Source organism: Stenotrophomonas sp. YJH_SMC_65, from assembly GCF_059369475.1.
Genome location: NZ_JCAFSR010000006.1, coordinates 1 through 57,117, shown reverse-complemented (window position 1 = coordinate 57,117; position 57,117 = coordinate 1). Strand labels below are relative to the sequence as shown.

At 66.5% G+C, this 57,117-nt stretch carries 46 protein-coding genes, 1 tRNA gene and 3 pseudogenes (1 of these 50 only partly in view); 29 read left to right on the top strand and 21 right to left on the bottom strand.

Going from position 1 to position 57,117, the window contains the following annotated elements; translation table 11 throughout:
• Window positions 1-621 carry the 5' portion of a DUF2268 domain-containing putative Zn-dependent protease gene (locus AC5P7A_RS12600; RefSeq protein WP_495220188.1) on the bottom strand. Its footprint begins 336 nt before the window's first position, so 621 of the gene's 957 nt are visible here — the first part of the coding sequence; it begins with the start codon at window positions 619-621; the stop codon falls past the left edge of the window.
• 177 nt (window positions 622-798) lie between these two features.
• Between AC5P7A_RS12600 and AC5P7A_RS12595 the strand changes: the two genes are divergently transcribed.
• The 3 genes from AC5P7A_RS12595 to AC5P7A_RS12585 all read left to right on the top strand — a co-directional run bounded on the left by AC5P7A_RS12595 (window position 799) and on the right by AC5P7A_RS12585 (window position 3,828).
• Window positions 799-874, top strand: a tRNA-Lys gene (locus tag AC5P7A_RS12595).
• Window positions 875-1,012: 138 nt separating this feature from the next.
• Window positions 1,013-2,554, top strand: coding sequence for a DGQHR domain-containing protein (locus AC5P7A_RS12590; protein WP_495220187.1), 1,542 nt, complete (start codon window positions 1,013-1,015; stop codon window positions 2,552-2,554).
• Between the two features lie 560 nt (window positions 2,555-3,114).
• Complete coding sequence (locus AC5P7A_RS12585; RefSeq protein WP_495220186.1) at window positions 3,115-3,828, top strand: hypothetical protein; 714 nt, start codon at window positions 3,115-3,117, stop codon at window positions 3,826-3,828.
• On the opposite strand, the gene AC5P7A_RS12580 is transcribed toward AC5P7A_RS12585, so the two are convergent.
• Together AC5P7A_RS12580 and AC5P7A_RS12575 are read right to left on the bottom strand one after the other, a co-directional pair.
• Window positions 3,811-4,659: a DNA adenine methylase gene (locus AC5P7A_RS12580; RefSeq protein WP_495220185.1), complete on the bottom strand. Its 849-nt coding sequence runs from the start codon at window positions 4,657-4,659 to the stop codon at window positions 3,811-3,813. The two genes, AC5P7A_RS12585 and AC5P7A_RS12580, sit on opposite strands and share 18 nt — an antisense overlap.
• A 56-nt stretch (window positions 4,660-4,715) precedes the next feature.
• Complete coding sequence (locus AC5P7A_RS12575; protein WP_495220184.1) at window positions 4,716-5,861, bottom strand: site-specific integrase; 1,146 nt, start codon at window positions 5,859-5,861, stop codon at window positions 4,716-4,718.
• A gap of 853 nt (window positions 5,862-6,714) precedes the next feature.
• On the opposite strand from AC5P7A_RS12575, the gene AC5P7A_RS12570 reads away from it, so the two are divergent.
• A complete protein-coding gene (locus tag AC5P7A_RS12570) occupies window positions 6,715-7,185 on the top strand; it encodes a hypothetical protein (protein ID WP_495220183.1) in 471 nt (156 codons plus the stop codon).
• Between the two features lie 173 nt (window positions 7,186-7,358).
• Here the strand turns inward: AC5P7A_RS12570 and AC5P7A_RS12565 are convergent, their stop codons facing one another.
• A complete protein-coding gene (locus AC5P7A_RS12565; RefSeq protein ID WP_495220182.1) occupies window positions 7,359-7,883 on the bottom strand; it encodes a hypothetical protein in 525 nt (174 codons plus the stop codon).
• Window positions 7,884-8,027: 144 nt separating this feature from the next.
• Here AC5P7A_RS12565 and AC5P7A_RS12560 point away from each other — a divergent pair, with 144 nt between their 5' ends.
• From AC5P7A_RS12560 to AC5P7A_RS12550, 3 genes are read left to right on the top strand one after another with little or no spacing between them, the layout of a single operon-like run.
• The gene (locus AC5P7A_RS12560; RefSeq protein ID WP_495220181.1) at window positions 8,028-8,219 is read left to right on the top strand and encodes a hypothetical protein; all 192 of its coding nucleotides are present in this window, start codon (window positions 8,028-8,030) and stop codon (window positions 8,217-8,219) included.
• A gap of 59 nt (window positions 8,220-8,278) precedes the next feature.
• Complete coding sequence (locus tag AC5P7A_RS12555; RefSeq protein ID WP_495220180.1) at window positions 8,279-9,322, top strand: ParA family protein; 1,044 nt, start codon at window positions 8,279-8,281, stop codon at window positions 9,320-9,322.
• An 11-nt stretch (window positions 9,323-9,333) separates the two neighbouring features.
• Entirely contained in the window at window positions 9,334-10,143 is an 810-nt protein-coding gene (locus AC5P7A_RS12550) for a HEPN domain-containing protein (RefSeq protein ID WP_495220179.1), read from the top strand.
• 574 nt (window positions 10,144-10,717) lie between these two features.
• Here AC5P7A_RS12550 and AC5P7A_RS12545 read toward each other — a convergent pair.
• Both AC5P7A_RS12545 and AC5P7A_RS12540 read right to left on the bottom strand, forming a co-directional pair.
• Window positions 10,718-10,951: a hypothetical protein gene (locus AC5P7A_RS12545; RefSeq protein ID WP_032958956.1), complete on the bottom strand. Its 234-nt coding sequence runs from the start codon at window positions 10,949-10,951 to the stop codon at window positions 10,718-10,720.
• A gap of 88 nt (window positions 10,952-11,039) precedes the next feature.
• On the bottom strand, window positions 11,040-11,546 hold the full coding sequence (locus AC5P7A_RS12540; RefSeq protein WP_041863715.1) for a hypothetical protein: 507 nt from the start codon (window positions 11,544-11,546) through the stop codon (window positions 11,040-11,042).
• 85 nt (window positions 11,547-11,631) lie between these two features.
• On the opposite strand from AC5P7A_RS12540, the gene AC5P7A_RS12535 reads away from it, so the two are divergent.
• The 7 genes from AC5P7A_RS12535 (at window position 11,632) to AC5P7A_RS12505 (ending at window position 15,570) form a co-directional block, all read left to right on the top strand.
• Entirely contained in the window at window positions 11,632-11,892 is a 261-nt protein-coding gene (locus AC5P7A_RS12535) for a helix-turn-helix domain-containing protein (protein WP_032958958.1), read from the top strand.
• Window positions 11,882-12,310, top strand: a complete 429-nt coding sequence (locus AC5P7A_RS12530; protein ID WP_014038211.1) for a hypothetical protein — start codon at window positions 11,882-11,884, stop codon at window positions 12,308-12,310. Before AC5P7A_RS12535 ends, AC5P7A_RS12530 begins: the two co-directional genes overlap by 11 nt.
• Before the next feature lie 125 nt (window positions 12,311-12,435).
• A complete protein-coding gene (locus AC5P7A_RS12525; protein WP_014038210.1) occupies window positions 12,436-12,633 on the top strand; it encodes a hypothetical protein in 198 nt (65 codons plus the stop codon).
• Complete coding sequence (locus AC5P7A_RS12520) at window positions 12,630-13,166, top strand: glycoside hydrolase family protein (protein WP_134809198.1); 537 nt, start codon at window positions 12,630-12,632, stop codon at window positions 13,164-13,166. Before AC5P7A_RS12525 ends, AC5P7A_RS12520 begins: the two co-directional genes overlap by 4 nt.
• A 3-nt stretch (window positions 13,167-13,169) precedes the next feature.
• On the top strand, window positions 13,170-13,634 hold the full coding sequence (locus AC5P7A_RS12515; protein ID WP_134809199.1) for a lysis system spanin subunit: 465 nt from the start codon (window positions 13,170-13,172) through the stop codon (window positions 13,632-13,634).
• A 49-nt stretch (window positions 13,635-13,683) separates the two neighbouring features.
• Entirely contained in the window at window positions 13,684-14,547 is an 864-nt protein-coding gene (locus tag AC5P7A_RS12510; protein WP_100450488.1) for an alpha/beta hydrolase, read from the top strand.
• Window positions 14,548-14,631: 84 nt separating this feature from the next.
• On the top strand, window positions 14,632-15,570 hold the full coding sequence (locus AC5P7A_RS12505; protein WP_046432083.1) for an alpha/beta hydrolase: 939 nt from the start codon (window positions 14,632-14,634) through the stop codon (window positions 15,568-15,570).
• Window positions 15,571-15,578: 8 nt separating this feature from the next.
• On the opposite strand, the gene AC5P7A_RS12500 is transcribed toward AC5P7A_RS12505, so the two are convergent.
• Window positions 15,579-16,001 (bottom strand): response regulator, encoded by a 423-nt coding sequence (locus tag AC5P7A_RS12500; RefSeq protein WP_014648113.1) that lies wholly within the window; start codon window positions 15,999-16,001, stop codon window positions 15,579-15,581.
• Between the two features lie 92 nt (window positions 16,002-16,093).
• Window positions 16,094-16,861, bottom strand: a complete 768-nt coding sequence (locus AC5P7A_RS12495) for a CPBP family glutamic-type intramembrane protease (protein ID WP_401729849.1) — start codon at window positions 16,859-16,861, stop codon at window positions 16,094-16,096.
• 149 nt (window positions 16,862-17,010) lie between these two features.
• Between AC5P7A_RS12495 and AC5P7A_RS12490 the strand changes: the two genes are divergently transcribed.
• The gene (locus AC5P7A_RS12490) at window positions 17,011-17,316 is read left to right on the top strand and encodes a TFIIB-type zinc ribbon-containing protein (protein ID WP_014648111.1); all 306 of its coding nucleotides are present in this window, start codon (window positions 17,011-17,013) and stop codon (window positions 17,314-17,316) included.
• A 78-nt stretch (window positions 17,317-17,394) separates the two neighbouring features.
• Here the strand turns inward: AC5P7A_RS12490 and AC5P7A_RS12485 are convergent, their stop codons facing one another.
• From AC5P7A_RS12485 to AC5P7A_RS12460, 6 genes are all read right to left on the bottom strand, one after another.
• Window positions 17,395-17,907 carry a GNAT family N-acetyltransferase gene (locus AC5P7A_RS12485; RefSeq protein WP_111206107.1) on the bottom strand — a complete coding sequence of 171 codons (513 nt, stop codon included), beginning with the start codon at window positions 17,905-17,907 and terminating at the stop codon, window positions 17,395-17,397.
• Window positions 17,908-17,988: 81 nt separating this feature from the next.
• Window positions 17,989-18,999: a copper resistance protein B gene (locus tag AC5P7A_RS12480; RefSeq protein ID WP_111206106.1), complete on the bottom strand. Its 1,011-nt coding sequence runs from the start codon at window positions 18,997-18,999 to the stop codon at window positions 17,989-17,991.
• Complete coding sequence (locus tag AC5P7A_RS12475) at window positions 18,996-20,807, bottom strand: copper resistance system multicopper oxidase (protein WP_262088066.1); 1,812 nt, start codon at window positions 20,805-20,807, stop codon at window positions 18,996-18,998. Before AC5P7A_RS12475 ends, AC5P7A_RS12480 begins: the two co-directional genes overlap by 4 nt.
• A gap of 75 nt (window positions 20,808-20,882) precedes the next feature.
• Window positions 20,883-21,263 (bottom strand): CopL family metal-binding regulatory protein, encoded by a 381-nt coding sequence (locus AC5P7A_RS12470; protein ID WP_014648107.1) that lies wholly within the window; start codon window positions 21,261-21,263, stop codon window positions 20,883-20,885.
• A gap of 204 nt (window positions 21,264-21,467) precedes the next feature.
• Window positions 21,468-23,273, bottom strand: coding sequence for a DNA helicase RecQ (gene recQ, locus AC5P7A_RS12465; protein ID WP_032958973.1), 1,806 nt, complete (start codon window positions 23,271-23,273; stop codon window positions 21,468-21,470).
• A 572-nt stretch (window positions 23,274-23,845) separates the two neighbouring features.
• A complete protein-coding gene (locus AC5P7A_RS12460) occupies window positions 23,846-24,394 on the bottom strand; it encodes a Dps family protein (protein ID WP_005410730.1) in 549 nt (182 codons plus the stop codon).
• A gap of 86 nt (window positions 24,395-24,480) precedes the next feature.
• On the opposite strand from AC5P7A_RS12460, the gene hrpA reads away from it, so the two are divergent.
• The gene (gene hrpA / locus AC5P7A_RS12455; protein WP_495220178.1) at window positions 24,481-28,563 is read left to right on the top strand and encodes an ATP-dependent RNA helicase HrpA; all 4,083 of its coding nucleotides are present in this window, start codon (window positions 24,481-24,483) and stop codon (window positions 28,561-28,563) included.
• A gap of 75 nt (window positions 28,564-28,638) precedes the next feature.
• Here hrpA and AC5P7A_RS12450 read toward each other — a convergent pair whose 3' ends face one another.
• A complete protein-coding gene (locus AC5P7A_RS12450) occupies window positions 28,639-29,163 on the bottom strand; it encodes a hypothetical protein (RefSeq protein ID WP_014648104.1) in 525 nt (174 codons plus the stop codon).
• 130 nt (window positions 29,164-29,293) lie between these two features.
• Here AC5P7A_RS12450 and AC5P7A_RS12445 point away from each other — a divergent pair, with 130 nt between their 5' ends.
• Window positions 29,294-31,450 carry a RelA/SpoT family protein gene (locus AC5P7A_RS12445; protein WP_032958977.1) on the top strand — a complete coding sequence of 719 codons (2,157 nt, stop codon included), beginning with the start codon at window positions 29,294-29,296 and terminating at the stop codon, window positions 31,448-31,450.
• 30 nt (window positions 31,451-31,480) lie between these two features.
• Window positions 31,481-33,046, top strand: a complete 1,566-nt coding sequence (locus AC5P7A_RS12440; RefSeq protein WP_046432065.1) for a hypothetical protein — start codon at window positions 31,481-31,483, stop codon at window positions 33,044-33,046.
• Here AC5P7A_RS12440 and AC5P7A_RS12435 read toward each other — a convergent pair.
• Window positions 33,043-35,142, bottom strand: coding sequence for a glycosyltransferase (locus tag AC5P7A_RS12435; protein ID WP_495220177.1), 2,100 nt, complete (start codon window positions 35,140-35,142; stop codon window positions 33,043-33,045). The genes AC5P7A_RS12440 and AC5P7A_RS12435 overlap by 4 nt on opposite strands.
• Window positions 35,143-35,238: 96 nt before the next feature.
• Here AC5P7A_RS12435 and mrcB point away from each other — a divergent pair, with 96 nt between their 5' ends.
• The 4 genes from mrcB (at window position 35,239) to tsaB (ending at window position 41,575) form a co-directional block, all read left to right on the top strand.
• A complete protein-coding gene (gene mrcB / locus AC5P7A_RS12430; protein WP_032958979.1) occupies window positions 35,239-37,677 on the top strand; it encodes a penicillin-binding protein 1B in 2,439 nt (812 codons plus the stop codon).
• The gene (locus AC5P7A_RS12425) at window positions 37,674-38,210 is read left to right on the top strand and encodes a hypothetical protein (protein WP_014648099.1); all 537 of its coding nucleotides are present in this window, start codon (window positions 37,674-37,676) and stop codon (window positions 38,208-38,210) included. Before mrcB ends, AC5P7A_RS12425 begins: the two co-directional genes overlap by 4 nt.
• A gap of 593 nt (window positions 38,211-38,803) precedes the next feature.
• Window positions 38,804-40,852: a DNA repair helicase YoaA gene (gene yoaA / locus AC5P7A_RS12420; RefSeq protein WP_111206956.1), complete on the top strand. Its 2,049-nt coding sequence runs from the start codon at window positions 38,804-38,806 to the stop codon at window positions 40,850-40,852.
• 9 nt (window positions 40,853-40,861) lie between these two features.
• Entirely contained in the window at window positions 40,862-41,575 is a 714-nt protein-coding gene (tsaB, locus tag AC5P7A_RS12415) for a tRNA (adenosine(37)-N6)-threonylcarbamoyltransferase complex dimerization subunit type 1 TsaB (RefSeq protein WP_495220176.1), read from the top strand.
• 653 nt (window positions 41,576-42,228) lie between these two features.
• Here tsaB and AC5P7A_RS12410 read toward each other — a convergent pair.
• The gene (locus AC5P7A_RS12410; RefSeq protein ID WP_014648095.1) at window positions 42,229-43,113 is read right to left on the bottom strand and encodes an energy transducer TonB family protein; all 885 of its coding nucleotides are present in this window, start codon (window positions 43,111-43,113) and stop codon (window positions 42,229-42,231) included.
• The gene (gene gshB, locus AC5P7A_RS12405; protein ID WP_014648094.1) at window positions 43,113-44,060 is read right to left on the bottom strand and encodes a glutathione synthase; all 948 of its coding nucleotides are present in this window, start codon (window positions 44,058-44,060) and stop codon (window positions 43,113-43,115) included. The genes AC5P7A_RS12410 and gshB overlap by 1 nt, the downstream gene beginning before the upstream one ends.
• Before the next feature lie 240 nt (window positions 44,061-44,300).
• Here gshB and pilG point away from each other — a divergent pair, with 240 nt between their 5' ends.
• The 7 genes from pilG (at window position 44,301) to AC5P7A_RS12370 (ending at window position 56,308) form a co-directional block, all read left to right on the top strand.
• The gene (pilG, locus tag AC5P7A_RS12400; RefSeq protein ID WP_005418455.1) at window positions 44,301-44,702 is read left to right on the top strand and encodes a twitching motility response regulator PilG; all 402 of its coding nucleotides are present in this window, start codon (window positions 44,301-44,303) and stop codon (window positions 44,700-44,702) included.
• An 18-nt stretch (window positions 44,703-44,720) separates the two neighbouring features.
• Window positions 44,721-45,083: a response regulator gene (locus AC5P7A_RS12395; protein ID WP_005410717.1), complete on the top strand. Its 363-nt coding sequence runs from the start codon at window positions 44,721-44,723 to the stop codon at window positions 45,081-45,083.
• Window positions 45,083-45,613: a chemotaxis protein CheW gene (locus tag AC5P7A_RS12390; protein WP_014648092.1), complete on the top strand. Its 531-nt coding sequence runs from the start codon at window positions 45,083-45,085 to the stop codon at window positions 45,611-45,613. The genes AC5P7A_RS12395 and AC5P7A_RS12390 overlap by 1 nt, the downstream gene beginning before the upstream one ends.
• Window positions 45,614-45,654: 41 nt before the next feature.
• Entirely contained in the window at window positions 45,655-47,691 is a 2,037-nt protein-coding gene (locus tag AC5P7A_RS12385; protein ID WP_014038185.1) for a methyl-accepting chemotaxis protein, read from the top strand.
• A gap of 100 nt (window positions 47,692-47,791) precedes the next feature.
• Entirely contained in the window at window positions 47,792-54,523 is a 6,732-nt protein-coding gene (locus tag AC5P7A_RS12380) for an Hpt domain-containing protein (protein ID WP_495220175.1), read from the top strand.
• Window positions 54,510-55,847 (top strand): chemotaxis protein CheB, encoded by a 1,338-nt coding sequence (locus tag AC5P7A_RS12375; protein ID WP_049441322.1) that lies wholly within the window; start codon window positions 54,510-54,512, stop codon window positions 55,845-55,847. The genes AC5P7A_RS12380 and AC5P7A_RS12375 overlap by 14 nt, the downstream gene beginning before the upstream one ends.
• Complete coding sequence (locus tag AC5P7A_RS12370) at window positions 55,844-56,308, top strand: chemotaxis protein CheW (RefSeq protein WP_049441320.1); 465 nt, start codon at window positions 55,844-55,846, stop codon at window positions 56,306-56,308. Before AC5P7A_RS12375 ends, AC5P7A_RS12370 begins: the two co-directional genes overlap by 4 nt.
• Before the next feature lie 99 nt (window positions 56,309-56,407).
• Here AC5P7A_RS12370 and AC5P7A_RS12365 read toward each other — a convergent pair.
• The 3 pseudogenes from AC5P7A_RS12365 to AC5P7A_RS12355 form a co-directional block, all read right to left on the bottom strand.
• A pseudogene (locus AC5P7A_RS12365) lies at window positions 56,408-56,521 on the bottom strand (16S rRNA (uracil(1498)-N(3))-methyltransferase); the annotation flags it as partial.
• A gap of 157 nt (window positions 56,522-56,678) precedes the next feature.
• Window positions 56,679-56,792, bottom strand: a pseudogene (locus AC5P7A_RS12360) (16S rRNA (uracil(1498)-N(3))-methyltransferase); the annotation flags it as partial.
• A gap of 157 nt (window positions 56,793-56,949) precedes the next feature.
• Window positions 56,950-57,063, bottom strand: a pseudogene (locus AC5P7A_RS12355) (16S rRNA (uracil(1498)-N(3))-methyltransferase); the annotation flags it as partial.
• Window positions 57,064-57,117: the final 54 nt, after the last annotated feature.

The window sequence follows — 57,117 nt, the reverse complement described above, 5'->3', positions numbered from 1 at the left end:
GCGTACTGCGTACTGGGCCAGGCTGCCGGTGGTCTCGCGCTGCTGGGTATGCACGTACTCGTGCAGGTTGTTCTGCGCGTTGTTCGTACCGGGGCGGCTGTCGTAGAAGATCCGCAGGCGGCCGCGCATCGGCGCGGGCAGCTCGCTTACGTCCACGCGCTCATCGCCCAGCGCCATCTCCGCCCCGATCAACACCTTGTCGCCCAACGTGGTGCCGCCGGTACGCAGCACGCCCATCGCGTAGGTGATGGTGGCCGGACGCAGTGCAGGGTAGAGCGCGCGGAACGCGTCCAGGTCCCGGTCCAGCGTGGCGCTGGCCTGCTGCGCGTTCGCAGTCAACGGCCGTACCGAAGTCCAGAAGCGTGGCCATGACTGCATGGCCTCGGCGTATTCGCGGGCCGTGTAGTTGCGGACCTGCATCAGTGCATGCAGTCCGGGGCTGCCGGGATCGATGTAGCGTTGCTGGACCAGCACCACGCGGCGTTCGGCATCAGGTTCGGCGCGCACCGCGTCATAGGTGGCCCAGAAGCGGGCGATGTCGTCAGTGACGACCTGGGACGTCGAGGCCACTGCTGTGCAGGGCAACAGCAGGATGGCGATCAGACAGCAGGTGAGGCGCATCCGTGGCTCCGGGTGGTGAACATGGATGGGATGCGTGGAAGGCCCGGAAGGTTTAAGCGGGCTGACCCGACCGGGTAGTGCCGGCCGCTGGCCGGGACACGCAACACCCCTGTACTTCGCGCGACCCGGCAAAGTAGGGTAGAATGCGGACCCCGCCGAAAGGCCGGGCGATGCATCGGGCCGTTAGCTCAGTCGGTAGAGCAGAAGACTTTTAATCTTTTGGTCGAAGGTTCGAATCCTTCACGGCCCACCATTGCAATCAAAGACTTAGGGCGCCTTCTGGGCGCCTTTTTCTTTGGCTCCGTAATTCACTCCGTAAAATTGCGCGGTCAAACGGGCGGGCTGCTAAACTCGGCCCACTTGGGGAAACGGATGGTCTCAGGGGGGCCGAATGAAAAAATCTATTCCGCTGATCAGGGTCAACCAGTGGCTCCGGACTTGGGACCTGGCTGAGTACAGCGAGAGAAATCTGCCAAAACCCGCAGATCACTTTTTTTTAGGGTCGGTGCCCATCTCGGAGTTGCGTCGGCTTTCCGGCGTAAGTCGCCGTCAGGTCGTGGAAGACCGAAAGCCTGGTGAGGGTGGGTATCAGCGCGTCCACGAGGTCGAGAGATCCAGCAAGATTGCTCGGTACATGCAGTGGGGTTTCCCTGTGTCGTCGGCGGCGGGTATCAAGCCGCAGGATCACCGTCATCTGGTTCATCCGGGTTGGTTGCCGACTGCGATTCTTGTGAACATTCTGGAGCCGGACGCGACGCGGCGACGTCATGGGCAAGAGTACCGGCTCGAGAAGGAGAACGCTCTCCACATTAATGAGAGGGACGGAGCCTACGAACTTGAGCTTCCTGTTGCCGATACAAGGCCGGAGAATGCTCTTGAGCCGTTGGAGATCATTGATGGGCAGCATCGTATCTTTGCGATGGATGCGCTTAATGGGATTGACGGTGAGTACGATGTGCCGGTCGTCTTCTTCTATGGACTCACCAATTCTTGGCAGGCGTATCTCTTCTGGGTGATTAACGTAGAGCCGAAGAAGATCAATCCTAGCTTAGCCTTCGATCTCTACCCAGAGTTGCGGAACCAGTCTTGGCTGGAGGAAGGTGAGAACCTCAAGGTCTACCGTGAGCACCGTGCCCAGGAGCTAACTGAAGCACTATGGCGCCACAAAGAAAGCGTCTGGCGGCAGCGCATTGAGTTGTTGGGTAGCAGAATCGAGGGCCACGTTTCGAACGCCGCCTTCATTCGGACCCTCATGGCCACGTTCATTCGCCGTTGGGGCGCGGACCATCGAATCGGTGGTTTGTTCGGCTCCATCAAGGGAGGGGGCGAAGATCGAGTGCTTCCCTGGACCCGCGCACAGCAAGCCGCGCTGCTACTAACCATCTGGAAGGCCGTTGCTGACGAGGCGCAGAACAGTCGCGCAGACTGGGCTGTGTCTTGTCGTGATTCATATAGAAGGATCGATCCCGACGCAAGGCGCAGATCGAATCCGCAAGACTTGGATGCTGCTTTTGCTGGGCCGCACACTCTGCTGGCAACAGATCAGGGTGTCCGCGCAATCTCCTTCGTTTTCAATGCAATGTGCCAAATCGCATACAGCGATATTGGGTTGGAAGAGTGGGAAGTCGACACTGTCGAAGAGACAATGTCTGACTCAGTTGTCACGGACGCTTTGCATTCGTTGACTGGGAATAGCAAGGCGATGCAGTTCTTGCGAGGCGTGGCGCGGGGGCTTGTATCCGGTGCTATGGATTGGCGCACATCGAAGGCGCCAGGCCTCAGTGAGGACGAGAAGCTGCGTCAGGGAAGCTATCGAGGGAGTAGCGGCTACACTTCGTTGCAGCAAGAATGCGTTCGCGCTCTTCGCTCCGCTAAGAACGCCGAAGTCTCTAGCGCTGCTGATCGCGTTGCGGATTTGGCGGGTTACCAATGAGCCCATCGAACAGAGGTAGACCGCCGAGAAGGCCGCCGCCTGTTCGAGCGGGTGGTACGAAGGTTGGTGCAGATGTCGTTTGCGGTAATGCCGCAAACGCTGCCGTTGTTGATGCCTTTGCAAGGCTCGGTCCGATTACGGGGCCTGGTCAGATTTTGGATGCTGCTGGCGACGATGCAGCTTGTCTGGCGGGTGATCAAGTCTCGCACCTTATGGAAGCGTGGCAGTATCTTGGGGCGGCTCTTCGATCAGTCCTGTGTAATGCGGGCGACAACGCAATCCATTTTGCCTACTACGCTCAGCTAAGAGCTGCGGTGTCCATCTTTGCAGGAAGTGGTGTGCGCCTTCGCATGGGGGATAACTACTACCTAGACCGAGCTGGTGCCCGCTTCAGTTTTCAGCTGTCCAGCGGAGATCGAACTCACGAAGCCACTTGGGCTGTCTGGAAGGAGTGGGTTCGTACGCCTTTTGCGCAACAACTGCTGAGCAGTAACGTTTCCATCATTTCCGGTGTAACTCTATCGGATCTAATGCTAGTCCCCACGAGTCCTGGAGCTCTGTTGACAGATTGGGGCTATGATTTGGCGCGCGGCCGTGACGATCATCATGCCCGTATCGAGGCTAGCTATCATGCGAAGGCTCGTCAGCCAAGTCCTGTCATGGATGAAGCATCTGTCGAGCTTGTCAGTGGGATATGGAGTCTGCTCATGGAAAGTGGCGGCGGTGTGGTATTCGACGCGACACTTGTTCGCTACTTCGTCGAGAAATATCTCACGCAGCAGGAAGAAGACGAGGTTGCCAGAGGCGGTGTCGCTCCGGACCGTGCTGCCACGCTTGCGCGAATCATTGCCATGACTAGCGGCCGGATTGGGGTTCCTACCTCGACGTTGGACAAGGCATTTGAGGCAGAAGTCGATTTGAGCTTGTTTGACATTGCGTCGTCACCGGACAAAGGTGCTGCCAATGTTGTTTGTCGCGCACTCTTTCTTGTAAGAGTGGCGACTCTGGCTCTGTCAGAGAATCTGAAAGCTAATGGCGATGAATGCAAAAAATGGCTGGTACAGTGGCTAGCTAGCGCGGGGTTGTATGACCAGGAGCTCCATGAGGAACCCAAAGACCTTGCTGTTGACTATGGAGAGGCGTTGGACGAGCTAAACGATATCGACATGTCTCACCTGCCTTTCGCCATCTGGAGGGGGCGCGCAGCGGAGGCTTCCGCGCTCCTGTCGCGGCCTGAGGGGTTTATAGGCTGGGCCTTACCGCTCTCTGCTTGAGTTGGTGATGATCAACTCTTCGTACTGGCCGCGATCGCTGCCAGTACCGGAGATCGCGCTGAAGCGACTGGTAGTGGTGCAAGTGAAGCCTAGATCGGCGTAAAGCTCACGCAGAGACTTGTGGTTGGCGTTCGTTGCCACAACCATTGCGCCGCGTTTTGACGCTGCTTGCAACGACATGGCTAATCGGATTTGGTCATCCCAAGAGAAGATTTTTTCGTTGTACTTGATGAATCCATTGTTGTTGTGCTGCACAGTGTAGGGTGGATCGGCAAATACGAGGTCATTTGCAGATGCGCGGTTAACTGCGAGAGAGAAGTCTCCGGAGATGAGCTCTGAATCGCGGAGGGCTCTAGCGACAGCCGAGAAGTTGTCGGTCGCTAACATCACTGCATCCTTCGAGCCCCGAGGAACATTGAACTCCCCCTTCTTGTTGACTCTGTAGATTCCGTTGAAGCATGTTCTATTCAGGTAGATCATCCGCGCAGCGACCTCAATAAGGCCAGTAGGTCGCTGGGCGCGCACGTCATAGTAGTACGCGTCCGAATGGTTCTCTGCATGTCGACGCAGTGCCGAATCGACCTGATTTGGCCTCCATTTGATTGCGCGGTAGGTCGAGATAAGCTCCTCGTTCGAGTCGCATAGGATTGACTGCCTAGGGCGCAGTGCAAAGAAGACCGACGCCGAGCCTGCAAACGCTTCAACGTAGGTGTTGAATGCCGTAGGCATCATCTGAATGTGTTTTAGAACGAACCAGCGCTTCCCGCCCGGCCACTTGAGGAACGGGGTCGCAGCTTCAGGGGTTTGGTAGGGGGCTATGGGCGCGGTCATGTATAGGTGCTCAGCGTGGGCACATTTTGCCCTACTAGGGGTCAGGCTTCCATTCGTTACGGTGCGGCCGGCTTCACCCTCGGAACGCTTTTGTCGTAGACCTTCATCATCGCATCGGTGACGCCCAGAGCGTCCTGACGCTCCGCCCGGCTACCGATGGTGTCTGTGCCTCCCTTGCGCTTCAGGTCGTGAAGGCTAAAGCGCTGATCTGCCAAGATGACGCCGGAGGCGATAGCCAACTGGATGAACCGCTGCCAGGTGCTGTCCAGGCTGGTCTTCCGAAGTAGTTCGCCGTGCTCTGCTAGAAAGAGGTGGCGCTGGTCGGCCCGCATCTGTAGGGGAAGTCGATGCCGCTCGATGATGGCCTCGCGGCGGGCGAGCGCGGCTTCCCAGGCGCAACGCAGCCTAGGTGACCATTCTACGAGACTGTCCCGGCTTCGCTTTCGTCGGTTCGTATGCAGACCTTCGGAGGTGCCCTGCGCCTCGGTGAATGTGAGCGTCTCGATACCGCGAAGCCTGCAGAGATAGCCTAGCTCCATGATCATCCAGAGATACGGCGGCACCGAGCCCTCAGTTCTTGCTGTACGCTGGGCGCGATCCCGCGCGAAGTTGAGTAACTTGATGTAGGCATCATCAGTGGGAAGGCGCTGCCGCTTGCGCTCCTTCGCCTGCTCCAAGCCCTGCGCGGGGTTGTGGTTCACGATGCCCCGATTCAATGCCCAGCGGAAAACGAGCCGTGAGTAGCGCAGCACCTTGTTTGCTTTAGTGGGTGTTCCTGCCGATTCGATCCTGTCAACAAGCCGCTGAAAATTGTGATTTCGCAGTTTGTTGACTTGGAGTTTGCCGAACGGCACGCCCAGATTCGTGGGGTAGCGCACTAAGACATTGCGCGCTGACTCGTAGTCCGCGCGTGTGCCAGCCGCGAGCCCCTTGAACTTGGCACTGTCGTGGTACTGAGTGCAGACCCATTCTACGGTTCCGGTGCCTTCTGCTGACTCCATGAGGCCATGCAGCTCGGAGAGCTTGGCTTCGGGGCCCGCGACCGTGCGGCGAGTTTGCCGGGGGCCATCAATGCCCGTCGCTGCTTCGAAGATGTACCAGCGGCCACGGCCTGTCGCATCCCAGTAAACGCCCTTGGGGATCTTCGCCTGGTCGATGTGCGGCGGGATGGACGGATTGTGTTTTCGCGGTCGAGGTGCCATCAGATTACGTCAGTCCCATATGCATCGTTCGACGCTCGCTGTAGGCCGAGAGCGGCGTTCATAGCTGCGGCGGTAGTCCAGATACCGCCCTTGCCGTCGTACTTGTAACGAATTCCTTGTGTGCGAGCCCACGTCTCCACAGTGGCAAGGCGGGGGCGCTCGCCGGGCCGACAAAGCTCCTGCAGGTCCTGGAATTGCAGAACTTCTCCAATCATTGGGCCAGGACCAGTTGGGTCGGGAGTCCGGGCGTAGGAACGCCCCCTCCGATAGGAGTGGCCACAGCGTGGCGCGGCGGGATCGTGTGCTTCGCCCGCAGTACCCGCTGTTGGTAGGTTCCTTCAGCCCGTATTTGCCAGAGTCGACCGACGAAAGGCCGGAGACTGTGAAATCCTGTGTTGTGGTGATTGGTAGCGGGGTCTTCTCGGTCCCTTAGGCGGAATTGATGATGCTGCGTCCCCGCATGGTCGTTGCCGACGTGTGGTCTGGTGACTTCGTGGGCGGTCGAGAACAGTACGGCATGGCTACCTCTCCTTGCGTCGCCTTGCTGGTCAAGCTGACCATAGTTGGCGTCGGATCTTTCCTCGTAGCAGAGGCATAGCTTGTCGCCCGACTGGGACCGCTCCGGAGCATCAGTGCCTGCGTGCGCGTGAGTCGAGCGTGGCTCCAGTGGGCCGCTGATTGAGAGCGAGTTGTCGCATTTCTCGGTCTCGATGAACTCCGCCGTCACGCCTAGAGCTATCGCAATAGTGCGGTCGTCCAAGCGGTGCGAGCACTTCCCCAAGTGTTTCATTTCTCGTCTATGCTGCATCGATATGACCCGATCCAACCATCGTGATAATGGAGAGCGAGAAAAATGGCCACTGGCGCTGTAACTAAATGGTTGAATGACAAGGCTGTGTACGGTTCGGCAGCGGTTTACGTTACGGGTTCGTACGCGTTTGGACGATATGTTCTGTCCGAGTTGAACACGATCTGGCCTTGGAACACGTTGCTGCTCTTCGTCCTGGCATTTTTTGTGTTGCTCGGTTTGACCATTACAGCAACGGCAGTGCTCGTAAAGGCACATCATGAGCGCACGGGTGCAGTGCTCAGCAGCTTGAAGCAATCGGGGCTCTTTTTCGGGCTTGCAATCTCTTGCGGCTTTGCTTGGTATGCCGGCATTCAAGTGGAGCGGATGGTCCAGGATCGAAAGGAGAATCCCGCAGCGACTGTGTGTAAGCATGTTTCACTCCCTCAGGCTGAGTCTGTCGAACGTGCAGAGGTGGCATTGAGCGATTCTGGGAGTTCGGACCCGGACATTTCCTCCTTGCACGAAGAACAGTGACCTGTTCGGGGAGGGCTGCGGGTATAGGCGGATAGCTTCAGCAGAAGGGCTAGTGCAGGATATCGTCCCCATCTTTGCTGCTATATCGACACGCGTGAGGACCGGCTGCCCGAGCAGTGCCTCGTAGATCTGCTGAACCAAGCATAGGACTGCGTTGTACGCCAGCGCGGTATTCATGGGTGAGTTCCAATTGCATCACGGGCGGCGATAGCCAAGGGGCGTACGAACCAGGCAGCGAGGCCGTCCTCGGTCTCGCCCAGCCACGCGAGACGCCAGTCACCGCCGGGTGCCTCCGGATTCCAATCGTGCAGCTCCTGCACGGCGCTGTAGACGCCCGATCCGATGCCTTCCTCAGAGAACTCGCCCTCAACCACGACCAGGTCGAAGCCCTGCGCAAGGAACAACGGTCGCAGCGATACCTCGCGACCGTCGGCCCACGCCGGAACGTCCGGATGGCACAGGATCTCGCCGTCGGCGTTGCGCGCCGGGAGGCGACTGGGGTGGTACAGGCCCCGCCACGGGTCGGCCGGATCGACCACGCTGCGACTCTGACTCCTGACCAGCTCCAGCAGTTCGATCGCCTGCGCCAGCCGGGCCCGGGTGGTATCGCAGAGCGGCGTGTCGCCGTCCTGCATGCTGCTGCGCAGAGTCGCCACATAGGCGGTTACGGCCGCTTCGAACACGCGCAGACCTACCACGCAGGTCGGTCGCTCCCGCCCGGGTGCCGCGCGCAGCGGCGCGATCGCATGTTGCGTGTGGCTGGAGAGGCGACCGGCCTCCGCATGATGATCCGCGCTGGCATCCGTTCGCTTACCTCGGTCATAAGCGAACGCGGCGGTCGCATGTACGACACGCTGGAAGAGATCCGCAACGAACGTAAGTGGGCGAATGACCTGGGAATCACCCTGGACAGCGACCCCGGCCAGGTGAGTGACGCAGGTGTGGCCCAGGCCGGCGCGGATGACCTAGCTTTGCGGGCGGGACATGTGCTGGTTGAGGGCTGGCTAGCATTGTCTCCGCGCCCGAGCACATAGCCCCCAGAATGAGCCTGTTTATCGGCTAGACTCTTGCCACTTGGTGAGGAGTTGGCTTCGTGGCAAAGATAATATGCATGTTCAATCACAAAGGTGGCGTGAGTAAAACCACGACCGTCTTTAACCTAGGGTGGATGCTCGCGCTAAAGGGCAAGCGAGTCATCATGGCCGACTTTGATCCTCAATGTAACCTGACGGGCTTGATCGGTGGCTATCGCGGCCTCGATGACATGCAGTCGCTATATGGCGCTCCGCAGCCGAATAACATCAAGGATGCATTGGCGCCGGCTTTCGAGTCTCAGCCTCGCCAGATCACGGCAGCAAATTGCTTCACTGTGCACAATGACGTTCCGAATCTTCTACTTCTGGCGGGACACATAGGTCTTTCGGATTACGAAACTACGCTAGGCTTGGCGCAGGAACTAAGCGGCTCTCTATTGCCGCTTCGCAATCTTCCTGGTGCAGCGCGCTACATGTTGGAAGCTACGGCAGATGCGTACAAAGCGGACTATGTGCTGGTTGATATGAGCCCCAGTGTAGGTCCTATGAATCAGAATTTGATTGCGACCTGTGACCATTTCATTGTGCCGTTCCATCCTGATTACTTTTCATCAATGGCGCTGGACTCGCTTTCCTCGGTGCTGCCGCGCTGGCGGAAGTGGGCGGAACTTGCTCACAGCTTGAATGTCCTTCGCACGGCCGATTATCCATTCCCGGCGCCTCATCCCACCTTTATTGGATCCGTCATTCAGAAATTCCGTCCAAGAATGGGCGCTCCTGCGCAAGCTTTCCAGAAGTGGGTCGAAAGGCTGAAGGGGGAGATGGAAAGCGTATTCATTCCGTCCCTTGACGCGGCAGGCATGATCAATGTTCAGGATTTCGAGGCGAGGACGGGTTTGAAGCCGTGGCAGCCGATGTTGGAAGTTGGGGATTTCAATAGCCTCATTGCATACGCACAGGAGCACCGGGTTCCGATATTTGCCCTTACCTCCTCTATGCTGGATCAACAGGGCGCCGTTTGGGCGCAAACGCTTAGTTCTATGAATGTCTTCAAGGATGCGTTCGAAGAGTTTGCGGAGCGTGTGATTGCGGTGACAGCATGAGCCCAAGACTATTGTTCGAGCAGCTGTGGGGTCGGGGAGACGAGCTAGCATTGCTCTATGACAATTTGGTGAACATGGGTATTCCGCAGCACCGTGCAGACGAACTGCTTCGGGCTGAATGGGTCACGCGCCTGGCGGCCCTTGATCTTTATGTGCATGAACTTCTAGCTAGCAGAATGGTTAGCCAGTTCGAAAGCGGAGCTTCAAAATACCCTGGATTCAGTAGCTTTCGGCTGAGTGCAGAGGCGATGTGGAGAGTTGTACGGGCCAGCTCCCCTAGTGAAAGATCGGCCGCATTTGATCTTGACGTGCGGGCGCAGATATCGCATCTGACGTTTCAGATGCCTGACAAGATTGCAGATGCCATTCGCTATACCTCTGATGTCCAACTTTGGAAGGAGATTGCTCGGCATCAGAATCCCGAAGCCACTCCATCTGAACTTAAAGAGCATCAAAGGAAATTGAATACCGAGCTGTCTTCCATGGTGCAGCGGCGGAATAAGATTGCACATGAAGGCGACCTTGGGCCGACCGTTCCGCGTGAAAAGCTACCAATCTCCTTGGAGCAAGTGGAGCTCGTCCGCAACGTGGTGAGAGGTTTGGTTGATTCAATCGAATACGTAGTCGAGGCCCATGACGCTGTGACCCTCGCAGCTTCCGCTGAAGATGCCCCCGAGCCAGCAGAGCAACTAGATGACATGTTGGTGGCTGAAGACCGACCATTTGAATCCAGCAGGCGCCCTGGACGCCTTCGAGAGGTGATGCGCCCGAGATGGCTTGTGGGATCAGAGGGTGGCGAGAAGGATGGCCTGTTCTGGTAAATACTTGATGTGTAAGCGATACGTGCGGATTGCAAAGCCGTTGACGTGAGCCTGCATACGCAGTCGCGACGAGCGGAAGCCAGCGCCAACAAGCTTGAGGGCCGGATGCGCTCTGATGCGTTTTGCGTCGTTTGGCCTCCGTAAAATGGCTCGGGACCGAGACGAAATTCGCGGCGAAGAGAGGCAGTCCTCCGTAAAATATTTGCGGAAAGCAATTGATTTGTAAGGAAGGCTCGGCGGACTTTTAATCTTTTGGTCGAAGGTTCGAATCCTTCACGGCCCACCATTGCATTGACGATCAAGGCGCCCAAGGGGCGCCTTTTTTGTTGCTTCCTTCAAAGCACTTCCGCAATGGGGGAAGCGCCGCTGCAACGATGCGGTGTTGCAGGTGCTATCGACTCCCCGGCGCCCGCTGGCAGCGGGTGCGGGGAGGCGGCGCTCCGCGCACCCGCTTCCGTCGCTGCTGCCCCCACGTCGCTCACCTTAAAAAAATTACCTTTAAGGTAACAATAAAGGTAATTTCAGGTAATTGATCTCATCAGAACCGGCCGTTTCCGGCCGGCCAGGGACGCTGTCAGCCGTAATGCGCGCGCAACAGCCCGGCGTCGTGGAAGGAAATGCCCTCGCGGATACACTCCTCCGCGCGCTCCATGTCCTTGTGCAACTGGATCAGTGCGTCGTCGGCGAGCTGCTCGATGTTGACCACACCGCAACATGCCTGATCGATCACATGCTGCATGGGTTCGCCCCAGCGTCGGCGTACGTTGCGGATCATGCGGCAATGCCACTCGCGCATGATCGCGTCCATGCGCCTCTCCCCGCGGACCACATGTGCGTCTCCCGCCACCACCCGCAATGCCGGCGCCGGGGTGCGCTCGCCGCGCAGTTCCTGGGTCCTAGCGGCCAACCGCTGTGCGAGCTCCTCGAGTCGCGTGTGAGTCATCCTTTGCCTCCCTGATCCGTCTTGCCAGAAGCTTCGTCAGGTCGAGCACATTGTCCGGTGCAGAGGGCTGACCGAACTCGTCCACGACCATGAATGCGGTCTCCAGCAGCACGGGATCGTAGATCCATTCCGGTGGATCGCCGACCAGCTCCAGGTAGTGCGAAAGCACCTTGACCGCAGCGCTCATTTTCTCGAAATCCAGTCCCGTAGATTGAGACTGAAGCGACACGTCTCCGTCCTGATCGACGCGATCCAGCGTTCCATGTGGAAGCTGCATCACTGATTCAAGATCGCGCGCAAGCCGATGGCCGATGCTCTTCGGGTTGCTCTCGGAAATCCACTGGCTGACCTGGGGCTGGGCCCAGCGGGTGCCACCGTACAGGCGGGCCCACTCGGCCGGGCCGCCGGCGGCGGCCACGCGGAGGCGCATGTTGAGGGTGCGAGCGGTACTGGCGTCCATCTGTAGATGGTGCGCTGCATTACCAATCCAGCAAATGACCAAAACGGTATTGACTATCCATTACCGTGGCAGTAATGTGTGGCCCATGAACCTCATCGACTACGCCATCTCCCAAGGGGGCTACGGCACCCCCAGCTGTCCCGTCATGCGCCGCCTGGCCCACCAGACCGGTTGCGCGCTGCGGACCCTCTACATGATCGCCCGCGGCCACAAGCTGCCCGGCGCGCGCCTGTGCCGGCGCATCGAGCTGGCCACTGCGGGCGCCGTGCGCCGCGAATCCCTGCGCCCGGATGTGTTCGGTCCGGCCCCGTCGCCCGTCAAAGGAGAAGCCACCCATGCAGCTTGATACGTTCGGTGAGTATGTCCGCAGCCGCCTGGAGCACTGGGGCGGCGAATATGCGCTGCATCGCGACTGCGAATACCTCGGCTTCCAGTCGCGCAACCTGCTGGCGGTGCTGATCGAGCATCGTGGTGACATGCCGGGGCGGGCCCAGGGCTACAAGCCTCTGGAAACCGATCAGCTGGCGCAGCAGATCGAAGACATCATCACGGCGGTCGCGCGTGACAACGTGGCGATGGCCTGTGCGCTGCGCGGCTACTACTGCGGGCGTGGCCGACGCAAGGTCGAACGATTCGAAACGGCGAATCTGCTGCTGGCCAACAGCGGGCAGCGGCCGGTATCCAACCGGCATTACCTCAACCTGGTCGAACTTGGCTTCCAGCGCGTACGTGGCTGGATGGAGGGCATCGCCCAGGCCGCATGAGCGGCGGAACCGATCTTCCGCCCGCCTCCCGACCGGAACAACCCTCGTGCCGAGCCGGCAGCGGGGCGGGCACCTCTTCGGGCCACGTCGATGCGACGCGGCCTGCATTCCCTCCAGGACCCATCATGAAAGAAGAAATCATCAGCACGGCCGGCGCGGCGGCCATCAAGTCGGCGCCGCCGGTTACCGTCGCCGGTGCGCTTGCAGCCGGCATCACCCTGGACCGCCTGGTCGTGGTCCTCACCATCATCTACCTGGCGGCGCAGATTGCCTATCTGGGCTGGCGCTGGCTGCGCGAATGGCGCCGCAGGGAGCGCGAATGAGCCGGCCCGGCAGTACATTGCCGGTACGCAGCCTGGTCGCCGCGCTTGCGCTGAGTGCTGCGGGCCTGATCGCCATCGTTGACCGCGAGGGATACACCGACGCCGCAGTGGTGCCCACGCGCAATGACCGGCCCACCTATGGCTTCGGCTCGACCGTTCGCGAGGATGGCACGCCGGTGAGGCTGGGCGACCGCACCACGCCAGTACGCGCGCTGCATGCCGTGCAGGCTCATCTGGCCAGGGAGGAAGGGGAGTTCCGCGCGTCGCTGCCCGGTGTGGCGCTCAGCCAGGGCGAGTACGACGTCTATGTCGATTTCCTCTACCAGTACGGCATCGGCAACTGGCGCGCGTCGTCGATGCGCCGGCATCTGCTGCAGGGTGAGTATCACCAGGCCTGCGATGCCTTGCTGCTGTGGAGGCGGGCAGGGGGCTACGACTGTTCAACCCGCATCGACGGCCGCCCCAACACCGTGTGCTGGGGAGTGTGGGAGCGCCAGCAGCAGCGCCATGCGCGTTGCCTGGCGGAGCAGTGACCCATGCCGCGCATGCTGGTGGTGATGGCGTCGCTGCTGCTGTGGTCGTTGCTGATGTTCATGACTGGCTGGCGTTGGCGCGGTGATCGCAGCGACCTCGCGATGGCGCGTGCCGATGCGGAGCAACAGGCCGGCGCGGTGCAGTCCGAACGGCGGTTGCGCCGGGATCAGGAAGAACGGAGCGAGGCGATGGCCTCACTGGGGGAACAACATGAACAGGATCGTGAGCGCGCGGCCGAGGTGGATGCCGATGTGGTGGCTGCCCTGCGCGCTGGCACTCTCCGCCTGCGCGACGACCTCGCCGCGTGCCATACCGGCCGTCTGTCCGAAGCCGCCGCCCGCACCGGCGAACGTGATGCGGGCGCCCAGTTACGAGCAGAGGTTGCGGCAGCGCTTGTTCGAATCGGACGCGATGCCGACGACCAGCTCCGTGCCTGCCAGGCCGTGATCGAACTGGATCGCCGTTGAGGGCGCCGGCGCAGTTATGCTGGCCGTCCTCTCGAAAATGGAAGTTCGCATGCGCGTCGTCGCTCTCTCCGCCCTGATCCTGCTGGCCGCCGCAGGGCCGGGCCTCGCAGCTGTTCCCACCGTGCCGGCAGCACCGCCGGCATCGACCGCTGCGGCCGCACCACTGGTGATCGGCGAGACCTTCACCGTGCAGTCGAAGGCACTGGGCGAGACCCGCCGCATCAATGTCTATCGTCCGCAGCCCTGGGGCCTGGATCCGAAGGCGCCGCTGCCGGTGCTGTACATGGCCGATGGCGGCATCGGCGAGGATTTCCTGCATGTGGCAGGGCTGGTGCAGGTGCTGACCGGCAATGGCAGCATGCGTCCGTTCCTGCTGGTCGGCATCGAGAATACCGAGCGCCGCCGCGACATGACCGGCCCCAGCAGCGACCCGCAGGACCAGAAGATCGCGCCACGCATCGGTGGCTCGGCGGCCTACCGCAGCTTCCTGCGCGATGAACTGATGCCGCAGGTACGCCAGCGCTACCCGACCACAGACGAGCGTGCGCTGATCGGTGAGTCGCTGGCTGGCCTGTTCGTGGTCGAGACGCTGCTGCAGGAGCCGACGCTGTTCAACAGCTATATCGCGCTGGACCCCAGCCTGTGGTGGAACCGTGGTGCGATGCTGGCCGGAGCATCCCGGCAGCTGCCGGCGGTGACGCGTGCACAGCCGCACGTGTTCCTGGCCAGCAGCGGGCAACCGGAACTGGCCGCCTCCACGGCACGACTGGCCGCGCTGCTGCAGCAGGCCTCGCCGTCGCCGCTGGTGAAGTACCTGCCGCTGCCGGAGGAAACCCACGCGACCGTCTACCACCCGGCCGCATTGCAGGCGCTGCGCACACTGTTCCCGGCGCCGCCGCCGGCCTCGCCCTGACCGCGCGTGGCGCGGCGCCGCGCGACGTGTGAGGATGCGGTAGCGACGCCACCCGGGTACGTCGCCCGCAACGGGAGAGTGTGGATGCAGCGTGTGCGTGGATGGAGTGTGGCGGCCTGCCTGGCCATGGGGGGCTGTGCGATGTCGGTGGCGCCACCGGCAACTCCGGATGAAGCGAAGGAAAGCGCGGCCACCGCCGCGCAGGGCGTGGTGCTGCCGGATACCGAGGCGCTGCGCGTGCACGACCCGGTGGGACGCGATTACCCGATCTGGGTGGCGTTGCCGGCCGACTACGCCGCACATCCGGAAAAGCACTATCCGGTGCTGTACGTGACCGATGCGCTGTACAGCTTCCCGCTGGTGCGCAGCGTGCGCAACCTGGTCGGGCAGAAGGGCGTCAACATCGAGGATTTCATCCTGGTCGGGCTGCCGCCGCAGGAAGGCCTGACCTCCAGGCAGAGCCGCTCGCGGGATTACACGCCGAGCGATCCGGCGCGCACCGATCCGCGTGACTACAGCGACGACGTCAGCTACGGCGGCGCCGCGCATTACCGCGACTTCCTCGCCGAGCGCGTACTGCCGCTGATCGATGCGCGCTACCGCACCGATCCGGCGCGGCGCGCCTATGCCGGTCATTCCTATGGCGGCCTGTTCGGCGCCTACGTGCTGACCACGCGCCCGGACATGTTCCGCAGCTACATCCTGTCCAGCCCGTCGCTGTGGTTCGACAACCATCGGGTGCCGCGCATGCTGGCCGAAGCCAAGGCGCCTGCGCAGCCGACCACGGTGGTGCTGTCGATCGGCAGCTTCGAAACGGTCAAGCCGGAGCCGCGCTATTTCACCCGCAACGACATGCTGCGCCACAACGCCGAGTTCGCCGAGCAGCTGCGCAGCAGCGGGCGATCATTGAAGGTGGAGAACATGGTGATCGACGGCGAGGACCATTTCACCGTCTACCCGGACATGATCACCCGCGCGCTGCTGAAGGTGTTCCCGGGTACCGGGCCGTACAGCAGCGGTTGATGAGTGCCTCAGGCCGCCTGTGCATCCGGCCCGGTCAATACGCCCACATCGGCGTGCCGGAAGCACAGCCGGATGGCGTCGAGCAGCTCGCTCATGTTGTAGGGTTTGGGCAGGAAATGGATGCCGTCGCGGAGCTGCGGCAGCACCTGGTGCTGGTCCATGCCCGACGTCACCAGGATCGGCAGCTGGGGATACAGGCTGCGGACCCGGTTGGCGGCTTCAATGCCACTGATCGCACCCAGATTGACGTCGGTGAACAGCAGGTCGAAACGCTCACCGGCCGCCAGCAGGCCCAGCGCCGCTTCGGCAGAGCTCACGCCCACTACGTGGCAGGCCTGGCTTTCCAGCGCCAGTCGGCTCAGCTCGCGGGTTTCCTCGGCGTCCTCGATGAGCAGGACGCGGGGTTCAACGTGGCGCTTGGACAGCAACATGACGCGACAACTCCGGACAGCAACGGTGAAAAGGCGCGCAAGTATGCGCAAGCCGGTAGTGATCCCGACGTGCACGGCAAGCTAAGCGGGCGTTACAGGCCTCTCTGGCGCCTGAGCCGCACGTGCCAGGCCAGCACCGCCACTGCGAGCAGGGCGGTGCCGATGCGCAGGCCGGTGGCCTGCCAACCCAATGCGATGGCGTCATCGAGGCTGAACACATTCCAGGCCAGGTTCATCGAAACATGCAGGACCAGGCCGCACCACAGGGTGTCGCCGTCGAGGTGGTCGAGCCAGGCGAAGATGAAGCCGCCCAGCGCGATCACCGCGCCAATGAACAGTGCGATGCCGCCGCCGTCGAACCCGCCGAAGCCGAGCCAGTGCACCATGCCGAACAGCAGTGCCTGCGGCAGCGCGAGCAACGGCCACGGACCGCGCACGATCTTCACCAGCAGCACGAAGCCGAGGCCACGGAACAGCACTTCCTCGGCCAGCGGGAACAGCGCGGCCAGCATCGTGGCATCCAGCGCAGTCAGCGCCGTGTTCGGAGTTCCGAGCAGCGCCAGTCCCAGCCAGCAGGGCAGGCTGGCCAGCAGCACCCACAACGGGCCGCCCCAGCCGTTTCCGCGCAGTCCCAAGCTGGCCATCAGGCCCATGTCACGGGGCCGCAGCAGCGCGGCCAGCAGCAGTGCCACCAGTACCGCCAGCGCGTTGTCCAACAGGCTGCCGCCATAGGGGATGGGCAGTGCGGGAACCGGTGTGCCGATGGCCGCGGCGATATCCCGCAGGTTCAGGCCAAGGCCGACACCCAGCAGCACCAGCAACAGGCGCGCGGTGGTGGGCAGGCGGGACAACACGGTCATGTACGCATTCCCTGCGGGACAAGGGCGCAGTGTGCCGCGCGGTACGCATGTGGGCACGCGCCGGAAGTCCCTGTGCCATCGGTCACGCGTTGCCGCACAGTCATCGCGGTGCAGGTACAGTCGAAACCAGACCGACAGGAGCAATACCGATGCTGTGCCCCGTGTGCAAGACCCAGACGCTGCAGATGGCCGAACGCCACGGCATCGAGATCGATTACTGCCCAAGTTGCCGCGGCGTGTGGCTGGATCGTGGCGAGCTGGACAAGATCATCGAGCGCGCAGGCGCCGGTGCGGCCGTACCGCCGCCAGCGCCCGTGCAGGCTCAGCCGGCCTCGCCGCCACCGGTGATGCACCGTGATACCCGCCACCTCGGCCAGCGCTACGAGGACAACCGGGGCCAGGGCTACAAGAAAAAGAAGAAGGACAGCTTCCTGTCGGAACTGTTCGATTTCTAGTTTGTAGCGTCGAGCCATGCTCGACTGGATATTGCGGCCCCTGGCCAAGCATGGCTCGACGCTACATGGGCTGCATGATCACGGCCGCCGCAGGATGAACTCGCGGTCGTGGGTATCACCGACGATGAAGTCGTACTCGCCGACCTTGCTGCAGCCATAGCGCGCGTAGAAGCGCTGCGCGCCGAAGTTTTCTTCCCATACGCCCACCCACAGGGTGCGGCGCCGCGGCTGGTCCAGCCAGGCCATGAACGCGTCCATCAGGCGTGCACCATGGCCGCCGTTCTGGTGTGCGGCCAGGATGTAGAACCGCTTCAGTTCGATGTCGCCCTCGCGTGCATCGGCATGCGGCAGGGTGTTGGCACCGGCGGCCAGGTAGCCGACCACGGCGTCGCCGTCCATCAGCAGCCAGATGGCACTGCGTGGGTCGGACAGTTCAGTGCGCTGCGGTTCGCTGCTGTAGTGCGCCTGCAGGAAATCATGCAGCTCCTGCGCGGGGTACGAGTCGCCCCAGGTTTCGGTGTAGGTGGTGATGGCGATCGCCGACAGGGCGTCGACATCGGCAAGGGTGGCGCGGCGGATCTGCAACGACATGGCGGTGCCTGCACTGGAACGTGGCGCAGTGTAGCCGGCCCCGGCGGCTGCCGGGGCTGGCCATTGCGCACGAGCCGCTGCTCAGAACCACATGCGCACGCCGGCCACCCAGCGTGTGTCGCGCGCGTGGTCACCGGCGTAGTCGGCGGTGTCGCCAAACGTGCGCTCGTGGCTGATGCCGATGTATGGCGCAAAACGGCGGCTGAACTCATAGCGCAGGCGCAGCCCGGCTTCGACCTTGTTCAGTCCGCGACCAATGCCGTACTCCGGTTCATCCCTGGCAGCGACGGTGGCTTCCAGCAGCGGCTGCAGGATCAGGCGGTTGGTCAGCAGCACGTCGTACTCGACCTCGGCCTTGGCCAGCACCTGGCCGCCGGAACCCATATACAGCGTGGCCGAGCTCTCGAACTTGTACGGTGCCAGCCCCTGGATGCCGATGGCCGCCCACGTGCGCGAGTCGGCCGGGCGGAAGTCCTGGCGCACGCCGACCAGCACGTCCCACCACGGCGACACGCTGCGGCCATACAGTGCTTCCAGCGACGATGACTCGGTGCGGCCGCGGCTGCGTTCGCCATCGGTGCGCAGCCACAGGCGGTTGATGTTGCCACCGATCCAGCCGGTGGCCTCCCAGGCCTGGCCGTTGCTGCTCTTGCCGTCCCAATGTTCGAGGCGGTCGATCAGCAGCAGGCTGTTGATCTCCGGCGCATGCTCCATCGCGCCGTGCGCGATCGGTGGGAATGCAGCGGCACGATCGGCATCGGACGGCACCGGGATGGGGTCGCGCGGTTCGGTGGGCGCGGGCGTGGCATGGCCCATTGCCCCGTGGTCCATCTGCGAATGGTCCATCGCCGCCGGTTGCATCGCGCCATGGTCCATCTTCGAGTGATCCATGCCGGCATGATCTGTGGCGCCCGAATCCATCTTCGAATGATCCATCTTCGAATGATCGGCCTGTTCGACCGGCGCGTTGGCGGTCTTTGCGGGCGGATCCATCGCGGCCATGTCATGCCCGGCGTGCGACTGCGCGAACACCGGCAATGCGGCGGCCAGGCCCAGGGCCAGCAGGCTGGGGGAAAGCAGTGAGCGGCTCATTCTTCGATCCTCACTTCGCGCATCATGCCCGCTTCCATGTGGTACAGCAGATGGCAGTGGTAGGCCCAGCGGCCGAGCGCATCGGCGCGCACGCGGTAGCTGCGGCGGGTGCCGGGCGGCATGTCGATGGTGTGCTTGCGCACCTGGAATTCCTCCTGCGCGTTCTCCAGATCGCTCCACACGCCATGCAGGTGGATCGGGTGCTGCATCATGGTGTCGTTGACCAGCACGATGCGCATGCGCTCGCCGTAGTTCAGCCGCAGCGGTTCGGCGCTGGCGAACGGAATGCCATCGAACGACCAGGAGAATTTCTCCATGTGCCCGGTCAGGTGCAGTTCGATCTCACGGCTGGGCTCGCGGCCATCGGGGTCCTCGAACAGGCTGCGCATCGCGCCATAGGTCAGCACCTGGCGGCCGTTGTCGCGCAGGCCGATGCCGGGGTCGTCCAGCTTCGGTTCGGTGGCCGAGCTCTGCATGTCCACCAGCGGGTTGTTGCGCTCGCTGGCCGGGTGCTTCGGCGCCTTGCTGGCGGTATCGCCACCGGCAGGCGCGCCGTGGCCCATGCTGGCGCCGCAGCCGCCCTCCATGCCCTTCATCGCGGCCATGTCGTGGCCGCCGTGGCCACCACTGCCCATGTCGTGGCCCATGTCGCTCATCGTCAGCAACGGGCGTGGGTCGCGCTCGGGAATCGGCGCCTGCAGGCCATGGCGCACCGCCAGCGTGCCGGCGGCGAAGCCGGTGCGGCCCATGTCCTGGCAGAAGATGGTAAACGCGTCCTGGCCGGTGGGCTCGACCAGCACATCGTAGGTTTCGGCGGGAGCGATGCGGAACTCATCGATGCTGACCGGATGGATGTACTGGCCATCGGCGGCGACCACGGTCATCTTCAGGCCGGGAATGCGCACATCGAAGTAGGTCATCGAGGCGCCATTGATGAAACGCAGCAGCACCTTCTCGCCGCTGCGGAACAGCCCGGTCCAGTTGCCGGCCGGGGCGGTGCCGTTCATCAGGTAGGTGTAGGTGTGGGCGTTGATGTCGGAGATGTCGGTCGGCGTCATCCGCATCCGCCCCCACATGCCACGGTCGGACAGCGCGGCTGACCAGCCCCCGCGCTTCACGTCACGCAGGAAGTCAGGCAGGGTGCGCTTGTAGTAGTTGTCATGCTCGGCGAGCTTCTTCATGCGCCGGAACAGCGCACCCGGATCCATGTCGGTCCAGTCGGACAGCATGATCACGTGCTCGCGGTCGTGCCTGTACGGCGCCGGTTCGGCCGGATCGATGATCAGCGCGCCGTACAGGCCGGCCTGCTCCTGGAACATCGAGTGGCTGTGGTACCAGTAGGTACCCGACTGCTTCAGCTGGAAGTGGTAGTGGTAGGTCTCGCCGGGGCCGATGCCGTTGAAGCTCAGGCCGGGCACGCCGTCCATGTTGGCCGGCAGCAGGATGCCGTGCCAGTGGATCGAGGTCGGGTGGCGTTCCAGCGTGTTGCGCACGAACAGGTCCACGGTCTGGCCTTCGCGCCAGCGCAGGATCGGCGCCGGCAGCGATCCATTGACGGTGATCGCCGGGCGGGTGCGGCCGGTGAAGTTGGCCAGTGATTCGCCGATGGCCAGTTCGATGCGGGTGTCGCTGAGCACGGCTGGGGCGCCGGCCAGGCGCGGGGTGGCCGTGGCGGCGGCGAGCGCGCGCTGTGGTACGCCGACGGCGGCGATGCCGGCAACCACGCCGCCGGCGGCCAGGCCCTGCACGAACAGGCGGCGCGACGGCATGGGCACGGCGCCCGGACCGGGGGGAATGCGGGTATTCATGGTGGTGACTCCAGACACGTAAAGACGCCGGCAGGTGGCCGGCTACGGTGCGCAGGGCGCACGGTGCATGTGGAATCAGCCGATGGGAGGGCGTGAGATCGGCGGCAGCGGCGGCGCCGGACGGCCGGTGGCCGGCATCGGCTGTGGTGCCAGCGACAACGCCGGGCCGGCCATGAACGGCAACGGCTGCACCACCAGCAACGGGTGCTGGGCACAGCTGCGCACGCAGTCCTTGATCTGGCAGTGGGCGTCGTGGGCGGGGGCCTTGGCCTGCGGGGCCGGGTCGGCCTGCATGCCGGCGTGGTGGCAGTCGGCGTCACCGCCAGCTGCGGCGGCCGCGACGGCGTGTGCCATCCGCCCCATTTCTTCATGACCGCTGGCCATGGCCGCGTTCAGCCCGTTGAGCAACAGGCTGAGCATGAGCACGACACGAAGCAGGGTCGAGGCCAGGGACATGGCGCTAATCTAGCCGCAAGCGGGCGCGGATGCACTTCCGGCTGAATGGCCGGTTCAAGGTTGGAGCTGCACCAAGGTGGAGCCGGGCCCGCGCTCGGCTGCTGTTCGCGCAGGGGCAGCCGAGCGTGGGCTCGGCTCTACAGGGGCGCCCGCGCGCCGTTGGGACCATGCCCGGCGGCCGCGCAGCGCGGCAACGCGATACCGTCAGCCCTCTTCGCGCACGATCTCGACCAGGCGCGGGCCGTAACGGCTCAGCTTGGTGCCGCCGATGCCGCCGACCCGTGCCAGTGCATCCAGGCTGGTCGGGCGCTGTTCGGCGATGTTGCGCAGGGTGCTGTCGTGGAAGATCACGAACGCCGGCACGTTCTGTTCGCGGGCCAGTTCGGCACGCAGGCCGCGCAGGGCGTTGAACAGCGCCAGATCCTGCGGCAGTACCGACAGCCCGGTACGCTGCGCACTGCGCTCGCGCCCGCTGGTGCTGCTGGCCGGGTCGCGGCGCATGCTGATCTGGCGGCGGCCGGTCAGTACGTCGCGGCTGGCGTCGGTCAGGCGCAGGCCGCCGTGGCCCTCGCTGTCCACTTCCAGCAGGCTGGCGGCGACCAGTTGGCGGAACACGCTGCGCCAGGTGCGCGCATCCAGATCGCGACCGATCGCATAGGTGCTGAGCTTGTCGTGGCCCTGCTGCTTCACCTTCTCGTTCTCGCTGCCACGCAGGATGTCGATCAGGTGGCCGACGCCGAAGCGCTGGCCGCTGCGGTAGACGCAGCTCAGCGCCTTCTGTGCCGGAATGGTCGCGTCCCACGAGGCCGGCGGTGTCAGGCAGTTGTCGCAGTTGCCGCAGGGCTGGGGGTAGGTCTCGCCGAAACCGGCCAGCAGCACCTGGCGGCGGCACTGCATGGATTCGCAGTAGCCCAGCAGATGGTCGAGCTTGGCCCGCTCCAGCTGCTTGCGCTCTTCGCCGGCCTCGGACTGCTCGATCATCTGCTTGAGCAGCACCACGTCGCCCAGGCCGTAGCACAGCCAGGCCTCGGCGGCCTCGCCATCGCGACCGGCGCGGCCGGTTTCCTGGTAGTAGCCTTCCATCGACTTGGGCAGGTCGGTATGCGCGACAAAGCGCACGTCCGGCTTGTCGATGCCCATGCCGAAGGCGATGGTGGCGCACATCACGATGCCGTCCTCGCGCAGGAAGCGGCGCTGGTTGTTCGCGCGCACGTCCGGCGGCAGGCCGGCGTGGTAGGGCAGGGCGTTGAAGCCCTGGCCGCAGAGGAATTCAGCGGTCTCCTCGACCTTGCGCCGCGACATGCAGTAGACGATGCCGGCCTCGCCACGGTGGCTGCGCAGGAAGTCGGTCAGCTGCTTGCGGGCGTTGTCCTTCTGCACCACGGTGTAGCGGATGTTGGGGCGGTCGAAGGAGCTGACGAAGTGGCGTGCTTCCTGCAGATCCAGGCGCTCGGCGATCTCGCGCTGGGTTGGCGGATCGGCGGTGGCGGTCAGCGCGATCCTCGGGATCTGCGGCCAGCGCTCGTGCAGCACGGTCAGCTGGCGGTATTCCGGGCGGAAGTCGTGGCCCCACTGCGACACGCAGTGTGCTTCGTCGATGGCGAACAGGGCGATCTGGCTGCGCGACAGCAGCGACAGGAAGCGACCGGTCAGCAGCCGCTCGGGAGCGACATAGAGCATGTCCAGCTCACCGGCGAGCAGTTCGCGCTCGACGCGGCCGGCAGTCTCGGCATCCAGGGTGGAATTCAGGTACTCGGCGCGCACGCCGAGCTGGCGCAGGGCTTCGACCTGGTCCTGCATCAGCGCGATCAGCGGCGAGATGACGATGCCGCAACCGTCACGCAGCAGGGCCGGGACCTGGTAGCACAGCGATTTGCCGCCGCCGGTGGGCATCAGCACCAGGGCATCGTGACCGGCAGCCACATGCTCCACGATGTCCTGCTGCGGACCACGGAAATCGTCGTAACCAAAGACGCGTTGGAGCAGGTCGTGCGCGGGACGGGAAGCCATCCGGTTAGTTTACCCCGGAGGGAGGGGTAGGGGTTCGGCAGGGCTGCGCCCTGCACCTGCTGCAAGCCAGTGCAACGTCAAAGGCAACAGCCGGCTCTGGGCTGTCTGCTTATTGGGCGGGGCGGTGTGGGCTTGCAGGACACGCCGTAAACCCGTCCTTGGGGGCTCGATGGCGCCATCCATGGCGCCAACGGTTCTGCAAGCCCACACCGCCCCACCCCCGACAGTTTCCCGGTGACGGGGGGCCAGATCAATCCACGCCATGCGTGGATGAAAACTGTCAGAACTCGACAAACAAAATGGGGTCAGATCCGTTTTCCTGGGGAAAACGGATCTGACCCCAATGGCTTTGCCGGCAGATCGCGGAGAACTGCCGAAGGCGGGGTGGGTCCGGTGGCAGGGGTGTCCGCGGCATGGATGCCGCGGCCAAGCCCCCAAGGACGGGTTTACGGCGTCCCCTGCCACCGGACCCATCCCGCCTACCCACAGGAGGCCAGCTTTTGCTCTGGCTCTGGCCTTGGCTTTAAGGCCTCTGCGGGTGCAGGGCGCAGCCCTGCCGGGCCCCCCAACTCTTACTGCAGCAGCGAGCGCAGCATCCAGGCGTACTTCTCGTGGGTCTGCAGCCGCTGGGTCATCAGATCCTCGGTCGGGGCGTCGTCTCCCTTGGCCGCCACCTCCAGCACTTCACGTGCCGTACGGCAGACTGCTTCGTTGGCGACCACCAACTGGCGTACCATTTCACGCCAGTCCGCGCTGTCGGTCAGGCCCGGTTCCTCGGCGATCGAGGTCAGCGCAGCGAATTCCCGGTAGGAGCCCGGGGCATTGAAGCCCAGCGCGCGGATGCGCTCGGCCACGTCGTCCAGTGCCGCCCACTGCTCGGTGTACTGCGTCTCGAACATGGTGTGCAGCGAGTTGAACATCGACCCGGTCACGTTCCAGTGGAAGTTGTGCGTCTTCAGGTAGAGCGTGAACGCATCGGCCTGGAAGCGCGACAGACCGTCGGCGATCTTCTTGCGGTCGCCCTGGGTGATCCCGATATCGATGTTCGGCGCCGACGGTGCCGCCGCTGCAAGCTTCTGCTTGCCGGTCTTGGCCTTGGTCGTGCTCTTGGTCTTCGCCATGGGGTTCCTCCTTGTGGAATCGTTGGCCTTCACAATAAACCGGTCGTGATGACTGGTCGCTATCAAAGTTTTGAACGAACCGATTGATGAACTCTATCGATAAAAATCCATCGTCCCGCCTGCGCCAACAGCGCGCCGCCATCGACGGCGCCATGAGCCGCGACCGGGGCCGTTTGCTGGGGATGCTCTCGCGTTGCCAGGCCAAGCCACAGGATGCGGCGTTGGCCGCTACCTTCGAGCAGGCCTTGCAGGCGTCGGTGCAGCGCCGGCAGGTCCGGGCGCAGCAGCAGCCGTCCATTACTCTGGACCCGCAGCTGCCGATTGCGCGTGAAGCCGACGCCATCCTCGGGCTGATCCGCGACCATCAGGTGGTGGTGATCGCTGGTGAAACCGGCTCGGGCAAGACCACCCAGCTGCCGAAACTGTGCCTGGCCGCAGGCCGTGGCCAGGCCGGCATGATCGGCTGCACCCAGCCGCGACGGATTGCCGCACGTGCGGTGGCAAGCCGCGTGGCGCAGGAACTGCAGAGCGAACTGGGCCAGCTGGTCGGCTACCAGGTGCGCTTCAACGACAAGGTCAGCGACGACAGCCGCATCAAGTTCATGACCGACGGCATCCTGCTGGCGGAGATCGCCAGTGACCGCTGGTTGTCGAACTACGACACGATCATCGTCGACGAGGCGCACGAACGCAGCCTCAACATCGATTTCCTGCTGGGCTACCTGAAGCAGCTGCTGCGCAAGCGCCCGGACCTGAAACTGATCGTCACCTCGGCCACCATCGATACCGAACGCTTCGCCCAGCATTTCGACAATGCGCCGGTGATCAGCGTCGAAGGCCGCACCTACCCGGTGGAAGTGCGCTATCGCGCGCTGGAAGGCGAGGGCGAAGACCAGGGCGAACGCACCGTCAACGACGCCATCGTGTCGGCCATCGACGAGATCACCCGCCTGGATGCGCGCGGCGACGTGCTGATCTTCCTGCCGGGCGAACGCGAGATCCGCGATGCGCACCAGTCGCTGGAGCGCCGCAAGTACCGCAACACCGAGGTGCTGCCGCTCTATGCGCGGCTGTCCAACCAGGACCAGGACCGGGTGTTCAATCCCGGGCCGAACCGGCGCATCGTGCTGGCCACCAACGTCGCGGAGACCTCGCTGACGGTGCCGCGCATCCGCTACGTGGTCGATCCGGGCTTTGCCCGCGTCAAGCGCTACAGTCCGCGCAACAAGCTGGACCGCCTGCACATCGAGCCGATCTCGCAGGCCAGCGCCAACCAGCGCAAGGGCCGCTGCGGCCGTATCGCCGAGGGCATCTGTTACCGCCTGTACGCCGAAGCCGATTTCCAGGCGCGGCCGGAGTTCACCGATCCGGAAATCCGCCGCTCCAGCCTGGCCGGGGTGATCCTGCGCATGCTGCAGCTGGGCCTGGGCCGCATCGAGGAGTTTCCGTTCCTGGAAGCGCCGGACGAGCGTGCGGTGGCCGATGGCTGGCAGCAGCTGACCGAACTGGGTGCGATCGACGCCGAGCGGCGCATGACCACCATCGGCAAGCAGATGGCACGCCTGCCGGTGGACGTGAAGCTGGCGCGCATGCTGGTCGCCGCGCAGGCCGCCGGCTGCCTGCGGCCGATGCTGGTGATCGCCTCGTTCCTGGGCATCCAGGACCCGCGCGAACGTCCGCCCGAAGCACGCGGTGCCGCCGACAGCGCGCATGCGCAGTTCGCCGATGGTCGTTCCGAGTTCGTTGGCGTGCTGCGCCTGTGGGATGCCTACCGGCAGGCCCATGAAGACCTGACCCAGTCCAAGCTGCGCGACTGGTGCGGCCGTCATTTCCTCGGCTTCCTGCGCATGCGCGAGTGGCGCGAGCTGCACCGCCAGCTGCGGCTGCTGTGCGAGGAACTGGGCTGGAAGGAAGAGGCCAACGAGGCGTCGATGGCGCCGTTGCTGGCCGGCAGCAGTGCGCCGGCGGCAGCGCGTGATGATGCCGCCGCAGTGAAGGCCACCCGTGGCCAGTTGCACCGCGCTGCACGCCTGGCCCGCGAAGGCAAGGCCGAAGCGGCGCCGACGCCGGTGGCCGTACGTGCACAGAAGGAGCAGGCACCGGCGGGCGGCGGCTTCAGCGAACGCGTGCGCGCGGCTGCCTACCAGACCCTGCACCGGGCGTTGGTGGCGGGCCTGCCGACGCAGATCGGGCACCGCAGCGAGAAGGGCGATTTCCAGGCGCCACGCCAGCGCCGTTTCCTGCCGTTCCCCGGTTCGGCGCTGTCCAAGCGCCCGCCGCCGTGGTTGCTGGTGGCCAACCTGCTGGACACGCAGAAGGTCTGGGGCATGACCCTGGCCGCGATCGAGCCGGACTGGGTCATCGCCGAACTGCCGCACCTGCTGCTGCGCAAGCACTTCGACCCGCACTGGTCGCGCGCGCAGGGCCAGGTGCTGGCCTCCGAGCAGATCAGCCTGTTCGGCCTGGTGCTGGCACCGAAGAAGCCGGTGCACTACGGCCGCATCGCACCGGGCGAGGCGCACGACATCTTCGTGCGCCAGGCGCTGGTGACCGGCGAGATCAACACCCGCGCCAGCTTCGTGGCCGACAACCAGAAAGTGCTGGAGGTCGCCCGCGAGGAGGAAGCGAAGCTGCGCCGCGCCGGCATCGTGGCCGACGAGGACTGGCAGGCGCGCTGGTACCTGGACCGGGTGCCGCCGCAGATCCATTCGGCCGCAGGGCTGGATACCTGGTGGAAGGGGCTGGCGCCGGAACAGCGCAAGACCCTGCACTGGTCACTGGTCGACCTGTTGCCGGGTGAGGGCAGCGAACAGGAGCGCTACCCGAAGTACCTGCCACTGGGCCAGGCGCGCCTGCCACTGCACTACCGCTTCGAGCCGGGTGCCGATGATGACGGCGTGACCCTGGACGTGCCGCTGCACCTGCTCAACGCGCTGGACCCGGTGCAGCTGGGCTGGCTGGCGCCTGGCTTCGTCGCCGACAAGGCTTCGGCACTCATCCGCAGCCTGCCCAAGGCGATGCGCCGCAACTACGTGCCGGCGCCGGACTTCGGTCGTGCGTTCTTCGAGGCATTCCCGCAGCCCAGCGCCGATGCCATCACTGGCGAACTGGCGCGCTTTTTGTCACGTGCCACCGGCGCGACGGTGACGGCGCTCGATTTCGAACCCGCTTCGATCGAACCGCACCTGCACATGAACCTGCGCCTGCGCGACGAGCACGGCAAGGTGCTGGCGACCTCGCGGGATCTGGATGCGTTGCGCGCGAAATTCGGCGGCCGTGCCGGCGATGCCTTCGCTGCACGGGCGGGGCGCGAGATGGCGGCCGATGGCCTGCGCACGTTCCCGGCCGCGCCGATTCCGCTGCAGGTGCCCGGTGAAGCCGGCGTTCCGGCCTATCCGGCGCTGCTGGACGAGGGCGACAGCGTGGCGCTGCGCATCTTCGCCGATCGCCAGCAGGCGCAGGAGGCCCACCCGCTGGGTGTGCGCCGGCTGCTGGAGATTGCCCTGGCCGAGAAGGTCAAGCAGGCGCGCAAGCAGCTGCCGGTGGGTGCCAAGACCGGCCTGCTGTATGCCGCGATCGAATCGCAGGAACGCCTGCGTGGAGACCTGGTGGATGCGGCGATGAACGCGGTGCTGGCCGAAGGCCTGGAAGACATCCGCGATGCGGCAGCCTTCGAGCAACGCCGCGAGCATGCGGCCAAGGCCCTGTTCGGCGAGGCGATGTCGCGGCTGAAACTGGCCGAGTCCATCCTGGCGCTGGTGGCGGAACTGAAGCCGTTGCTGGAGGCGCCGTTGATGGGCTGGGCGCGTGGCAACCTGGACGACATGGAAGCGCAGCTGGCCGGGCTGATCCACCCCGGCTTCCTGCGCGACACGCCGGCCGACGCGCTGGCGCAGTACCCGCGCTACCTGAAGGCGATGATCCTGCGCACCGAGCGTGCCAAGCGTGATCCGTCGCGTGACCAGGCGCGCATGCTGGAATTGCACCCGTTCCTGGAGGCGCTGGAAGCGGGCGAGCAGCAGGGCCTGCGTGATCGCCCGCAATGGCAGGCGCTGCGTTGGGATCTGGAAGAGCTGCGGGTGTCGTTGTTCGCGCAGGAGCTGGGGGCACGCACCGGCATTTCGGCGAAGAAGCTGGCGCAGCGGGTGGCTGCACTTCGCCAGGCGTGAACGCGCGCCATGGTCGCCCCATCGGGCGACCATGGCCGCCGGGCATGGATCCGGCACGGCTGGAATGCCCGGGCGTTACTTGGTGCGACGAACCTTCGGTTGCACGTTCACCCCGTCCACCTTCATGTACCAGGCGCCCATCACGCCTGGGCGCATGCTGACGTTCGGCGCTTCCTTGCGGCCACCGGAATAGTGCGTGGCGTCTATCTGCTCCCACTCCTGGCCGTTCTGCAGCACGTAGCGGCGGCCCTGGCCGAAGCCACGGAATTCGCCCTGCAGGGTGCTTTCGATCGGTTCGCTGCTGCCGAAGTCCAGGAAGCCGCGGTTCTTCTTGATCACTTCCTGGCGGCCTTCTTCGCGCGCTGCGGCTACGGCCTGGGTGGTGGCCGCCTCGACCTTGCCCTGCAGCCAGCGGTTGAGCGTGGCCAGTTCAGCGGCGCTGAGCTTGTCCAGGCCGGCGGCCTTGAACTCGGTGGGCGACATCTGCTGCTGCAGGTCGCCCTCCACCACGCGCTGGGCCAGCGCAGGCGCGGACAGGGACAGCAACACGGCGGCACAGGCCAGCAGCCGTGGACGGACGCGCAGGGCAATCGAAGGCATGGCGGGTCTCTCCTGGATGTGTTGGCGAGTGTAGCGGCATGTCTTCATGCCGGGTGATGGTGGCCGCAGTGATTGTCCCTGAACGACGCCGGCGCTAGTGTAGGGGCCTCTGTCTTGCCTGCTCGATGCTGTGAACCGCGCTTCCGTCCCTGGCCTGGATGCCTTGTTGAACCGTCCCTCGGCAGCGGTGCTGCCTGCTCCGCTGCGCCAGGCCCTGCGCGAGCATTGGGAAGCGCCGGATTGCGACCACCAGATGCGTGCCACCTGGTCGGTGCTGGGCGATACCCTCGATGCGCTGGCGATGCTCTCGGCCGACGAAGGCGCGGTGGTGGCAGCATTGCTGTTCGACCTGCCGGGCCTGCGCGCCAGCCTGGACCAGCTGCCGCTGGGCAGCCACCAGGCGGCGGTGATCGGCCTGCTCGATGGCCAGGATGCGGCCGACCCGGTGTGGGCGCTGCACGCCGGCCGTGAGGCCGGACGCAACAGCGAGGGCCTGCGCCGGCTGCTGCTGGCGATCATCCGCGACCTGCGCGTGGTGCCGATCCTGCTGGCGCGCCAGCTCGCGAGGATGCGCGCGGCCGACAAGCTGGACGACGAGCAACGCCGCGCGCTGGCCCAGCTGACCCGCGACATCCACGCGCCCCTGGCCAACCGCCTGGGCATCTGGCAGCTGAAGTGGGAGCTGGAGGACCTGGCGTTCCGCCACCTGGAACCGGAAACCTACCGCCGCATCGCCCGCGAGGTGGACGAAACCCGCATCGCCCGCGAGCGTTACGTCGAGAACGTCAAGAAGGTGCTGTCGCGCGAGCTGGTCGCCCAGGGCATCAAGGCCGAAGTCAGCGGCCGCCCGAAGCACATCTACAGCATCTGGCGGAAGATGCAGAAGAAGCGGCTGGCCTTCGACCAGCTGTATGACATCCGTGCGGTGCGCGTGATGGTCGACGACGTCGCCGCCTGCTACGCCGCGCTGGGCGTGGTGCACGCGCTGTGGGCGCCGGTACCAAGCGAGTTCGATGATTACATCGCACGCCCGAAGGCCAACGACTATCGCTCGCTGCATACCGCCGTGGTCGGCCCGGAAGGTCGCACCATCGAAGTGCAGATCCGTACCCATGAAATGCACTCGCAGGCCGAGCTGGGCGTGGCCGCGCACTGGAAGTACAAGGAAGGCGGCAAGGGCGCGGAGAAGTCCTTCGATCGCAAGATCACCTGGATGCGCCAGCTGCTGGAGCAGGCGCAGGACGGGCAGGGCAATGAACTGGCCGGGGCGCTCGATGCCGAGCTGACCGAGGACCGGGTCTATGCGCTGAGCCCGAAGGACGAGGTGCTGGACCTGCCGCAGGGCGCTACGCCGCTCGATTTCGCCTACCAGGTGCACACCATGGTCGGGCACCGCTGCCGCGGCGCCAAGGTCAACGGCCGTATCGTGCCGCTGACCTATCGCCTGCGCAGTGGCGACCGCGTCGAGATCCTGACCGGCAAGGAGGCCGACCCGCGCCGCGACTGGCTGATGCCGGCCAATGGCTTCCTGGCCAGCAACCGCTCGCGCGAGAAGGTGCGCAGCTGGTTCCACAAGCTGGACCGCGCGCGCAACGTGCAGGCCGGTCGCGAGCTGCTCGAGCGCGAGCTGAAGCGGCTGGGCCTGCAGCACTCGGACCTGGCCGTCGCGGCCAAGAAGTTCCATGCCGACAGCGTCGATGACCTGTACATCCAGGTGGCGCTGGGCGATACCGGCCCGAACCAGGTCAGCCGGACGTTGCTGGAGGCGGAACGTGCCGCCAGCCAGCCCGCGCCCGCGCCGACCCTGCCGCGGCCGACCGCGCGCCGCGAGAACCTGGGCAAGTCCAAGTTCACCGTGCAGGGCGTGGGCAACCTGCTGGTGCAGCTGGCACGCTGCTGCCAGCCGGTGGCCGGCGAGCCGATCGTCGGCTACCTGACCCGTAGCCGTGGTGTCACTGTGCATCGTGCAGACTGCGCCGCGCTGGCCCGGCTGGCCGCCGCCAGCCCGCAGCGCATCCTGCCGGTGGAGTGGGGCCAGGCCGGTGGCGGCTACGAAGTGGACGTGGTGGTCGACGCGGTCGACCGCCGCTGGCTGCTGAAGGACATCACCAACCTGATCGCCCAGGAAGACGCTTACGTGCTCGACATCCACAGTGACAACGTGCGCAACAGTGGCCGTGCCCATCTGCGGCTGCGGCTGAAGGTCAGCGACTACGGGCAGTTGTCGACGCTGCTGGGCAAGCTTGATGCGCTGCCGGGCGTGAGCGAGGCACGTCGCCTCGGCTGAGCTTCACGCTGCCCCGGCTACCCTGCACGCATGGAACGCGAGCCCCCGCATCGCCCGCATGGCGCTGAACATCCTGCGCTGGACCGCGTCCGTCGCGAGGGTCGCTGGTGGTGGCTGCAGGCACGCCATGCGCGCCGGGTCTGGCGCTGGGCGCTGCTTGCGGCGCTGGCCGTGTTCGTGCTGCTGGTCCTGCTGCGCAAGCCGCTGGCCGACTGGTTCTGGGATGAGCCGCAGATCGAACAGCTGCTGGCCGAGGGGGATCGTGCGCTGGCCGCCGGTCGTTTGAGCGATGCCGATGGCAGTGGTGCGCGCGAGCGCTACCAGGCGGTGCTGGCGCTGGACGGTGATCGCCCGCAGGCGCGCCAGGGCCTGGCCAATACCGGCGCGGCAGCGCTGCAACAGGCGCGCGATCGCCTGCACGCCGGTGACCTGGACGGCAGCGCGCAGGCACTGGCACTGGCCCGTGAGCTGCAGGTGCCGCAGGGCGAAGCCGATGCGGTCGCCCGCCAGCTGCAGGCGCGGCGCAGTGCCGGAGCCGGTATTGGTGCGTTGTTGGCCCAGGCGCGCAACGCGTTCGCGGCCGGACGCCTGGATGATGGCGACAGCAGTGCGCTGCCCTTGTTCCAGCGCATCCTCGCCCTGCAGCCGGACAACCTGCCGGCGCTGGAAGGGCGCGAAGATGCGCTGAGCGACCTGCTGCTGCAGGCGCGCACGCTGGCAGGGCGCGGAGAGCTGGCCGAGGCGGCCGCGATCCTGCGTCGTGCCCGCCAGTTCGATGCCGGTCATGCCGATCTGCCGGCCAGCGAGGAAGCCCTGGCGCGCGCGGTGGACCAGCGCCTGCGGCAGGCGCAGCGGGCACTGCAACGACAGCAGCTGGACGCCGCGGCCCAGGGTTTCCTGGCAGTGCTTGCGGTGGCGGCCGATGATCCCAATGCCCAGCGGGGGCGTGAGCAGGCGCTGCAGGCGGTGGTCGTGCGCAGCCAGACATCCGCCGACGACTTCCAGTTCGATGCGGCGCAACGCGATGCAGCCCTGGCGGCGGAGCTGGGCGCTTCGCAGGCAATCCGGCAGCAACTGGCACAGCGCCTGCAGCGTGCGCGCCAGGCGCAACAGGCCCTGCAGCAGCCCGCGATCAGTACGGCGCAGCGCGAACGCCAGCTGCGCGACCACCTGCGCAAGATCGAGCGTGCCGAACGTGCAGGGCAGTGGATCAGCCCACCGGGGCACAGCGCGTTCGACGCACTGCGCGAAGCCCAGTCACTGGCCCCCCGCGACACGCGGGTCAAGGCTGCCGCAGCACGCCTGCTGCCCGCCAGTCGCCGCTGCTTCGACGACAATCTGCGGCAGAACCGTGTACAGGCGGCGGGTGCCTGCCTGCAGGCCTGGCAGACGCTGTCACCGACCGCAGCGGGCCTGCCCTCGGCGCGGCTGCGGTTGGCCCAGCGCTGGCTGGCGATCGGCAGCGAACGGCTCGGCAATGGCGACCTGGCCTTTGCCGCGCACGCTGCCGAACAGGCGCGGTTGCTGCAACCGGACCTGGCCGAACTGCCGGCGTTCGAAGACCGCCTGCGTCGCGCCGGTGGACGGGCGGACTAGGCGAAGAACACCCGCTGCACGGTCGCGCGGGCGGCATCAAGTGAGAAATGCTGGGCGACGTTGGCCAGGCCGGCATCGGACAACTGCTGCCACAGCTGTGGATCCTGGTACAGGCGGATCACCGCATCGGCGAAACCGACAGCGTCATCGGCCACCAGCACGTCCTGGCCGGGATGCAGGTGCATGCCTTCCACGGCGCAGGTGGTACCGACCACCGGCTGGCCGTGGGCCATGCTCAGGTTGATCTTGCCCTTCACGCCGGCGCCGAACCGCAGCGGCGCAATGGCGATGCGCGCGCCGTCCATGTAGGGCGTGATGTCTTCGACGAACCCGTGCATCTGCACACCGGGCTGGCGTGCGGCCAGTGCCAGCAGCGACTCCGGCGCCGCGGCGCCGATGCAGTGCAGGCGCACTTCCGGCAACCGGGCGCGGATGCGGGCAAAGACCTCGCCGATGAACCATTCCATGCCGTCCAGGTTCGGCGGATGACGGAAGCCGCCGACAAACACCAGGTCGCGCCGCTGCTCGAATACGGCGCCGGCACCCGCGACCTCATGCAGGTTGGAGATCAGCTCCACCCGCACCTGCGGCGCATCGGACTGCAGCTGCTCCCGTTCGGCCGCACTGACCAGCACGGTGATGTCGCACTGCTCCATCACGGCCAGTTCGCTGCTGCGGGTACGTTCCGCTGCACGCAGCAGGGTTGCGTCGCCGGCCACTTCGGCACCGCGGCGTTCGCGCAGGTAGTGCAGGTCAACGGTGTCGAACACGGTCCGTGCCTGCGGTGCATAGCGCCTGAGCAGCGGCAGGCATTCGTGGGCGACGTGGTGACGCACCAGCATTGCCACGTCGAAACGCGATCCGTGGCTGCGCAGCCAGCCGGCTACGCCGTCCAGGAAGGGCGCGTACCAGACTTCCACGCCCATCCGTTGCAGCGCTTCGGTGGCCGCACCGGCGTGCTCGCGCCGGGTCGGTACGAACACAACGTGGGCGCCGCCCTGCAGCAACAGGCGGATCAGATTGACCTGGCGCAGTGACCCGGAATTGCGATCCGGTTGCGGTACTTCCTCGTCCAGGATCAGCACCTGGCGCCGGCCGCGCAGCAGCAGCGCCGGAGACGGCACTTCGCCGACCGCCGGATGACGGCCCAGTTCGGTGGCCCAGCGGGCGGCGAAGATGGCCTGGTTGCGTACCTGGTAGGCCTTCACCCCGCTGCCGGTGTCGGTACCGTTGCTGGTGCCTTCGTCGTGGATCACCCGGCTGGCCGGCTGCACCAGCACGCGCAGGCCGTGTGCACGCACGCGGAAGGCCAGGTCGGTGTCCTCGTAGTAGGCCGGCTTGTAGCGGGTGTCGAAGCCGTCCAGCTGCTGCCAGAGGGCGCGTGGCAGCATCAGCGCCGCGCCCGAGCAGTAGTCGACGTCGCGCAGGCTGGCAAAGCGCGGATCATCGGCGGCCTCGAAGCGGCCGTAGCTCCAGCCACTGCCATCGGCGAAGATCACCCCGCCCGACTCCTGCAGGCGGCCATCCGGGTACAGCAGCTGGCTGCCGACCAGGCCGGCGTCGGGCACGCTGCCGAAGGTGTCCAGCAGGGCGTCGAGCCAGCCCGGCTGCGGCACCGTATCGTTGTTCAGCAGTACCACGTAGCGGCCGCGTGCGCGCGATACACCGTCATTGCAGGCTTCAATGAAGCCGCCGTTGTGCGCGCGCACTTCATAGCGCAGCCCGGCCACCTGCGGCATCCACTGCACGGTGGCATCGCTGCTGCCGTCATCCACTACCAGGATCTCGCACGCGGCGGCCGGCGGGTGCGCCGCCAGGGCGCGCAGGCAGGCCACGGTGTGGGCGACGTGGTTGTAGACCGGGATGACGATGCTCACCTCCGGCGACTCGCTGAACGGCACCGTGAAGGGGGCGAAATCCTGCGCTGGCGGCAGGAACAGTGGCGTGCGCGGGGCGGGGACGGCGCGCTGGGCATGCACGCGGATGCGTTGCCAGGTGGCCCGCCAGCCACGGGTGCGCAGGCTTGCCAGGCTCCGGCGGGCCAGGCCCGACAGGCGGTTGATCAGGTATCGGATCTCGGCCAGGGACATCGCCATCCGGTTGCAACTCCAGCTTAAGCAGGGGAACCCGGGAGAATTCGCCAGCCGCAGCGGCTGGGGTAGACTCGCCAGACCCTACATTCTCGCATTCCCGTGCCCCGACGCTACGATTCCGACGACATCGACGATTCCGACGACGACCAGCAGGACAACGGTCCGCTGTGGCGGCGCCGGCTGATCACCTGGAGCATGGCTGCGGTCGCGTTGGGATTGGGTTTCCTCATTCCCTATACGCTGTACCTGAACCAACAGGTGACCCAGCGTTTCGGTGAACTGCGCTGGCAGATCCCGACGCGCGTGTACGCGCGCCCGCTGGTGCTCACCCCCGGCAAGGCGATGGATGCGTCTACGCTGAAGACCGAGCTGGCCGCCTCTGCCTACCGCGATGACGGGCAGGGCAAGGAGCCGGCCACCTATGCGGTGAACGGCGGGCGCTTCGTCATCTCCAGCCGCGGCTTCAACGACGTTGACGGCCGGGTGGCCCCGCGCCGGGTGGAGCTGTCGCTGGCCGATGGCGGCGTGGCCTCGCTGCGCGACGCCGACAACCGCAAGGCGCTGAAGGCCGCGCGGCTGGATCCGGCGCGCATCGCCACCCTGTACGGCCAGAAGCAGGAAGAGCGCCGCCTGATCCGCATGGACGAGGCGCCGGACCTGCTGGTGACTGGCCTGCAGGCGGTGGAGGACAAGGACTTCAACCGCCACCACGGCATCGACCTGTCCGGCATCGCGCGCGCGGTGTGGGTGACGATCCGTTCCGGTGGCCAGAGCCGCCAGGGCGCTTCGACGCTGACCCAGCAGCTGGCCCGCAGCGGCCTGCTCGGCATCGGCAAGGAGCAGACGGTCACCCGCAAGTTCAATGAGGTGCTGTACGCACTGATCATGGAAGCGCGTTATGACAAGCGCACCATCTTCGAGGCCTATCTCAACCAGGTGTACCTGGGCCAGCGCGGCAGCCAGGCGATCCATGGCATGTCCTCCGGCGCCGAGTTCTGGTTCGGCCGTGACCTGCAGTCGCTGGAGACCGAGCAGATCGCACTGCTGATCGGCCTGGTCAAGGGGCCGTCCTTCTACGACCCGCGGCGCAACCCGGAGCGCGCGCTGGATCGCCGCAACTTCGTGCTGGGCAAGCTGCACGAGGCCACGCTGATCGACGATGCCGAGTACCAGCGCGCGCTGAAGGCACCGCTGGGCGTGCCCAAGACGCCGGGCCTGGTGGCAGCCAACCGCTTCCCGGCCTACGTTGACCTGGTCCGCCGCCAGCTCGGCCATGACTATCCGGAATCGGCGCTGCAGGGCGCGGGCCTGAGCGTGATGACCGGCATGTCGCCGTCCGCGCAGGCCTATGCCGAAGGCGCGGTGACCCGCACCATCAAGTCGCTGGAAAGCAAGCGCCGCCCCGAGCTGCAGGCCGGCATGGTGCTGACCGACGTGCACAACGGCGACGTGCTGGCGGTGATCGGTAGCCGCGAGGTGTCCGAGGTCGGCTTCAACCGCGCGATCGAGGCGCAGCGTCCGGTCGGTTCGCTGCTCAAGCCGTTCGTCTACCTGCTGGCCCTGGCGCAGCCGGACCGTTACTCGCTGGCCAGCTGGGTGGATGATTCGCCGGTGACGGTGCAGCTCGGCCGCGGCCGCAACTGGAGTCCCGGCAACGCGGACAACCGCAGCCACGGCACGGTGCGCCTGATCGACGCACTGGCGCATTCCTACAACCAGGCCACGGTGCGCGTGGGCATGCAGGTCGGCCCGGAGCGCGTGACCCAGCTGATCCATGTCCTGGCCGGCATCAAGGCTGACGCCAACCCGGCGGTGATCCTCGGCTCGACCGACCAGAGCCCGTACGCGATGGCGCAGCTGTACCAGTTCCTGGCGTCCGGCGGCGAGATCCAGCCGCTGCACGCGGTGCGTGGCGTGCTCGATCCGCAGGGCAAGCTGCTCAAGCGGTACGACAAGACCCCGGCACCGGCGCAGGAAGGCGACTCGATTGCCGCCAACCTGATCAGTGTCGGCCTGCAGCAGGTGGTCGCCAGCGGTACCGCGCAGCGGCTCAATGCCGATGGCCTCGGCCGCCTGCAGCCCGCCGGCAAGACCGGCACCACCAACGATGGCCGTGACAGCTGGTATGCCGGCTACACCGGTGATCACCTGGCAGTGATCTGGATCGGCAACGACCAGAACGCGCAGGCCGGCCTGTATGGCGCCACCGGCGCGATGCGGGTCTGGTCGGGCATCTTCCAGCGCCTGCCGAGCGCGCCGCTGCGGGTCAGCAACAAGGGCCTGGACTGGCAGTCGGTGGCCCCCACCGGCCTCAACAGCACCGATGAAGGCTGCCCCGGCGCGCGTCGTTTCCCGTTCGTGGTGGGCTATGCGCCTGCCTATGCGCCGTGCGCGCCGGCCGCGTCGCCGGAGGGGCAGGGCGAGGCCGACGGCGAGGGCGGTGGCTGGCGCAGCTGGTTCGGCCTGGACCGCAAGCCGGAAGCGCCTGCCGAACCTGCCGCGGCACCTGCCGCCGCCACTCCTCCCCCGAGCCGATGATGCCGATGAACATGCGATCCCTGCTGCAGCCCCTGGCCCTGACCGGCCTCAGCCTGGCCCTGGCCGCCTGCGTGAGCAGCGCACCACCGGTGGTCAAGCCGGTCGATACCACCACGCCGGCGCAGCGCCTGGCTGCGGTGGATGCTGCAGCGGGTCCGGACGACAAGGAATTGTCGGTACAGCCGCTGCGTGATTCGCAGGTGGAAGATCTGCGGGTGACTGCACTGGCACAACGCCAGGCGAACGACCTGGCCGGCGCGGCCAGCAGCCTGGACCACGCGCTGGAGATCGTGGCGGGTGACCCGGCAGTGCTGCAGGAACGTGCCGAACTGGCGCTGCTGCAGGGCCAGTGGGCGCAGGCGGAGACGTTCGCGCGCAAGGCGGTGGATCTGGGCTCGAAGACCGGGCCGCTGTGCCGCCGGCATTGGGCGACGATCGAGCAGTCGCGCCTGGCGCGGGGCGAGAAGGAGAATGCGGTGTCGGCGCATGCGCAGATTGAGGGCTGCACGGTGCCGGGGATCAAGCGGTACTGAGTTTTCAGCCAACGGCACAGCCCCTCGTGGCTGTGGGTTGGTCGCTGAAGCCAGAAGCAAAAGCCGCGCTTGGCCGGGCGGGGTGGGTTCGCGGGGGACGCCGTGAACCCGTCCCTGGGGGCTTGGCCGCGGCATCCATGCCGCGGACACCCCCGCGAACCCACCCCGCCCAACCTCTGACAGTTTCCGTGTGCGTCCAGCCACGGAAAAGAAAAAGAAAATCAAAAGCGGGTCGCGCGCTGCGCGCACTCGTTGTGGGGTCGGATCCGTTTTCCGCAGGAAAACGGATCCGACCCCTTCTTGTTTCCGTTCCACCCACCGCTTCTGAAAGGGCAGTCGAGCAAGCTCGACGCGACGCCGCGCGTGCATCCGTCACTGGGAAACTGTCGAGGGTGGGGCGGGAGGGGCAGGCAGGACCGTTGGCGCCATGGATGGCGCCATCGAGCCCCCATGGATGGGTTTACGGCGTGTCCTGCCTGCCCCTCCCGGCCTGCCCAGTACGTAAAAATCCAGAGCCATGAACACCGCTGTTGCTGTTGCCCTGGCTTGAAACGGGTGCCGGGCAGCGCCCGGCCGGGTATCCTCTCCCTCTGATGTCCGACCTTGTCCATGCCAGCCGCGAAGCCCTCAGCGAAGGCGGCGCGCTCGCCTCGCATCTGGATGCCTTTGTCCCGCGTCCGGCACAGCTGCACCTGACCGACGCCATCGCCGAAGCGCTGCAGCAGCGCGACCTGCTGCTGGCCGAGGCCGGTACAGGCACCGGCAAGACCTTCGCCTATCTGGTGCCGGTGCTGCTGTCCGGGCTGCGCACCATCATCTCCACCGGTACCCGCGCGTTGCAGGACCAGCTCTACCACCGCGATCTGCCGCGCGTGCGCCAGGCACTGGGCGTTGGCCTGCGCAGCGCGCTGCTGAAGGGACGCGCGAATTACCTGTGCCGCTACCGCCTGCAGCAGGCGCGGGGCGAACCGCGTTTTTCCAGCCCGGAGCAGGCTGCGCAGTTCCAGCGCATCCTGGCCTGGTCCGGCCGTTCGGAGTTCGGTGACATCGCCGAACTGGAAGGCCTGGCCGATGACTCGCCGCTTCTGCCGATGGTCACTTCCACGGTCGACAACTGCCTGGGTACCGATTGCCCGTTCTGGGAAGACTGCTTCGTGGTGCGCGCGCGCCAACGTGCGCAGGCTGCCGACGTGGTGGTGGTCAACCACCACCTGCTGCTGGCCGACCTGGCACTGAAACAGGACGGCTTCGGTGAGTTGCTGCCGGGGGCGCAGGCCTTTGTCATCGACGAGGCGCATCAGCTGCCCGAGTTGGCCGCGCAGTTTTTCGGCGAAGGCTTCGGCATGCGCCCGTGGCAGGAACTCGGCCGCGACTGCCTGGCCGAGGCGCGCGGCGTAGGCGGCGCGCAGTCGGCCCTGCAGGAACCGGTCGACCAGTTGCAGCAGGCGTTGCTGGCGCTGCGCTCGGCGATGGAGGGGCTGCCGCCACGGGGTACGCAGTGGCGTGCGCTGGCGATGCCACAGGTGCGCGATGGATTCGATACGGTGATGGCCGGCCTGGTGACGCTGGAGCAGGCACTGCAACCGCTGCGCGAGGCGGCGGCGGGTCTGGATGCCTGTCATGCGCGGGCACGCGAGGCGGTGTCGCGGCTGCAGCGCTGGCTGGGCGATGATGAGCCCACCCTCGATTTCGATACCGATCCGGCGGAGACCCCCCGTGCCGCCGATGTGCTCTGGTATGAGCTCACCCCGCGTGGTTTCCGCTGCCAGCGCACGCCGATGGATGTGTCCGGCCCGCTGCGCGAGCATCGCGAGCGCAGCCGCGCGGCATGGATCTTCACCTCGGCCACGCTGACCGTGGGCGGTGGCTTCGACCACATCGCCACGCGCCTGGGCCTGGACGATCCGCACACGCTGGTCCAGCCGAGCCCGTTCAACTGGCCCGAGCAGGCGTTGTGCTACCTGCCCGAAGGCCTGCCCGATCCGGCGGCGCGCGGGTTTGGCACCGCGCTGATCCAGACCTTGCGGCCGGTGTTGCAGGCCTCGCAGGGCAGGGCGTTCCTGTTGTTCGCCTCGCACCGTGCATTGCGCGAGGCCGCCGAGGCACTGCGCGACGGGCCGTGGCCGTTGTTCGTGCAGGGCGAGGCGCCACGCGCGGCGCTGCTGCAGCGTTTCCGCGAATCGGGCAATGGCGTGCTGCTGGGCTCGGCCAGTTTCCGCGAGGGCGTGGACGTGGTCGGCGAAGCGCTGAGCGTGGTGATGATCGACAAGCTGCCGTTCGCGGCACCGGATGACCCGGTATACGAGGCGCGGCTGGAGGCGATCCGCAGCCAGGGGGGCAACCCGTTCCGCGACGAGCAGCTGCCGCAGGCGGTGATCGCCCTGAAGCAGGGCGTTGGCCGCCTGATCCGCAGCGAAAGCGACCGGGGCGTGCTGGTCCTGTGCGATCCGCGCCTGCTCAACCGTGGCTATGGCCGGGTCTTTCTTGAGTCGCTGCCGCCGTTCCGGCGCACCCGCAGCCTGGCCGATGTGCAGGCCTTCTTTAGGCCACAATGGCTGCCCGTGGCCGATGATGCGGCTGCCCCGGCCGCCGTTGCGGCGGGCCCGGAGCCTGCTCCCGGTGCCACGTTCCCCTTGTTCTGACCTGATCCAATGAAACTGCTTGCCTTTGAAACCGCCACCGAAGCCTGTTCCGTTGCCCTGCATGTCGATGGGCAGATCCTGGAACGCTTCGAGATCGCCCCGCGCCGGCACGCCGAGTTGAGCCTGCCGTGGGCCGAGGCGCTGCTGGCCGACGCCGGCATCAGCCGTCGCCAGCTTGATGGCATCGCCCTCAGTCGCGGTCCGGGTGCGTTCACGGGCGTGCGCCTGGCGATTGCCATTGCCCAGGGCATCGCACTGGCACTGGACCGCCCGCTGCTGCCGGTCTCGACGCTGCAGGTATTGGCGCTGCGCGCACCGGCGGAAGAAACGCAGATCCTGTCGGCCATCGATGCGCGGATGGGCGAACTCTACGTCGCCCGCTTCGAGCGCGTGGACGGCCTGCCGGTCGCGCGCGATGCCGAGCGCGTCTGCGCGCCGGCAGCGGTGGCGCTGCCGGAAGGGCTGTCGGCCTACGGTGTCGGTACCGGGTTCGCCGCAGCCGAGGGTGCGCTGGTCGCGCAGCTCGGTACTGGCCTGCGCGGATTCGACGCCACGGCATTGCCGCGTGCGTCGGACGTGCTCGCACTGGCGGTGCCGGCGTTCGCGCGCGGCGAAGCCATTGCACCGGAGAAGGTCGAGCCGGCCTACCTGCGCGACAACGTGGCACTGACCCTGGTCGAGCAGCAGGCCGCGCGCGAGGCGAAGGCGAAGGCCAACGGCTGAGCCCCTCGTGGCGGGGTTGGTTGATCGCATAAACCAAAGCCGCGCTTGGCCGGGCGGGGTGGGTTCGCGGGGGACGCCGTAAACCCCGCTCCGCGGTCCGGCCCAGCCGCTGGCGGCTGTGCGTTCGGGCGCTTGCGAAGCAGTGCTTCGCAAGCAAAGCGCCCTCACCCATGGGGGCTTGGCCGCGGCATCCATGCCGCGGACACCCCCGCGAACCCACCCCGCCCGACCTCTGACAGTTTCCGTGTGCGTCCGCCACGGAAAATCAAAAGAAAATCAAAGTCAACAGCGGATCGCTTCGCTCGCATCCACGCGTAGCGTGGATGTGTGTCGACCAAGGTCGACACCTACCAACAGCAATGATGCGTCGGGATCTGTCAGAGGCGGGGCGGTATGGGCTTGCAGCACCGTTGGCGCCATGGGCCCGAGGCACGCCTCGGGCGGGTTGGGCAGGACGCTCAACCCCGGTCTTGCCGCGTTCGCAGGACAGCGCACACGAGCAAGGCGCCATCGAGCCCCCAGGGACGGGTTTACGGCGTTTCCTGCAAGCCCATACCGCCCCGCCAAACCCAATATCCCAACCGCCGCTGTTGCTGTTGCCGTTGCTCCAGCCTTCCAGCGGGTCCCGGGCCGCAGGCCCGGGCAACAAACCCCTACCGGTCGTCGTGCAGGGTGCCACCCGGCAGGAACACCCAGGTGCGGGTGACCTGCAGGATGTCGATCTCGTCCTCGGTCTTCGGCAGCGGCGGGAATGGCTGCGCAAGCTGCACCACCCGCAGCGCCGCCTCATCCAGCAACGGCGTCCCGCTTGAACGCAGGATCCGGCTGCTTTCCACGCTGCCATCGCGGCGCACGCCCACGCTGATCACCACCTGGCCGCCGAGCCGGCGCTGCCGGGCCTCGTCCGGGTAATTCAGGTTGCCGACGCGCTCGGCGCGGTCGACCCAGGCGCGCAGGTAATTGGCGTAGGCATATTCGCGCGTGCTGGCCGACACGAACTTGCGGTTCGGGCGCTTGGCGTACTGCGCCGAGCGCAGATGCACCTCGGCCGCCAGCCGTGCCATCTCGGCATCACGCTGCTCGCGTGCCGTCAGCGGTGCATCCGGTTCCGGCTGCTCCGGTGTCGGGCGCGCCTGCGCCTGGGCCACTGCCTCTTCGCCGTTGCGGCTGCTGACCACCCGCGCCTGCGGCGGGGGCGCCGGCGCGGCCGATTGCTGCTGTTGCGGCACCGGGCTCAGCCCCGCCTGGGCCTGCGGAACGATGCCGGCCTGGTTGTCGCGCGGGCGCTGCGCACGGTCGTGCTCGCCGCCACCTTCCTGGCTGGCGGCGGCAAGGAAATCGGCCTGCTTCGGGGTCAGTGCGGTGCGGGTCTGGCTGAAGATCACCTCCAGCGTCGGCACCAGTGGTGCGTCGCCTTTCACCGCAAAACCCACGCCCAGGATCAGCAGGGCGTGGACCACGATCGACAGCGCGATGGTCGCGCCCAGCCGTTGCGCTTCGCGCGCCGGCGGGGGCAGGACGGCAGGTGCGGCCGCCATCAGCGCAGGCCGGCCTCGAGCGCGTCGAACAGGGTGCCGGCGATGTTCAGGCCGTACTGCGCGTCGAGCTCGCGCACGCAGGTCGGGCTGGTCACGTTGACCTCGGTCAGGTAATCGCCGATCACGTCCAGGCCGACGAAGCGCATGCCACGGCGCTTCATCTCCGGGCCAACCTGGCCGGCGATCCAGCGGTCACGCTCGCTCAGCGGGCGCCCTTCGCCACGGCCGCCAGCCGCCAGGTTGCCGCGGAACTCGTCACCCTGGGGAATGCGCGCCAGGCAGTAGTCGACCGGTTCGCCGTCGACCAGCAGGATGCGCTTGTCGCCGGCCGTGATGTCGGGAATGAACTTCTGGGCCAGCGCCAGCTTGCGGCCGCCGTCGGTCAGGGTTTCCAGGATCACGTTCAGGTTCGGATCGCCCTGGCCGCTGCGGAAGATCGAGCGGCCGCCCATCCCATCCAGCGGCTTCAGCACGGCCTGGCCGTGCTCCAGCGCGAAGGCCTTCAATGCCTTGGCATCGCGGCTGACCAGGGTCGGCGGGCAGCACTGCGGGAACAGCAGGGCGGCCAGCTTCTCGTTGTAGTCGCGCAGGCCCTGCGGGTTGTTGACCACGCAGGCGCCGGCAGCGGCAGCCACGTCCAGCACCTGCGTGTCGTAGATGTACTCGGCGTCGACGGGCGGGTCCTTGCGCATCAGCACGATCTGGCCGCGACCGAACTCGGTACGGCTGAACGCGCCCAGCTCATACCAGCCGGCCGGGTCGTCGCGCACCTGCAGCGGTGCGGTCTGGGCCACCGCCACGCCACCTTCCAGGGCCAGCCCGCCGGGCCGCACGTAGTGCAGGGCATGGCCACGGCGCTGGGCTTCCAGCAACATGGCGAAGGTGGTGTCCTTGGCGATCTTGATGTGGGCGATGGGGTCCATCACCACGATGACGTTCAACGGCATGGGCGCACCTGTCAGGCAAGGCGTTGATGGTAGCGGCAACGCCGGCCGTGTGCCTCCCCGCCGTAGTGCAACGCAGCGTCCGCCTGCCGGCAGCGCAGTCATTGCGAACCCGGTCACGTTCAGCCCGGTGCTACCCCCTGCGCGGCAGGCCGGCCTTGAAGCGGGCGCGGGAAGTGCGATATAGATACGCTTTCGCAGCGGCTCCCGCCAGAGATTGGGCCGTGCGCTTGGGGATAGGCAATGACTGAAAACACGACTGCGGGCGGGGAACTCGCAGGACTCCGGGTGATGGTCATCGATGATTCGAAGACCATCCGCAGGACTGCGGAAACGCTGCTCAAGCGCGAAGGCTGCGAGGTGGTCACCGCCACCGACGGCTTCGAAGCGCTTGCCAAGATCGCAGACCAGCAGCCGCAGATCATCTTCGTCGACATCATGATGCCGCGCCTGGATGGCTACCAGACCTGTGCGCTGATCAAGGGCAACCAGCTGTTCAAGGCGACCCCGGTGATCATGCTGTCGTCCAAGGATGGTCTGTTCGACAAGGCGCGGGGGCGCATCGTCGGCTCGGAGCAATACCTGACCAAGCCTTTCACGCGCGAAGAACTGCTGGGTGCCATCCGCACATACGTCAACGCCTGACCAGGGGGGAAAGGCACAATGGCTCGTATCGTCCTGATCGAGGATTCACCGACCGACCGCGCGGTGTTCACCCAGTGGCTGCGCCGTGCCGGCCACGAGGTGCTGGAAGCGGACAACGCCGAGGATGGCCTGCAGCTGGTCCGCGACCAGGTGCCGCAGCTGGTGCTGATGGACGTGGTCCTGCCCGGCATGAGCGGGTTCCAGGCCACCCGGGCGATGGCCCGCGATGCGGCGATCAAGCACATCCCGGTGATCATCGTCAGCACCAAGGCGATGGAAACCGACAAGGCCTGGGGCCTGCGCCAGGGCGCAGCCGATTACATCGTCAAGCCGCCGCGCGAGGATGAACTGATCGCGCGGATCAACGAACTGGTGGCCTGATGCGCTCGCCCTTCGACATCCTTGAAGCCTACGAACGACGCAGCCTGGCCCATGCAGTGCAGCTGCCCGGGCGGCAGTTCGCCCAGGACCTGTGGCGTGGCGTCGGTTACCGCGTCGGCCAGCGCCGGCTGGTGTCCGATTTCCGCGAAGTGGTGGAAATCGTGCCGATGCCGCCGGTGACCCCGGTGCCCTGCGCGCAGCCCTGGCTGCTGGGCGTGGGCAACCTGCGTGGCAACCTGTTTCCGGTGGTCGACCTGAAGTACTTCCTGGAAGGCACGCGCACCGTGCAGCAGGAAGGCCAGCGCGTGCTGATCATGCGCCAGGCTGGCGGCGACGTCGCACTGACCATCGATGAACTGTTCGGCCAGCGCAGCTTCGAGCTGGACCAGCAGATCGACGCGGGCACGTTGGCCGAAGGCCGCTACGGCCATTTCGTTGACCGTGCCTTCCATGCCGACGGCCATGACTGGGGCGTGTTCTCGCTCTCGCTGCTGTCGCGCACCCCTGAATTCCGGCAAGCCGCGGCCTGAGGCCGGGCATCGCCCCCTGCATTGAAGATCGAGGTTGAACGATGAGTACTGCTTCGGACGCCACCAAGACCGGCAAGCTGCGGCTGGGCGGCAGCAACCTCTGGCTGTTCCTGCTGCTGGCATCGATGATCCTGTTCGGCGTCAACACCGGCGTCGCCACCTGGCAGGGCAGCCGCCTTGCCGACGCCGGCTCCAAGGCCGCCGACCTGCAGGTGCTGTCGCAGCAGCTGGCCAACCAGGGACGTGACGCGGTCGGCGGCAACGCCCAGGCCTTCACCGCCTTCAAGGCCACCCGCAACGCGATCGAACAGAACGTGTCGACGCTGCAGGGCCGCTATGGCAAGGAGCCGGGCGTGTCCGGCGCCATCGCCACCCTGGGCGAAACCTGGGCGCCGCTGGGCAAGCAGGCCGGGCAGCTGGTGGCCAGCGAGCCGGCGGTGCTGGCGCTGGCCGGCAATGCCAACAACTTCACCGGCGCGGTACCGGGCCTGCAGGCCCAGCTGAACGAGCTGGTGCGCGCGATGTCCGCCTCCGGCGCCCCCTCGTCGCAGGTGTACAGCGCACTGCAGCAGGTCGTGGTGGCCGGTTCGATGGCCCGTCGGGTGACCGAAATGCGTGCCGGTGGCAGCGCCGCAGCGACCTCCGGGGATGCGCTGGCGCGTGACATCACCGTGTTCTCGCAGGTGCTCGACGGCCTGCGCAACGGCAACGAGGAACTGGGCATCACCGCCGTGCGCGGTGCTGCCGCCGTGGCCGCACTGGAGCAGTCGCAGCAGAAGTGGGAAGCGATGAAGCAGGACGCCGATGCGATCCTGGCCAGCTCGCGCCAGCTGTTCGCGGCGCAATCGGCGGCGACCGCGCTGGGCCAGGGCTCGGCCCACATGCTGGACGACAGCCGCAAGCTGTTCGATGCGTTCTCCTCGTTCGGCTCGGTGTCCGACACCCGCCTGTTCCCCAACTTCTGGATCGGCGTGGTGTCCGGCGCGCTGTCGCTGATCGCGATCATCGGCTTCGTCTCCACCAACGTGCGCAGCCGCTCGCGCGAGCAGGAACTGCGTTACCAGACCCAGGTGGAATTCAACAGCCGCAACCAGCAGGCGATCATGCGGCTGCTGGACGAAATCTCCTCGCTCGGCGAGGGTGACCTGACGGTGAAGGCCTCGGTGACCGAGGACATGACCGGCGCGATCGCCGACGCGATCAACTATGCGGTGGACGAGCTGCGCCACCTGGTGACCACCATCAACGACACCTCGGCCAAGGTCGCGATGTCCACCCAGGAAACCCAGGCCACCGCGATGCAGCTGGCAGAGGCGGCGGGCCACCAGGCCAACCAGATCACCTCCGCCTCGGACCGCATCGGTGAAATCGCAGCGAGCATCGAGCAGGTGTCGCGCAACTCGGCCGAGTCGGCCGACGTGGCACAGCGCTCGGTGGTGATCGCCGCCGAAGGCGCCGGCGTGGTGCGCGAGACCATCCAGGGCATGGACCAGATCCGCGACCAGATCCAGGAAACCTCCAAGCGCATCAAGCGCCTGGGCGAGTCGTCGCAGGAAATCGGCTCGATCGTGGAACTGATCAATGACATTTCCGAGCAGACCAACATCCTGGCGCTGAACGCGGCGGTGCAGGCGGCGTCGGCGGGTGAAGCGGGCCGCGGTTTCGCGGTCGTGGCCGACGAAGTGCAGCGCCTGGCAGAACGTACCTCGGGTGCGACCCGACGCATCGAAAACCTGGTCCAGGCCATTCAGGCCGATACCAACGAAGCGGTCACCTCGATGGAGCAGACCACGGCCGAAGTGGTGTCCGGTGCGCGCCTGGCCGAGGACGCCGGTACCGCGCTGACCGAGATCGAGCGCGTGTCCAACGCCCTCAATACCCTCATCAAGAACATCTCCATCGCCGCCCAGCAGCAGTCGGCCGCGGCCTCGGACATCACCCGCACCATGGGCGTGATCCGGCAGATCACCGGCCAGACCTCGCAGGGTGCCGGGCAGACCGCAGAGTCGATCGGCCACCTCGCGCAGCTGGCGGCGGACCTGCGCCGTTCGGTCGCCGACTTCAAGCTGCCGGCGTGACGCGGGCAGGGCGGCGAGCAAGGAACCAGTCGATGAAGCATTTCCATTCCCCACGCCAGAATCCGCGCGGCCATCGCGCGGCGGCGAACGGAGCGCGTCCATGAGCAGTCTGCGCGATGCGATGAGCCACGCAGCGCTGGGCTGGGTCAAGCCCGAGCTGGACGAGACCCTGCGCCAGGTGCGCAACGAGGTCGAGTACTACGCGGAAGACCCGAGTGATGCCAGCCGCATGCGCATCTGCGCCGGCTACCTGCACCAGGTGCAGGGCACCCTGCGCATGGTTGAACTGTATGCCCCGGCGATGGTGGCCGAAGAGCTCGAGCAGCTGGCCAATGCCATCGGCGCCGGCCAGGTGGCCGACCGGGATGAAGCCTGTGCGACCCTGATGCGTGGCAGCGTGCTGCTGCCGGACTATCTGGAGCGCCTGCAGAACGGCCATCGCGACATTCCGATCGTGCTGATGCCGCTGCTCAACGAGATCCGCGCGTCGCGTGGCGAAGAAGGCGTCAACGACAGCGTGCTGCTGGCCTTTGCGCCGGACAGCATCACCGCCACCGAGGCCGAGCTGGACCATGCCCGGGGCAGCCTGAGCGGGCGCAACCGCGAGCTGCTCGATACCGTCGGCAGCGCAGTGAAGGAAGAACTGCTGCGCATCAAGGATGCGCTTGACCTGCACCTGCGCACCGGCGGTGCACCGGAACAGCTGCAGACCCAGGCCAACGAACTGGGCGCCGTGGCCGACACGCTGGGCATGATGGGCCTGGGCGTGGCCCGTGGCGTGGTCGTGCAGCAGCGCGACGCGCTGCGTGGCGTGGTCGAGGGGCGCCAGCAGATCGACGAGAACCTGCTGCTGGATATCGCCGGTGCGCTGCTGTACGTCGATGCCTCGCTGGACGACCAGGTTGCCCATCTGGGCGCCGGCGGCAGTGGCGAGGACGATCCGAGCGCGGTGGAGAACCGGCGCACGGTGGAAGTGCTGGCCCATGAAGCCATCGCCAACTTCGCTGCCGCCCGCGAGCATTTCGTCGCCTTCATCGAAACCAGCTGGAACCATGCCGAGCTGCAGGATGTACCGCGCCTGCTGGGCGATGTGTCCGGCGCGCTGCGCATGCTCGACCTGGGAACCGCCGCCGATTACCTGCGTGGCGTGCAGCAGTACATCGAGGCCGAGCTGATCGGCCGCCAGCGCGTGCCCAGCGGCCGCCAGCTGGACACCCTGGCCGATGCCATGGCCAGCCTGGAGTACTACCTGGAAGCCCTGCGCGATCGTCGCCCGGGCCGCGAAGACATCCTTGAAATCACCCGCAGCAGCCTCGAGGCACTGCGCTACTGGCCGCTGCCCGAACGCAACGCCGCCGCACCGGAAGCGCCGGCAGCGCTTGCCATCGAACGTGAGCCGCTGCCGGTGCAGGTCGAGCCGCTGCAGCCCGAGCGCATCGAGGTACCGGTGCAGCCTGCTGCGCCCGCGGCCGGCGACGTGCCGGTATCGCTGCCGGACTTCACCTTCGATCCGCCGCCGGCCACACCGGCACCGAGGGTGCCCGACAACAGCCTGATGTTCGGCGCGCTGGGCACCGCGGGCGTCGTGGCCGCCAGCCCGTTGGATGCTGGCGCCTCGCCGCTGCCAACACAGCATGATGCCGAGGCATCGCTGGTCTTCGCCGCATCCAGCGCACCTGCGCCTGATGTCCCGCAGTGGGAGCTGGCGCCGTTCTACCCCGAAGCCGAGGCGGCCGCGCCCGCCGGCGACGAACGCGCGCCGACGTTCGCCAGTTTCGATCCCGTCAGCTTCGAACTGGCCGACAGCGATCACGCCGATGCACCGCAGTGGTCGCTGTCCGAGGCGCCGCAGGTGCTCGAGGAAAGCGCAGCGCCTGCGATCGACGAGACGACGGACAGCGTGGTTTCGCCCGTGACCGGATTCGATGCTGCGCCGGTGTTCGATCCGGTAGCGGCCGAACGGGGCGCGGTTGCCGAGGCCGACGACGTGGTGTTCCGCTTCGACGCCGATGCATTGGACAACGCTGACGATGTGCTGTCGCTGCACGCGATGGAAGCGTTGTCGCTGGACGATGACGCCGGGTTGCATCCGTCGCTGGAGATCGTCGATGCCGTGGCGCCGCCGCTGGCCGATGCATCGCCTGCGGCGGAGGTCAGGGTGGACGAGGCTCCGGATGACCTGCCGGCATCGTCGATCACTCCGCCGTCGATCGAAGCGCCCGCCCCGGCAGCGGAAACGTCGGCGCCGGCCGTGTCGGTGATCGATATCGACACCATCGCGCCGATCGATTTCAGCGAAGCCGATGCCCAGTTCTTCGCCGAGCTGAGTGCAGCCGCTGCCGGCTTCAATCCGCAGGCGATGCCCACCGCGACGGCACCGGAGGCGGTCGTTGCGACCGGCGCCGACGCCAATGCCGACGCGACTACGGGCTTCGACGCCGGCTTCGACGACGACGCCGAGAACATCGACGAGGACATCCGCGAGGTGTTCCTGGAAGAGTTCGACGACGAGCTCGCCAATCTGGGCACGCTGCTGCCGGCGTGGCGCATGCAGCCGGACAACATGGACCGGCTGCGCCCGATCCGCCGCATCTTCCATACCCTCAAGGGCAGTGGCCGCCTGGTTGGCGCACGTACGCTGGGCGAGTTCGCGTGGAAGATCGAAGGCATGCTCAACCGCGTGCTGGATGGCAGCCGCGCCGCCTCGCCGGCGGTGCTGGCGATGGTCGACAACGCACATGCGGCGCTGCCACAACTGAACGCAGCGCTGCGCCACGGCCAGCGCATCAGCGTCGACCTGCAGGCCATGCAGGCCATTGCCGATCGTGTCGGCGCAGGCGAGGAAACCTACTACGTACCGCTGCCGGGTGCGGCTGCGCCGGTTGTACCGGTTGCTGAAGCTGACGGCGAAGACGAGATCAGCCGCATTCTCGATGTGGAGGCTGCCGCCTCGGCGCCGGCCGATACCGACGTGGAGGCCGAAGTGGCCGGTACGCCGGCCAACATCGACAGCGTGCTGCGCGAGATTCTCGAGGCCGAGGTGGAAGTCCACCAGGCCACCCTGCAGGACTGGCTGCGTTCGGCGCAGCAGGCGCCGCAACCGGTCAGCGATGCACTGCTGCGCGCGGTGCACACCATGAACGGCGCCTTCGCGATGACCGAAGTGCCCGAGATCACGGCGGTGACCGGCGGCGCGGAGTCCTACATCAAGCGCGCACTGGCCGCCGAGGTGGTCCCGGGTGATGAAGGCGTAGCCGCCCTGGATGCGACTGCGCAGGCGATCACCGCCACCATGGAAGCGTTGCAGGCCGAACAGCCGCGCATCGCGCCGCAACAGGTACTCGCGCAGCGCCTGCAGGCGCTGGCTGGCGCGTTGCCGGAAGCGCGCTGGCCGATGGTGGGCCTGGAAGACGAAGAAGACGATCTGGCGCTGGATGACGAACCGCCGGTGGAACTGGACGCGGATGCATCGACAGCCGTCGCGCTTGAATCCGATGCGGTGCCGCATTCGTTTGCCGCACCGGAGCAGGACGCGGAAGCACGTGCCGATACTGTCGAAGCCCCGGTCGCCGACGTGGCGATCGAGGCCGGGCTGGAGGTCGGTGAGCTGACGGCCAGCGATGATCTTTCGCGCTACTTCGATGCCGGATGGCCGTCCGTACCGGGTGAGGAGGATGCGTCGCTGCCGGTGGTCGAATCGATCCAGGTGGCCGACGACGTTCCAGCCGTTGCCGTAGCCGGTGTCGAGGCGGAGGCCGAAGGCGTGCTGCGGTTGTCCGACGATGCCGGTTTGACCGTCGTGGATGATCTGTCGCCGTACCTGGATGCCAGTGCGCTGCCGGTTGACGACCGCGACGCCGAAGAGACTCCGGCCGCTGTCGAAGCCGTCGCATCTGACCTGAATGCGCCCTCGGCCGATCGCGCGCACGTCGCTGATGCCACGGCGTTCGAAATGCCTGCTGCACTGCCACTCGACAGCGAGCTGTCGAGCCTGCAGGATGAAATGGCTGCGCCGGGGTTTGCAGAACCGGTCTCGCTGGAAGCCGCGCTCGAGGCCGGCCTGCACGTGATCGACGAAGAGCAGCCCCTGGCCGACGACGGGCAATGGCCCGTGCTCGGCCTGCAGGCCAGCGAACTCGCGCCGGGCGAGGCGGAAGCCTTTGCCGAGGATGCGGACGTCGGCGGGGAGGCGGCGATCGGTGAAGGAGAGAGCGCCGATCAGCCGTCCCCGGCGACGGTGAATGAGGAGATCGCGGAGGCCGCAGCGCAGGCCTCCGCCGAACCGGTACGCTTCTTCGAACTGGAAGACGCGCCGGGCCAGGCGGAGGTCCACGCCGAAGCCGCCGACGTCGATGCGGTTGCGGTACCGGATGCCGTGGCAGCCAGCGCGCCCGAAGCCGACGTGCCTGAAACCGTGACACCTGACATCCTTGCCATGCCGGTGCCTGAAGACAGCACCGATACGCTCGACTTCAGCGTCTACGATCGCGAGCTGGTCGACATCTTCGTCGAGGAAGGCAAGGACCTGCTCGACCACTGCGATGGCCTGATCAGCGAGCTGCGTGATGCACCGCAGGACCGCGAGGTGCTGGCCGGCCTGCAGCGTGACCTGCACACCCTGAAGGGTGGCGCACGCATGGCCGGCATCAACGCCATCGGTGATCTCGGCCACAGCATCGAATCGTTGCTGGAGGCGGTCGCCGCCGGTCGCACCGAGATCGAACGCCGCGATGTGCAGTTGCTGGAGCGCGGATTCGATCGCCTGCACCAGCTGCTGACCCGCACCGGTAACCACCGCGTGGTGGAACCGGCGCAGGATCTGGTCGATGCGTTCGAAGTGCGTACCACCACCGATATTGCCGCAGCAGCAGCGGCTGCCGTAGGCGCAGCGGACGTGGCGAGCGTTGCAGAAACCGCGTCGGCAGCGGTCGCCGGCCCTGCGCCGGCACTGCTCGATGCGCCGTTGTCGGCACCGCTGCCGGCCGAAGGCGTGATCGATGAAGATCCGCTGGCGCGCCCGCAGCAGGAACAGGTGCGCGTGCGCGCGGATCTGCTCGACCGCTTGGTCAACCATGCCGGTGAAGTGGCGATCTACCGCTCGCGCCTGGAACAGCAGCTTGGTGCCTTCCGCGGCGCGATGGGCGAGCTGGAGCGCACCAATGCGCGACTGCGCGACCAGCTGCGCCGACTCGACCTGGAAACCGAGGCGCAGATCGTCGCCCGCTACCAGCGTGAGCAGGACCAGGCCGATCAGAAGTTCGATCCGCTGGAACTGGACCGCTTCTCCACGCTGCAGCAGCTCAGCCGTGCACTGAACGAGTCGGCGGCCGATCTCGGGGGCCTGCAGGGCGTGCTCGACGATCTGTCACGCCAGTACGATTCGTTGCTGCAACAGCAGTCGCGCGTCAGCTCCGAGCTGCAGGACGGCCTGATGCGCGCGCGCATGGTGCCGTTCGATGGCCTGGTGCCGCGGCTGCGCCGCGTGGTCCGCCAGTCCGGCATGGATACCGGCAAGCAGGTGCACCTGACCCTCGAGGGCACCCACGGCGAACTGGACCGCAATGTCCTCGACCGCATGGTCGCGCCGCTCGAACACATGCTGCGCAACTCCGTGGCCCACGGCCTGGAAGCGCCGGAACAGCGTCGCGCCGCCGGCAAGCCGGAAGAGGGCGAAGTCGCCATCCGCCTGCACCGTGAAGGCTCGGAAATCGTGCTGGAAGTGGCCGATGACGGTGCTGGCCTGGACCGCGAAGCGATCCGACGCCGCGCCATCGATCGTGGCCTGTTGGCCGCCGACGCGCAGCCCAGCGAGCAGGAACTGGACAACCTGATCTTCGCCTCCGGTTTCTCCACCGCCGACCAGGTCAGCCAGCTGGCGGGTCGTGGCGTGGGCATGGACGTGGTGCGCAACGAAGTGCGCCAGCTCGGCGGCTCGGTCGACATCCAGTCGGTGCGTGGCCAGGGCGTGCGCTTCACCTTGCGCCTGCCGCAGACGCTGGCCGTCACCCAGGCGGTGTTCGTGCAGATCGGTGAAACCACCTTCGCCGTGCCGGTGGCCTCGGTCAGTGGTATCGGCCGCCTGTCACGCGAACGCTTCGAGGCCGCCGACAGCAGCTACCGCTACAGCGGCGAAGACTATCCGCTGTATGACCTCGGCAGCCTGGTCGGGCAGGCCCCGGCACGCGCCGATGGCCAGGACCAGGTGCCGCTGCTGCTGGTGCGTGCCGGTGACCTGCGCGCTGCCGTGGCGATCGACCAGGTGCTGGGCAACCGCGAAATCGTGGTCAAGCCGGTCGGCCTGCAGATCGCATCGGTACCGGGCATCTACGGTGCCACCATCACCGGCGATGGTCGCGTGGTGGTGATCCTGGACGTCGCGCCGCTGGTGCGCCGTTTCCTCGCCAATCCGACCGCACCGGTGCTGGCCAATGCACCGCGCGACGAACGCCAGGTGCCGCTGGTGATGGTGGTCGATGACTCGCTGACCATGCGCAAAGTGACCGGACGGATCCTCGAACGGCACAACTTCGAAGTCAGCGTCGCCCGCGATGGCGTGGAAGCACTGGAGCGGCTGGAAGAGCGCGTGCCGGACCTGATGCTGCTGGATATCGAGATGCCGCGCATGGACGGCTACGAGCTGGCCACGGCGATGCGCGCCGACCCGCGCTACAAGGATGTGCCGATCGTGATGATCACCTCGCGCAGCGGCGACAAGCACCGCCAGCGCGCCTTCGAGATCGGTGTCCAGCGTTATCTGGGCAAGCCGTACCAGGAACTGGACCTGATGCGTAACGTGTACGACCTGCTGGGGATCGCCCGTGTCCGTGAGTGAAACCCATCCGGCCCCGGCCGTCGCCCTGCTGGCCCGCCCCGGTGCGGCGCGCGAACGCCTGCGCGAGGCGCTGTCGCATGCAGATGTGCAGCTGGTTCTGGAAGATGACCCGAACGGCTTGGAGCCACAGGTCCTGCAGGCTGCGGATCCGCAGTTCGTGGTGATCGCGCTGGAAGCGGCCATCGAGGACGCACTGGAACGGCTGGACGCCGCGCTCTCGGCACCGGGGCTGACCCTGGTGTTCGATGAGGCCGAGCTGGCCGCGCGCCGCGACGGCTGGGAGGCGCAGCGTTGGGGGCGCCATCTGGCGGCCAAGCTGCACGGCCACCAGCAGGTGTTGCCGCCGGGTGCCGAGGAAGAGCCCAGCCTGCAGCTGGAGCCCGGCCATCCGGCGCCCGCGCCGGCACCGCAGGAAGAAGCCCTGCAGCCGCATCTGGCGCAGGCGCTGAGCTGGGCCGATGACGTTCCGGCCGACGGTCTGTATTCGCCGCCGGCACACCTGCACGAACCGATCGCGCTGGAGCAGGCCCTGGCGGCACTGCAGCCGGACGTGCCCGAACCACGGGATCCGCCTTCGCCGCCGCAAGCGCCGGCCGAACCGGCGGCGCCTGCGGCACCGCCGATCTCCTTCGATCACACCGCCTGGTCGCTGGTCGAGGAATCGATCGAAGCGCCGGCACCGGCAGAAGTGGCGGCGCCGGCCGCTGCGCCGCAGCCCTCCTTCGATACCGATCATTTGACCCTGGTCGATCTGGATGCCGCCGCCCCGGCCGGTGCGCGCGCCGCATCAGTGCTGGTGCTGGCCGGCATCGGTGGCCCGGATGCGTTGCGTCGCCTGCTCGGCGCACTGCCCGCGTCGTTGAGCGTGCCGGTCCTGGTGCACATGCGCCTGGACGGTGGCCGCTACGGCAACCTGGTCAAGCAGATGTCGCGTGTTTCGCCGTTGCCGGTGCAGCTGGCCGAGGCCGGCCAGCGCGCCGCGCCGGGCGAGGTCCACGTGCTGGCTGATGATATCGGCGTGCGCGCGGCCAGCGATGGCCTGCATTTCCAGAGCGATGCCACCGGTATTTCGCTCGCTGCATTGCCGGCCGCACACACTGCGCTGGTGCTGCTCAGCGGTGCCGACCTGGCCCATGTCGGCCCGGCGCTGGACCTGGCGGCCGCCGGTGCGTGGGTGGCCGGGCAGGTAGGCGAGGGCTGCTACGACCCGGCTGCGGCCACCGCCGTGGTTGCTGCCGGCATGGTGGCCGGTGAACCGCAGGAGCTGGCGCAGGCAATTGCCGCGCGCTGGGGTGAGCAGGACGACAACGGAGAGGCACCATGAGCTACGCCAGCAACGACGAAATCCGCGGCGTCCTGATCCAGGCCGGCAACGAGCGCGTACTGCTGCCCAATGCCACCGTGGCCGAAATGATGTCGCGCGTACCGGTGCACCCGGTCTCCGATGCGCCGCGCTGGCTGGTTGGCGAGATCGGCTGGCACGGCTGGCAGGTGCCGCTGGTGTCGTTCGCACGCCTTTCCGGGCTGGGCGAAGAGACGGTGGCCGGCCACAACAAGGTGGTAGTACTGAAGTCCCTCAGCGGCAACGCGCAGCGCCCGTACTACGCGCTGCTGACGCAGAACTTCCCGCAGCTGATCTCGGTGCCGCGCGACGGCCTGCTGGCCGACGCCTCCGAAGAAACCCTGCCGCAGATCGTGCACATGCGCGTGCTGCTGGGTGAGCAGAGCGCGCTGCTGCCGAACCTGGATGCACTGGAAGCGGCGCTGGATTCGCTGGCGGCCTGATCGGCAATCCGCCGGTCGGGTAGCCGGTAGTGCCGGCCGCTGGCCGGCAACCCCATGATCCCGTGGATGCCGGCCAGCGGCCGGCACTACCACGAAGCCTTACCCCAGATCGCCCAACCGCGCCTGCAACGCCGCGATCGCGGCCAGCCCGGCCGTTTCCGTGCGCAGGATCCGCGGCCCCAGTTGCAGCCCCTGGAATCCCGCCGATTGCAATCACGATGCCGCCAGCGGGAGCCGCTTCCAGCGTCGACATCCGCTGGCGGCCTGATCGGCAATCCGCCGGTCGGGTTCCCGGTAGTGCCGGCCGCTGGCCGGCAACCACATGATCCCGTGGATGCCGGCCAGCGGCCGGCACTGCCACGAATCAGCCTTACCCCAGATCGCCCAACTGCGCCTGCAACGCCGCGATCGCGGCCAGTCCGGCCGTTTCCGTGCGCAGGATCCGCGGCCCCAGTTGCAGCCCCTGGAACCCTGCCGATTGCAATCACGATGCCGCCAGCGGGAGCGGCTTCCAGCGTCGACATCCGCTGGCGGCCTGATCGGCAATCCGCCGGCCGGGTAGCTGGTAGTGCCGGCCGCTGGCCGGCAACCCCATGATCCCGTGGATGCCGGCCAGCGGCCGGCACTACCACGAATCAGCCTTACCCCAGATCGCCCAAGCGCGCCTGCAACGCCGCGATCGCGGCCAGTCCGGCCGTTTCCGTGCGCAGGATCCGCGGCCCCAGTTGCAGCCCCTGGAATCCCGCCGATTGCAATCACGATGCCGCCAGCGGGAGCCGCTTCCAGCGTCGACATCCGCTGGCGGCCTG

Bases quoted from the DNA above. Each gene is read 5' to 3' on its own strand.
- yoaA (WP_111206956.1), top strand. From the start codon at position 38,804: ATGTCCGACCTTGTCCATGCCAGCCGCGAAGCCCTCAGCGAAGGCGGC.
- AC5P7A_RS12515 (WP_134809199.1), top strand. From the start codon at position 13,170: ATGCCGCGCATGCTGGTGGTGATGGCGTCGCTGCTGCTGTGGTCGTTG.
- recQ (WP_032958973.1), bottom strand. From the start codon at position 23,273: ATGGCTTCCCGTCCCGCGCACGACCTGCTCCAACGCGTCTTTGGTTAC.
- AC5P7A_RS12510 (WP_100450488.1), top strand. From the start codon at position 13,684: ATGCGCGTCGTCGCTCTCTCCGCCCTGATCCTGCTGGCCGCCGCAGGG.
- AC5P7A_RS12470 (WP_014648107.1), bottom strand. From the start codon at position 21,263: ATGTCCCTGGCCTCGACCCTGCTTCGTGTCGTGCTCATGCTCAGCCTG.
- AC5P7A_RS12545 (WP_032958956.1), bottom strand. From the start codon at position 10,951: ATGGACGCGATCATGCGCGAGTGGCATTGCCGCATGATCCGCAACGTA.
- AC5P7A_RS12395 (WP_005410717.1), top strand. From the start codon at position 44,721: ATGGCTCGTATCGTCCTGATCGAGGATTCACCGACCGACCGCGCGGTG.
- gshB (WP_014648094.1), bottom strand. From the start codon at position 44,060: ATGCCGTTGAACGTCATCGTGGTGATGGACCCCATCGCCCACATCAAG.
- AC5P7A_RS12570 (WP_495220183.1), top strand. From the start codon at position 6,715: ATGGCCACTGGCGCTGTAACTAAATGGTTGAATGACAAGGCTGTGTAC.
- AC5P7A_RS12530 (WP_014038211.1), top strand. From the start codon at position 11,882: ATGCAGCTTGATACGTTCGGTGAGTATGTCCGCAGCCGCCTGGAGCAC.
- AC5P7A_RS12450 (WP_014648104.1), bottom strand. From the start codon at position 29,163: ATGCCTTCGATTGCCCTGCGCGTCCGTCCACGGCTGCTGGCCTGTGCC.
- AC5P7A_RS12535 (WP_032958958.1), top strand. From the start codon at position 11,632: ATGAACCTCATCGACTACGCCATCTCCCAAGGGGGCTACGGCACCCCC.
- AC5P7A_RS12480 (WP_111206106.1), bottom strand. From the start codon at position 18,999: ATGAGCCGCTCACTGCTTTCCCCCAGCCTGCTGGCCCTGGGCCTGGCC.
- AC5P7A_RS12475 (WP_262088066.1), bottom strand. From the start codon at position 20,807: ATGAATACCCGCATTCCCCCCGGTCCGGGCGCCGTGCCCATGCCGTCG.
- AC5P7A_RS12520 (WP_134809198.1), top strand. From the start codon at position 12,630: ATGAGCCGGCCCGGCAGTACATTGCCGGTACGCAGCCTGGTCGCCGCG.
- AC5P7A_RS12590 (WP_495220187.1), top strand. From the start codon at position 1,013: ATGAAAAAATCTATTCCGCTGATCAGGGTCAACCAGTGGCTCCGGACT.
- AC5P7A_RS12425 (WP_014648099.1), top strand. From the start codon at position 37,674: ATGATGCCGATGAACATGCGATCCCTGCTGCAGCCCCTGGCCCTGACC.
- AC5P7A_RS12525 (WP_014038210.1), top strand. From the start codon at position 12,436: ATGAAAGAAGAAATCATCAGCACGGCCGGCGCGGCGGCCATCAAGTCG.
- AC5P7A_RS12500 (WP_014648113.1), bottom strand. From the start codon at position 16,001: ATGTTGCTGTCCAAGCGCCACGTTGAACCCCGCGTCCTGCTCATCGAG.
- AC5P7A_RS12380 (WP_495220175.1), top strand. From the start codon at position 47,792: ATGAGCAGTCTGCGCGATGCGATGAGCCACGCAGCGCTGGGCTGGGTC.
- AC5P7A_RS12385 (WP_014038185.1), top strand. From the start codon at position 45,655: ATGAGTACTGCTTCGGACGCCACCAAGACCGGCAAGCTGCGGCTGGGC.
- pilG (WP_005418455.1), top strand. From the start codon at position 44,301: ATGACTGAAAACACGACTGCGGGCGGGGAACTCGCAGGACTCCGGGTG.
- AC5P7A_RS12580 (WP_495220185.1), bottom strand. From the start codon at position 4,659: ATGACCGCGCCCATAGCCCCCTACCAAACCCCTGAAGCTGCGACCCCG.
- AC5P7A_RS12560 (WP_495220181.1), top strand. From the start codon at position 8,028: ATGTACGACACGCTGGAAGAGATCCGCAACGAACGTAAGTGGGCGAAT.
- AC5P7A_RS12460 (WP_005410730.1), bottom strand. From the start codon at position 24,394: ATGGCGAAGACCAAGAGCACGACCAAGGCCAAGACCGGCAAGCAGAAG.
- hrpA (WP_495220178.1), top strand. From the start codon at position 24,481: ATGAACTCTATCGATAAAAATCCATCGTCCCGCCTGCGCCAACAGCGC.
- AC5P7A_RS12495 (WP_401729849.1), bottom strand. From the start codon at position 16,861: ATGACCGTGTTGTCCCGCCTGCCCACCACCGCGCGCCTGTTGCTGGTG.
- AC5P7A_RS12440 (WP_046432065.1), top strand. From the start codon at position 31,481: ATGGAACGCGAGCCCCCGCATCGCCCGCATGGCGCTGAACATCCTGCG.
- AC5P7A_RS12485 (WP_111206107.1), bottom strand. From the start codon at position 17,907: ATGTCGTTGCAGATCCGCCGCGCCACCCTTGCCGATGTCGACGCCCTG.
- AC5P7A_RS12410 (WP_014648095.1), bottom strand. From the start codon at position 43,113: ATGGCGGCCGCACCTGCCGTCCTGCCCCCGCCGGCGCGCGAAGCGCAA.
- AC5P7A_RS12435 (WP_495220177.1), bottom strand. From the start codon at position 35,142: ATGGCGATGTCCCTGGCCGAGATCCGATACCTGATCAACCGCCTGTCG.
- AC5P7A_RS12540 (WP_041863715.1), bottom strand. From the start codon at position 11,546: ATGGACGCCAGTACCGCTCGCACCCTCAACATGCGCCTCCGCGTGGCC.
- AC5P7A_RS12575 (WP_495220184.1), bottom strand. From the start codon at position 5,861: ATGGCACCTCGACCGCGAAAACACAATCCGTCCATCCCGCCGCACATC.
- AC5P7A_RS12505 (WP_046432083.1), top strand. From the start codon at position 14,632: ATGCAGCGTGTGCGTGGATGGAGTGTGGCGGCCTGCCTGGCCATGGGG.
- AC5P7A_RS12490 (WP_014648111.1), top strand. From the start codon at position 17,011: ATGCTGTGCCCCGTGTGCAAGACCCAGACGCTGCAGATGGCCGAACGC.
- tsaB (WP_495220176.1), top strand. From the start codon at position 40,862: ATGAAACTGCTTGCCTTTGAAACCGCCACCGAAGCCTGTTCCGTTGCC.
- AC5P7A_RS12370 (WP_049441320.1), top strand. From the start codon at position 55,844: ATGAGCTACGCCAGCAACGACGAAATCCGCGGCGTCCTGATCCAGGCC.
- AC5P7A_RS12390 (WP_014648092.1), top strand. From the start codon at position 45,083: ATGCGCTCGCCCTTCGACATCCTTGAAGCCTACGAACGACGCAGCCTG.